Genomic DNA, 54,359 nt, shown 5'->3' with positions numbered 1-54,359 from the left:
GGGCATGGAAGAGCCCTACGGCGCGCTCGGGACGCGCCGATTCACCCCTGGAACTTGGGTCCCCGGCTCCGCTGCGGCCCTCGTGGACCTGTGCGGACTCGGCCTTCACGCCGCGCGTGCGGCGCTGGATTGTCGGATTTCTCTGAGCGACTGCTCTGAGGGGCGCGCGTGCATGGCGCGCGTCGCGTGCGTGGACCGCTCCGCGACCGGCGGCCGCGCCCCTGGCACGGCCGGTACAACGCGTGGATCGCGCTGCGAGATTCGGGTTGAAGGTACCAACCATCTCCGCGAAAGCAAACCAGGCCAAAATTGATCTTTTCCCTGGTCAAGTGGCTTTCAAGGACATCCCAACACCCACCCGCAGGATGTTCTTCCCGATCTTTACCGGCGGTCCCGGAACCCTTTCTCCACGGGGCCTACGGCGCACCGCCCCCGAACCCGCCCGAAGATCGACGGGACGGCCGGCGCGACGGCTCATCGCCGCCCACCGGCCGTCCCCGGCCCCACATCGTGTGCCCTAAGTCACATCACCGTATCGACGCAGGTCAGAGGCGGCGTCCGTCACTCGACCCGCAGCGCGAACAGGGTCGTGTCGTCCGCCGCCCGGTCGTGCTCCATCCGCGCCAGCACCTCGTCCAGCGCCACCTCCGGACGCCCCGAGCCCTCTTCGAGGATCCGCGTGAGCCGCTCGATGCGCTCGTCCAGGTCCGCGTCCCGCCGCTCCACCAGGCCGTCCGTGTACAGGAAGACCATGTCGCCCCGCACCAGCGGAGTCTTGATCGTCGTGTACTCCCAGCCCGGCATCGCGCCGAGCATCGGATCCCGGACGACCTCGAGCGGCGCGGCATGTCCGTCCCGCACGAGGATCGGCGGCGGATGCCCCGCGCACGTCCACTCCATGACGCCCCGGTCCGGATCGAAATGCCCCACGATCGCGGTGCCGGTCGCGGGCGGGTCCATCGTCCCCACCAGCTCGTTCAGCCAGCCCACCAGCCGGCCCGCCGGCTCCCCGGTGAACGCGAGCCCCAGCAGCCCGTTCCGCGTCCGGGCCATCGCGGCCGCCGCGGGCAGCCCGTGCCCCGCCGCGTCCCCGATCGCGAACAGGCCCCGTCCGTCCGGCAGCCCCCGCGTCGCGAACCAGTCGCCGCCGATCCGCGCCGCGCTCTCCGCCGCGAGGCTGCGCAGCGCGATCCGCACCCCCGGCAGCCGCTCCACCTCGCCCTCGTCCGGCAGGATCGCCCGCCGCAGCGTCACCGCGACCCGCCGCTCCTGCGCCGTCCGCGCCTGCTGCTTGAGCATCTGCCGCCGCGTGTCCGCCAGCGCCCGCTCCACGCCCCGCCGCCGCGTGATGTCCTGCGACACGATGTTCACCGACACCGGCAGGCCCGCGTCGTCCAGAACCGGCTCGGCGAACAGCCACAGGTGCCGCGGCCTCCCGTCCGCCCCGATCACCCGGTGCTCGGCCTCCACCGGTTCCCGCCGCGAGAACAGCGTCTGCAGGGCCTCCTCCACCAGCGGCAGATCGTCGTCGGCCACCACCTTCGGCAGATCGTGCGGCATCGGCGGCACCTCGTCCGGCGACAGCCCGTAGTTCGCGAGCATCTGCGGCGTCCACTCCGCCTCGCCCGTCACCAGGTCCCACTCCCCGAACCCCAGCTGCGCGAGCCGCTCGACCCGCTCCAACCTCCTCGCCAGCCGATCCTCCCGGCTGTGGTACCGCCAGACGACGCACACCCCCGTCGGCACCTGCACGCACCGGACGCTCATCCGCGACGTCCGCGACAGCCCGCTCTGCGCCGTCGTGTACGAGATCGACCCCCGCTCCAGCGTCCCCGCACCCCCGAGAACCCCCACGTACTCCTCGAACAGCCCCGTCAACGCCGCACCCGGGTCCGTCTGCAGCAGCCGACGTCCCGTCAGCTTCTCGGCACCCCGACCGAACAGATCCCTCGCCTGCTCGTTCAACTGCGCGTACAGGAAGTCCGCGACATTCCCCTCGGGCCCTCGCACCGGCACGAGATGCGCCGCCGAGTCCAACGCGCCGTCCAGCACGGCCCGCGCCACGGGATCGTCCGGCAACTCCGCGAGGATCTCCCGATCGCCCCCGGTGTCCTCCGCGGTGACCCGCCGCAGCACGTCCTCGGCCTCCGACACCACCGCCCGCCGCGTCCGCGCCACCTCCGCCCGCGGCGCCCGCCGCGCCGCCGCGACGGCCTCCGCCGACCCGGCCCCGACGTCCTTGACCACCAGCGCCGCCGCCTCGGCGAGCTCCATGTCCAGGTCGCGCGCGAGCCAGATCAGATGCTGCAGCGCCTCCCCGGGCGGCACCCCGAGCCTCCGCGCCAGCACGACCCGCGCCTCGGCCAGGATCGCGCGGTCATGCGCGGCCCCCCGCAGGTCCTCAAGGTCGGGCACCGCCGCGTGCACCCCCGGCGCGCGCGGCCCCTCCGCTTCGGCCAAGCCACTCCCCCGTTCGGCACAGCATGCCCCGAGAGAAAAAAGCTACATACGCCAGCGAAGGACTATTCGTCCCCTTCCGGGTCTCCTACCCGTATCTTTAACCCGGTTTTTCCTGGATGCCCGAACTCCACCACTTCCGGTGACCCTCCGGGGACCAACCCCTACCCCACCGAGTGACCCACGTCACACACCCCGACCGCCCGGGCCGTCCCACCGCCACCCTCGACCCTCGAATTCCCGGTACGCACTACCCCGCGGACTGCGCTAGAGTAATCAGCGCCCGCCCAGCCAGGCGGGCACCGGGACGTAGCGCAGTTTGGCAGCGCACTTGACTGGGGGTCAAGGGGTCGTGGGTTCAAATCCCGCCGTCCCGACAGAGCAGCAAGCCCTGTCGACCACGGAATCTTCCGAGGTCAACAGGGCTTCCGCGTTTCCAGGTCCCGCAAGCACCGCAATCTAGACGACCCGGAGCCGGGGACCATCTGGGGACCGCCGGGCTCCCAGGTGCAGGCTCAGCGCCTCCCCCGCAGCGTTGATCGAGGCCGCATCGGGATGCAGATACCGCTGTGTCGTCGACAGCGACCCATGCCCGGCGATCTTCCGCGGACATGCACCGGGACACCCGCATCCACCATCCAGGTGAGCCCGGTGTGCCGAAGGTCGTGACGCCGAAGGTGTTCGTATCCGAGCTTGGTCACCACCTCGTCCCAGTGGGTGGCGTCCCGGCGGTAGTAATACGACCGCCCCGCGGACCGGTGAACAGCCTCGCCGTCGGTTCGTCGCCGAGCCGGGTTGTGCTTGATGCCGTCCCGGACGGCCTGTGCATGTGGTTATCGAACGGTTTACCGCGAACTCGAATTTCATCATTCGCGGTATCGGCGTGGCCGGATGCGGACTCTTGGCTTCTCTTAGAGCCTTGTGTGGGCGGGTCGTCTGCTGCGGTTTCTCGGGGTTCTGGGCGGAAGATCATGACGGGGGTGGGTTCGGGGCCTACGATGATTGGCCGTGTCCCATGGCAGGAGGCCGGGTATGGCATCGGACGAGCAGCTCTCGGATCTGGGGATCGATCCGAACGTCCCCAGCGTCGCGCGGATGTACGACTACTACCTGGGCGGTAAGGACAACTACGCGTCCGATCGGGAGGCCGCCGATCGGGTGCTGGCCGCGATGCCGTACGTCCTGGAGTTCACCCGCGCCAATCGGCGGTTCCTCTCGCGGGCGGTCACGATGCTCGCCGAACGCGGGGTGCGGCAGTTTCTGGACATCGGTTCCGGGTTGCCCACTCAGGAGAACACGCACGAGGTCGCGCAGCGGGTGGCGCCCGACTCGCACGTCGTGTACGTCGACAACGATCCGATCGTGCTCGTGCACGGGAGGGCGCTGCTGGCCGATGGGCCACGGACCACTGTGCTCCAGGCCGACGTGCTTCGGCCCGAGAGCATCATGGAGCATCCCGAGGTACGCGAGCGGTTCGACTTCTCCGAGCCGATCGCCGTGCTTCTGTTGGCTGTTCTGCACTTCGTTCCGGACGAGGCGCGGCCTGGGGAGATCGTGGCGCGGCTGCTCGAACCGCTGGCTCCCGGAAGTCACCTGGTCGTCTCGCATGGGTTCCTGGGGAAGCAGGACGCCGACAAGGAGGGGGCCGTGCGCGACCAATACGGGCGGACGGGCGCAGGCGACATCATTCCGCGTACGCGTGAGGAGCTCCTCGGGTTCTTCGAGGGGACCGAGGTGTTGCCGCCCGGTCTCGTTCCGGTGAGCGACTGGCATCCGGACGCCGGTTTCTTCGAACCTGATATGAGCAGGACCGGCTTTCTCGGCGGTGTCGGGAGGGTCCGCTGATGGCTGCCGTTCTGCCGATGGATTTCTTGCTTTCCGAAAAGTTCGCCCGCGACCCGTATGCCCTGTACGCGGAACTGCGCGCTAAGGGGCCCGTGCACCGGATCGACTTTCCGCAGGGCGCCGACGCTTTTCTCGTGGTCGATTATGAGCACGGGCATGCGGCGCTGAACGATCCGAGGTTGTCGAAGGACACCGCGCACAGCTCCGTGCCCGTGGATCCGGCGCCGTTCTTCGGCGGCACCATGCTCGGCATGGATCCGCCCGACCACACCCGGCTGCGCCGGCTGGTCGCCAAGGCGTTCACCCCGCGGCGGGTGGAGGCGCTCCGGCCCCGTGTCCGGCAGATCACCGATGAGCTGCTGGACGGCCTGTCCGGGACCGTCGACCTGCTGGAGGCGTTCGCGGTCCCGCTGCCCGTTCAGGTCATCTGCGAGCTGCTCGGCGTTCCGCCGGAGGACCGCGATGACTTCCGTGCCTGGACGGCCGTGATGACCGCACCGGCCCACGGTGCCAAGGCCCTCGCGCGGAGGCGGGAGGTCGCCGGCCTGTTCACCGGTTACCTCGCGGGCGTCGTCGCCGAGCGGCGTGCCCGGCCGCAGGACGATCTCATCAGCGGCTTGGTCGAGGCGCGGGACGGGGACGCGGCGCTCACCGATCCCGAGCTGCTGAACACGATCGCGCTGTTGCTCATCGCGGGGCACGACACGACCGTGAACCTCATCGGCAACGGCGTCCTGGCGCTGCTGCGGGCGCCGGACCAGCTCGAACTCCTGCGGTCCCGGCCGGAGCTGCTGCCGTCCGCGGTGGAGGAGCTGCTGCGCTTCGACGGGCCGATCGAACGGGCGAGCCAGCGCATCGCCGTGAAGGACATGGAGATCGCGGGGGTGCGCATCCCGCGCGGCTCCTGGGTGCACGTGTCGCTGGGCGCGGCCGGTCGGGATCCCGACGCCTTCGACGACCCGGGGAGGCTGGACGTCACCCGCGCCCCGAACCGGCACGTCGCGTTCGGGCACGGCCTGCACTTCTGCTTGGGGGCGCCACTCGCCCGGCTCGAGGGCCAGGTCGCGATCGGCGGCCTGCTGGCCCGGTTCCCCGGCCTCGCGCTCGCCGTCCCGCCGTCCGAGCTGCGCCGGCACAGGGAGGGATCGATCGTCCGCGGCCTGGTGTCCCTCCCCGTGCGGCTGTGATCTCGGTCCTTCGACCGCGGTTCAGGTGTCGCCGCGCACGTGGGTGAGGCCCTCCTTCTCCTCCCGCGTGTACATGCGCATGTCGTAGTGGACGGCTGGATCGTGCGGCTTCGGCGGGTTCCGCCACTCCGAGGTCGCCGAGCCAAGACCAGCGGCGCGGTGATCAGGGACAGGACGACGAGCGCTGTGCTGCTCGCGATCGTCCTCCGTCCGCGGATTCCGTGATGCTCTCGCGCGAGACGGGGTTCGTTACGGTCGGAGGTTGAAGAACGCCTTGACGCGGCGTTCGTGGTAGTCGGCGTCGTCCTCGTCGTGCTCGACGCCCTGGCGCCGGGCGCGCCCGTAGTACGCGGCCTCGCGGCGCAGCCGGTGCCTGATGAGCTGGACGACCGTCTCCTCGTCCATGTCGCCCGCGGTTCCGCCGGCCTCGTGGTAGTCCGCGATGAAGCGGCGGCGTCCCTCGGGGTCGTCGCCGTACTCGTCGGTCCATTCGAGGGCGGCGGACGCCACCTCGAGTTCGGGCGCTCCGACGATGGCCTCGTCCCAGTCCAGGACGGCCACCAGCCGGCCGTCGCGGGCGAGGGTGTTCCCGGCGTAGAAGTCCCCGTGCAGGGGGTGGCGCACGGGGTTGCGGCGGTGGAAGTCCGCCAGCCAGCGGTCCAGCCGCGGATCGGCCAGTGCGGGCACGTCGTGCGGCGGCTCGCCGTACAGGCCGATCTCCACGAAGGCCGTCACCGGGCGCGCCGGCGGCCGGTGGGAGGCCAGCGCGCGGTGCAGCCGCGCCAGGAGCCGTGCGCCCTGCGTCTGCGCTTCTCGCCGGTCCTCGTCGGGCCACTCCCCCTCGACGTAGGGCCACACCGACACGGGCCGGTCGCCGATCCGGACGACCGTGGCACCGTCGCGCGCGCACACGGGGGCCACCGCTTCAGGCAGGGTGGACGCGGCGTGGAGGGCGATCGCGTGGCACCATTCGGCCTCGGCACTCGTCCGGGACACGGGGCCGACGCGGACGACGAGGTCGTCGACCCGGTACGCCGCCGATTCCTCGCCGCCGTAGAGCCGTACCGGTTCCCCTTCGATGGGCCGTCCCCAGGCTTCGCGGACCGCTTGCCGCATGGGAGTGGTCAGGGGTGTATCGACGAAAGGCACCGCAACCTTCTATCGCAGCGCGCCCGGTGGACGCACCGGGTTTTGGCGGCACCCACGGCCGCCGGTCGGGTCACCCGGTCGTTGCGCGGATGAAGTCCGTGACGAGCCGGTTGAACTCGTCGGCGTGCTCGATCATCGCCCAGTGCCCGCACCGGTTGAGCAGCACGAGCCTGCTGTCGGGGATGTTGGCGAGCAGGTAGAGCGAGTTCTCCAAGGGGACGACCCGGTCGTCGCGCCCGTAGATGAGCAGCGTCGGGACCTTGATGTCCGGGAGCAGTTCGGGCTTGACCCAGATGGGGAGCGGCGCGCCCTGGGGCAGTCCGTCGACGTAGTTGCGCAGGTGTTCGGGACGGGCGAGGGCCGCGGTCGACCGGGCCCGGCAAGTTCGGGGGTGGCGAACCTCGCCTTGTCGAAGCACATGATCTCGACGAGCCCGCGCATGTTCTCCGAGCTCGGGTCCCGGTAAGTGTCGATGAGGACCTTCAGGCCCTCGGACGGGCCGCCGCCGGGGGTGAACAGGCCGGGCGCCCGGCCGACCGGCGGGCCCATCGTCACCAGGTGCGTGATCCGGTCGGGGTGTTCGGTGGCGAGCCGCAGCGAGGTCTGCCCGCCCATCGAGTTCCCGACGAACCCGGCCTGCTCGATGCCGAGGGCGTCCAGGAACTGGATCGCCGCCTCGACGTGGTCGAGGCGGTCGACCGTCGCCGCGTCGGAGTCGCCCCAGCCGGGCATGTCCACGGCGTACACGTGGAAGTGCCGGGCGAGCGCCTCGATGTTGGCGGAGAAGTTGCTCCAGCCGGTGGCGCCCGGCCCGCTTCCGTGCAGGAGGACGACGGGGTGCCCGAGATGCGCATCGTCCAGTCGTTGACGGTGAGGGCGCGTGCCCGGGGGTAGATGTCCTCGTCCCGCTCGAACGCGAGGACCGGCGCGGCCGCAGGTCCCGGGAGGAGATCCTGGACGTCGCCTCCCGGATCATGGCGGAGCGCGGGTACGCCGCGACGTCGCTGTCGGTGCTGAGCCGCGAGACCGGCCTGCCGAAGAGCGCGGTGTACCACCACTTCCACTCGAAGGCCGGGCTCCTCTCGGCGGTCATGGCGCGCGGCGCCTACGAGTTCTTCGCGGCGATGCGGCGGGCGCAGGCGGGAGGCCCGGAGGGGGCACGCCGCGCGAGCGGCTGACCTGGTACCTGCTGCGCACCGGCGAGGTGTTCATGGCGCGCCCGGACTTCCTGCGCCTGCACCTGCTGCTGGTGATGAGCGCCGAGGCCGCCGAGGCCGGGGTGGACGCCATCATCGAGCGGGTGCGGCAGGACGGCCGGGCGCACATGAACGCGATGATCGCGGTGTCCTTCGCCGCGGAGGGCGAGGAGATCGCCCAGGCCCTCGCGGACGAACTGGAGTACTTCGGCATCGCCGGGTTCGACGGCGCGTTCGTCGCGCTGCAGGCCGAACCCGACCGCGACCTCGCCGCGCAGATGGCGCTGCTCGCCGAGGCCGTGGCGGCGCTCGGGGAGGCGCGGCTGGCCGCGCTGCGCGCCCGCGCCGCCGCGCCCCGCTGACCCCGGCCGTTCGGCGGGTGCCGTCCGGCCCGTGCTCGTCGCCGGGTCTCGGCGTGGGTCGCTTAGTCTGGGGACCGGCCCGACTTCGGGGAGGTGAGGCCCGCGTGACCGAGCGCAAGCCCGCCGGCATGGGCTTCGAGACCTGGATCGACCGGCAGATCCGCCAGGCGCAGGAGCGCGGCGAATTCGATGATCTTCCCGGCGCGGGCAAGCCTCTTCCCCGTCTCGACCGGCCCTTCAGCGTGGAGCAGTGGGCGGTGGACAAGGCCCGCAGCGAGGGGCTGGACACCGAGGTCATGCTCCCCGAGCCCCTGCGGTTGCGGAAGGAGATCGACCGGCTGCCCGACACCGTTCGCGATCTGCGCTCCGAGCGGGAGGTCCGCGAACTGGTGGCGGATCTGAACCGGCGGGTCGCCGAGTCGCTGCGACGGCCGTCGGAGCTGCCGATCGTGGTTCGCCGGGTCGATCCGGAGGCGGTCGTGGAGCAGTGGCGGGACGCGCGTCCCCGGGCGGCGACGCCTCCCGCGCCGCCGAGCCCACCGCCTGCCGAGCGTCCCGGGCGTCGTCTCTTCCGCTGGTGGCGCAAGCCGAAGGGCTGAGTGCGCGACGCGACCACGCCCGGGAATCGCGTGCCCTGGCCGGGGGACGAACCGGGCTTCAGCGGCCGAGCCCGGCCAGCAGCTTCTCGCTCTCGGTCCAGAGGCGGGCGGCGGCGGCCTCGTCGCGGGCGGCCTCGGCGGGCGTCTCCTCCGCCTTCCGGTGGAAGTACCGGCCGCCGTCGCGCCCGCCTTCGGGATCGGTCGCCAGCCAGACCAGCGTCTCGGCCGGTTGGGCGGCCGGGACGGTGTCGGCCGCGGCCATGTGCTCGCGCATGGCCGCGTCCCCGTGGGAGGCGAAGTTGCTGGCCACCCTGCCGGGATGCATGGCCTGCGCGACGATCCCGTCCGGAGCGGCCCGCCGGGCCAGCTCGCGGGTGAACAGGAGGCCGGCGAGCTTCGCCCGGGCGTAGGCGGCGGCGGTCTGGAAGTCCCGGAGGCTCTGCAGGTCGTCCCAGGCCAGGCCCGCGCAGATGCGGTGGGCGTTCGACGAGACGGCGATGACCCGGACGGACGCCGGGGGCAGGCGGCTCGCGGTCGCCCGCAGCACCGGCGTCAGCTCCCGGGTCAGCAGGAACGGGGCGAGGTGGTTGGCGGCGAAGGTCGCCTCGGTGCCCTCCGCGGTGACGATGCGCCGGTCCCGCACGCCGCCGGCGTTGTTGACGAGGACGTCCAGGCGCGGGACCAGGCCGGCGATCGCCTCGGCCACCCGCCCGACCTCGGCCATCAGGGTGAAGTCGCCGCGCAGCATGGCGAACCCGCCGCCCGCCGCGGCGAGCTCCCGCTCGGCCTCGGCGCAGCGGCCCGGGTCGCGGCCGACGCCGACCACCTGCCAGCCGCGTTCCAGGAGCGCGCGGGCGGTCGCCCGGCCGATTCCCGAGCTGGCCCCGGTGACGACCGCGACGGGCCGGTTCGCATCGAAGGACAACGCTTCCGCCTCTCTCTCGTGATCAGCGCGGCCGGAGGCCGTCCAGCAGCAGGTGGACGGCGAACTCGACCCGTTCGTCGAGCTTCTCCGGCGACGTCGGGCGGCCCGCCACGATGGGGCGGACCTGGCTGCCGACGACCATGGCCATGAAGGCCCGGGCGGCCTGCTGGGAGTTCGTGGGGACGATCTCCCCTGCGGCGGCCGCGCGGTCGAGGAGTCCGGCGACGAAGTCGACCACCCGGACCGTGTCCAGCTCGAACGCGGCGACGAAGATCTCCGGGAAGCGGTAGCTCTCGGTGTTGACGATCCGTTGCAGGCGCAGCCCGTCCGGCGTCGTCACCTGGTCGATCCGCAGCCGCGCGACCGCCTTCAGCGTCGCGGCGAGGTCGCCGCGGTCGAGCTCCTCGAGCGCCTCCGGCGACACGGCCTGCCGCTCGATGGCGCGCAGCACGGCGGCGAGGAACAGCGCGGACTTCTCGGAGTAGCGCGCGTAGATGGTCCGCTTGGTCATGGCGACGCGGGAGGCGATCATCTCGATCGTCGCCTGCTCGTAGCCGTGCTCGAGGAACAGGTCCAGCGCGGTGTCGAGCAGCTCCGCGTGGCGGGCCTCGGCCTGCTCGCGGGTGGGCCGCCCGGCCCCGCGGCGCGCCGGCCGGCGTGCGTCCGTCATGCCGTCCCCCTCCCGGCGGTCTCTTGCATCCGCACCTCCCTCGCGTTAATGATACGTACGAGTTGCCATTTTTTCGAGACCGGACACGGTCCCAGGGAAGGATGCCCTGTGAGCTCTGCTGTGGAGAAGCTGTTGCGGCTGGCCGACGCGCCGGACCGCTTCGACCACTCCCACGCCGACCTGCGCGAGACCCAGCTGGCGGCGCTCGACGAGCGCCTCCGGGAGCGCCGCGGCCGCATCGCGCTGCTGGCGCGCCGCGCCGAGGACGCCGGCGTCGGCGAGATCCGCGACCGCGCCGACATGGTCCCGCTGCTGTTCCCGCACACCGCCTACAAGAGCTACCCGGAGAGCTTCCTGACCGAGGAGAGGTGGGACCGGCTCGGCAAGTGGCTGGGGACGGTCTCGCCGTACCCGATCGGGCCCGTCGACACGTCGGACGTCGCCGGCATCGACGACTGGATCGCGCGGCTGGAGGCCGCGGGCCACTACGTGTCCTGCTCCAGCGGGACGACCGGCAAGTCGGCCCTCCTGATCGCCTCGGAACGCGACATGGACTGGACGCGCAAGGACACCGTCAACGTCTTCTCCTGGGGCTCGGGCGTCCGCCCCGCCCGGGACCGGCGGATGATCGGCCTCGGCGCCACCGCCGCCGTCCCGAAGAACGTGATCACCGCGCAGGCCCAGGAGGCGGCCTTCGGGGACCCGGCCAGGGAACGCTTCCGCCCCCCGCTGCCGCCGATCACCGTCGGCTCGCTGACCCGGACGGTCGTGCTCCGCAAGAAGATCGCCGACGGCACCGCGCGGCCCGAGGAGATCGCCGACTTCGAGCGGACGTCGCAAGAACGGCGGCGGGCGGTGGACGAGGCGGTGACCGCCACCGCCGAGGCGCTCGTCCGCCACCGAGAGGAGAAGCTGTACATCGCGGGGATGTGGAACAGCCTGTACCAGGTGGCCAGGGCGGTGCGCGACATGGGCTACGCGGCCGCGGACTTCCACCCCGACAACTGCGTCTACGTCGGAGGCGGCCTCAAGCGGGCGCAGCTGCCGGACGACTACCAGGAGTACGTCCACCGGACGTTCAACATCCCGGCCGAACGGGACTTCCAGAACTACTCCATGCAGGAGCTCAACTCCGGCATGCCGAAGTGCCGGAAGGGCGGCCGCTACCACGTGCCGCCCTGGGTCGTCCCCTTCGTCCTGGACGAGCCGGGCGACGCGCTGCTCCCGCACGAGCGCGGCGAGGTGCAGGGCCGGGCCGCCTTCTTCGACCTCTCCCTCGACGGCCGCTGGGGCGGCGTGATCACCGGCGACCGGATCTCGCTCGACCTCGATCCCTGCGCCTGCGGCGCCGGCGGGCCGACGGTGCGCGACGACATCGCCCGCTACGCCGACCTCGCCGGTGACGACAAGATCGGCTGCGCCGGCACCGTGGACGCCTACGTCCGGGGGCTGTCGTGACCGTGAGCCGCACCCGCCCGCCGTCCGCCGAGCCCGTCGTGACCGCGCCGTTCTTCCAGCGCGGCGACGTGGTCGAGGGGAACGACACCGTGCACCGGTCCCGCGACCTCGGCGTCGCGTTCGCGACGCCGCGCCTCGCCATGGACCGGATCGTGCATCCGCGGGACGAGGTGCCGCCGCTGCTCGACGTCCCGCTCGCGGAGATCATCGACTTCCTCGTCGAGACCGGTGCGCGCCTCCGCGACCCCGGCAACCCGTTCGTGCGGGACTGCGTCGACCGCATGTCGGCCACGCACGTCCTGCCGCGCCAGGTGCTGGAAGCGCAGGTCGCCGGGGCGGCGTCGTACCTCGACGGGCGGCTGCTGCGGACCGTGGTCGAGCAGAACTTCCCCGACCCCGCGGCGCTGGACGGCTGGATCCCCAAGCAGGACCACACCGGACGCAGGAGTTACGTGCGGGCGTTCGCGCCCCGGCTGATCCATGTGCTGCCGGGCAACTCCCCCGGCGTCGCGGTGAAGTCCATCGCCCAGGGCGCGCTGGTCAAGGGCGTCAACCTGTTCAAGATGTCGTCCAGCGACCCGTTCACCACGGTCGCGATCCTGCGGACCATGGCCGCGATCGACCCGGGCCACCCCGTCGTGCGGTCGATGTCGGCGGTCTACTGGCGCGGCGGCGACGACACGGTCGAGCGCGTCCTGTACCGCCCGCAGTACTTCGACAAGATCGTCGCCTGGGGCGGCGGCGACGCGATCGACAACGTGATCAAGTATCTCGGCCCCGGTTTCCAGCTGGTGTCGTTCGACCCGAAGACCTCGATCTCGATGGTCGGCCGGGAGGCGTTCGCGTCGGACGAGACCCTCGACCTCGCCGCCGGGCTCGCCGCCTCCGACGTCATGGTCCTCAACCAGGAGGCGTGCGTCGCCAGCCGCTTCGTCTACCTCGAGGCGGACCGCGCCGGCGCCGACCGCTTCTGCGCGCGGCTGCACGCGCACATCGCCGCGAAGGCGGCCGCCTCCGGCGACGCCCGTCCGCTGGACCGGGACCTGCGCGAGCAGATCGACACGCTGGCGATGCTCGACGACGAGTTCCGCGTCTGGGGCAGGACGGACGGCACGGGCCTGGTGATCCGGTCCGACGAGCCCGTCGACTTCCATCCGATCAACAAGGTCGTGAACGTCGTGCGGGTGGACTCGCTCGACCACGCGGTCGGGTTCGTCAACGTGGCGACGCAGACGGTCGGCTTCTACCCGTTCGACCGGACGGCCGACTACCGCGATCGTCTCGCGAGCTGCGGCGCCCAGCGCGTCGTCCGGCTGGGCGAGGCGGGCCCCAGCACCATCGGCAACCCCCACGACGCCATGTACCCGCTGCACCGCTTCGTGCACTGGATGGCGCACGAAGACGGCACCGTGCCGCCCTGATCGGCCCCTGATCCCCCGCCCGCGCCGTGACCCCTCGCGGCGGCCGTCCGTCCGGCCGTCGCGGAGGGGCGCGGCGCGTCGATCCAGGTGCCGGCCCGTCGGGCCGACACCTGTATTCGGCATGCCTGAATTCGCGGCGACCTTCACGAATGGCCTGACACGGAGAACGTGAATGGCATTCTCATTCACATGCCGTTCGCGGGCCGTCGTCCGTCGCTGTTCACAGCCCCGCGAGCCCTTCCCGCAGCGACCGCGCATTGCCATCAAGGCCGCGTGTACGGAGCAACATTCTCGAAATCGACACTTGTTTTTCTCGTATACCGCAATTACTGTTCTCGCCATCGGCGCAGGTCGGCGGGGGTCACGCCCTCTTCCGGTCCGGATCGCCGTCCGCCCGCCGGAGCGCTACAGGAAGGCGAGCCGCATGTTGCTCACCGTCGTCAGCCGGATCGGCCGCGGTCTCCTCGTCGTACTGCTCGTCAGCTTCGCCGTGGTGGGGCTGATGAGCCTGGCGCCCGGCTCCGTCGCGGAGGTCATTCTCGGCGAGAACGCGACGCCCGAGGCGATCGCCGCGCTGAACGCGGAACTGGGCATGGACCGGCCGTTCCTGGCACGGTACCTGGACTGGCTCGGCGACGCGCTGCGGGGTGACCTGGGCACCTCCCCGCTGACCAACCAGCCCGTGACCGAAGCGATCATGGAGCGGCTGCCGGTGACGCTGCAGCTCGCCGCCATGGCGCTGCTCATCGCCCTGGCCGTCGCGGTGCTGCTGGCCGTCGCGTCGGCGGTGCGGCCCGGCGGCCCGGTGGACCGGGCCGTGAACGTGGTGTCGTCGGTCTTCCTGTCGGTGCCGGCGTTCATCGCCGGGCCCGTGCTGATCTACGTGTTCGCGCTGCAGCTCGGCTGGTTCCCCGTGATCGGCTGGTCGGACGTCGACGAGGGGCTGGCCGCGAACCTGCGCGGCGCGCTGCTCCCGGCGGTCTCGATCGCGCTGATCGAGATCGCGGCGTTCCACCGCGTCCTGCGCGAGGACCTCGTCGGAACGCTCCGGGAGGACTTCGTCGGGGCCGCGCGGGCGAAGGGGATGAGCCCGTCCTACGTGATGTTCCGGCATGCGCTGCGGCCGTCGTCGATGTCGCTGATCACGCTCGCCGGCATCAACCTCGGCCGGCTGGTCGGCGGAACGGTGATCGTGGAGTCGCTGTTCCTGCTGCCCGGGCTCGGCCAGTTGCTGACGACCTCGATCGTGTCACGCGATCTGATCACGGTGCAGGGAGTGGTGGTGTTCGTCGCGGTGGTCTATGTCGTGATCAACACGGCGGTCGATCTGAGCTACCGGCTGATCGACCCCCGGGTACGGAAGGCGGCCCTGGCATGACGCAGTCCGAGGCCGTCGCGGGACGTGTCGCGCCGCCGGTCGTCCCGCGGGTGCGCAGGCCGCGCTCGGTGCTGGTGTTCGCCGCCTACGCCTGGCTGGCCGCGGTGATCGGGATGGCGCTGCTCGCGAGCCTGCTGCCGCTGGCGCCGTACATCACGGCGGTCGGCGTCCCGCACCAGGGCCCGCGGTGGGGGTCGCTGGAACTGTCCATGGGCACTGACTACCTGGGACGGTCGATCCTGTCGCGGGCCGTCCACGGGGCGCGGGTCTCGCTCGTGGTCGGCACCGTCGCGAGCCTGATCGGCGTCGTCGTCGGGGGCCTGCTCGGGATGCTCGCCGGCTACCTGGGCGGGCGGCTGGACGCGGTGGTGCGGCTGCTGACCGACGCGATGCTGGCGTTCCCGCCGCTCATCCTGCTGATGGCGCTGTCGTCCGTCCTCACCCCCAGCATGGGGACGCTGCTGCTCGGCCTGACGCTGCTGGTGATCCCCACGTTCGTCCGGCTGGCGCGGGCGAACACGCTGGCCTGGTCGGCGCGGGAGTTCGTGCTGGCGGCGCGGAACATGGGCGCGGGGCACCGCGCGATCCTGCTGAAGGAGATCCTGCCCAACGTGCTGCCGACGCTCGCGGCGTACCTGCCGGTCGTGATGGCGGCGATGATCGTCGCGGAGGGGTCGCTGAGCTTCCTCGGGCTGGGCATCCCGCCGCCCACCCCGAGCTGGGGCGGGATGATCGAGGACGGCAAGGACGCCATCACCGACTCCCCGCACATGGTGCTCATGCCCGCGCTGATCATCTTCCTCACCGTGTTCTCGCTGAACCTGGCCGGTGACCACCTCCGGCGGCGGTTCGACCGCACGCTGCAGGACTGACCGTCCGTCCCGTTGCCGGATCGCTGACGAGAGGTCGACGATGACGCGAACCAGACGTTTCCAGGCGGCCGCGGCGGCCCTGGCCGCCGCGCTGCTCACGGCCGCGTGCAGCGGCCCGGCCGCCGACACCTCCACCGGGCCGGCCGGTGCCCCGGTGCGGGGCGGCACCGCCTCCATCCTCATGATCAACGAACCGCGGAGCCTGGACCCCGCGGCCATCTCGAACGTGTGGGCGTTCGGCGCCGCCCTGGGCAACGCCCTGTACGGGACGCTGATGACCAACGACGTCCGCACCGGTGAGATCGGCTACAAGATGGCCGAGAGCTTCACCACCGACGACGGCGGCGCGACCTTCGAACTGAAGCTGCGGGAGGGACTGACCTTCACCGACGGCACCCCGCTGGACGCGGACGCGGTGAGGTTCAACTGGGACCGGATCCGGGACCCGGCCAACGGGTCCTCCTCCATCCGGTACGCCGCGATGATCGCCTCGACCGAGGCGGTGGACGCCACGACGCTGCGGGTCCGGCTGCGGTCACCGGTCCCGAACTTCGCCCAGAACGTCGTCATCGGGGCGATGAACTGGATCGCGTCGCCGGCGGCCCTGAAGAAGGGAGCGCGCTCGTTCGACGCCCGGCCGGTCGGCGCGGGGCCGTTCACCCTGAAGTCGTGGACCCGGCAGGACAAGGTCGAGCTGGTCCGCAACCCGCGGTACTGGGACGCGCCCAAGCCCTACCTCGACGGCCTCGTCCTGCGCTCCACCTCCGACACGATGCAGCGGCTGAGCACGCTGCTCAGCGGGGACGTCGACGTGGTCATCGACACGAGCTGGAAGACGATCCAGAAGGCGCGCGAAGCCGGCTTCTCGGCGGACGTCGTGCGGATGAGCGGCGGGCAGTCCCTGACCATGAACCTGCGCAGGCCGCCGTTCAACGACCTGCGCGCGCGCAAGGCGGTGTCCGCCGCGCTGGATCTGCAGGCGACGAACCTGTCCCTCTACAACGGGCACGGGGAGATTCCGACGCGCCTCTTCGACGAGTCCTCGCCGTTCTACTCCGACGTCGAGCTGAGAAGGCACGACAAGGAGGCCGCGCAGAGGCTGTTCGACGAGCTGGCCGCCGAGGGGAAGCCCGTCGAGTTCACCTTCACCACCCAGAACAGCACCGAATCCCGGGGCGTGGCGGAGAGCATCCAGGCGCAGCTCGCCGCGTTCGACAACGTCGATGTCGAGATCCGGACCATCGACAGCGCGGACACCGCCTCGATCTACGCCTCGTACGACTTTGACATGCTGATCTCGTCCACCCTGATCGTGGACCCCGAGCCCCAGCTGTGGGACGTCTTCCACAGCAGGTCCCGCTCCAACCTGGCGGGCGTCGCCGATCCGCAGCTGGACGAGGCCCTGGACAAGGGGCGCACGTCGACGTCGCTCGAAGAGCGCAAGGCCGCCTACAAGACGGCCCAGGAGCGGCTGGCCGCGCTCGTCCCCGTCATCTACTACACCCGCGCCGCGCCCGCCGTCGAGACGGCCGGGCACGTCCACGGCGCCCGGCAGTACGGATGGGGCTCCTTGCTCCCCGAGGAACTCTGGACGACGCGATGAGGCAGGCCACCCGGACGAGAGGCTCGATCATGACGGCTGAACCCGTGCTTCAGGTGCGGAACCTGCACGCCTACATCGGCACCCCGCGGGGCGTCGTCCGGGCCGTGCAGGACGTGTCCCTCGACGTCGGCCGCGCGCAGTCGCTCGGTGTGGTCGGCGAGTCGGGGTCGGGCAAGTCGATGACGGCCCGGGCGATCATGGGGCGGCTCCCGCCGCGCGCGGAGTGCTCGGGGCAGGTCCTGTTCAAGGGCCGGGACCTGCTGACCATGCCGCGCAAGCAGCTGGCCGAGATCTGGGGCAAGCACATCGCGATGGTGTTCCAGGATCCCGGCCGGTCCCTCAACCCGGTCGTGCGGGTGGAGCGCCAGCTCACCGAGGGCATGCGCAAGCTCCTCGGCCTCGGCCGCTCCGAGGCCCGCGGCCGGGCCGTCGGCCTCCTGGGCGAGGTCGGCGTGCCCGACCCCGAACGGCGCCTGCGCGCCTACCCGCACGAGCTGTCGGGCGGCATGCGCCAGCGCGTCATGATCGCCATCGCGCTGGCCTGCGAGCCCGACCTGCTCATCGCCGACGAGCCGACGACCGCCCTCGACGTGACGATCCAGCGGCAGATCCTCGACCTGCTGCGGCGGGTGCAGCGCGACCGCGGGATGTCGCTGCTGCTGATCAGCCACGACCTCGCCGTCGTCGCCGGGCAGACCGACCGGGTCGCCGTGATGTACGCCGGGCGGCTCGCCGAGGTCGGCGCGACCCGGCGGGTGTTCGCGGCGCCCCGCCACCGCTACACCCACGCCCTGCTGGAGGCGACGCCGACGCTCGAGCACGAGCGCGCCGCGCCGCTCCGGCTGATCCCCGGCACGCTGCCGGATCCGACGAGGCTGCCGGAGGGATGCCGGTTCACGGCGCGGTGCGCCCACGCGGACGACGCATGCCGCGAGCCCGGGCCGCGCCTGGCGGAGATCGCGCCGGACCACCACGTCGCCTGCGTCCGTCCCGTGGCCGCGCACGCGGCCGCGGACCTGGAGGGAGCTGATCTCGATGGCCGGTAGCGGGACCGCGCACCTGCGCGGCGACCGGGCGCTGCTGTCGGTGGAGGACCTCGTCGTCGAGTACCCCGGCGCGGCGGGCACCGTCCGGGCGGTCTCGAAGGTGAGCTTCGACGTCCTGCCCGGAGAGACCCTCGGCATCGTCGGCGAGTCCGGATGCGGCAAGTCCACCACCGGGCGGGCCCTGCTGCGCCTGGACCGGGTGACCTCCGGCCGCATCGTCTTCGACGGCGAGCGCATCGAGCGCGCGGGCGAGCGGCGCATGCGGGAGCTCCGCCGCCGCATGCAGATGATCTTCCAGGATCCCGTCGCCTCGCTCAATCCCCGCCGCGCGGTCGCCGACATCGTCGTCGAGGGCCTCGCCGCCACCGGCGCGTCCGCCGCCGAGCGCTCGGCGAAGTCGGCGGACGTGCTCGCCAAGGTCGCCCTCTCCGACGACCGCTTCACCCGCATGCTCCCCCGGCAGCTCTCGGGAGGGCAGGCGCAGCGCGTCGCGATCGCCCGGGCCCTCGCCGTCGAGCCGCAGCTGCTGCTGTGCGACGAGCCGGTGTCCGCGCTCGACGTGTCCGTCCAGGCGCAGATCCTCAACCTCATCGCCGATCTCAAGGCCGAGTACGACCTCACCGTCCTGTTCATCGCCCACGACCTCGGCGTCGTCCGCACCATCAGCGACAACGTCCTGGTCATGTACCTGGGCAAGGTGTGCGAGTTCGGCGACGCCGCCGAGGTCTACGACTCCCCCGCCCATCCCTACACCCGCGCCCTCCTCGACTCGGTCCCGCTCACCGACCCCGACCGCCGGTTCACCGGCCCCGCCCTCGAAGGCGACATCCCCTCGCCCCTCTCCCCGCCCACCGGGTGCCGTTTCCGCACCCGCTGCCCGTTCGCGCAGGAGCGCTGCGCCGACGAGGAACCGCAGGTCCGCGAGATCCGGCCGGGCCAGTACGCCGCCTGCCACTTCCCCTTGGGGGAGGCGAGCGAGAAGGCCGGTTAGAAGCGCGCCCCGTTCGGCGAGAGCCGCCCGGCAAGGCCCGTCCGCGTTCCGGCGGACGGGCCTTGCCATGTCGACGCCCGGAACCGGGCGGTGCCCTCGAAGGGACCCTTGACAGGGTTCCAGCATGCACACATACTCCCGAATATAGAAAGATCTTTCGCTATTGCGAAAGCCTCGACGTGCAGGAGAGGGCGGCTCATGGTCAAGCTCGAACCCGTCACCGGGGATCCGGATCAGCTCAGGCAGGCGTACGGCTGTTTCCCCAGCGGCGTCACCGCCCTCTGCGCGCTCGACGGCGGCGAGCCGGCCGGCATGGCCGCGAGCGCGTTCACCTGTGTCTCGATCGATCCCGGGCTGGTCTCGGTGTGCCTGCGGAACTCCTCCGCCACCTGGCCCCGGCTCCGCCGGTCCGACCGGCTCGGCGTCAGCGTGCTCGCCGAGCACCACGACGAGGCGTGCCGCGCGCTGTCGCTGAAATCCGGCGACCGGTTCGCCGGCGTCGGCTGGAGCGCCCGCGCGACCGGGGCGGTGTTCGTCCTGGACGCGGTCGCCTGGCTGGAGTGCTCGATCGCGGACGAGCTTCCGGCGGGCGATCACACGATCGCGCTGCTGGCCGTCCACGCCCTGCGGATCGACCCCGGCCGCCGCCCGCTGATCTTTCACGGCAGCCGTTTCCGGCAGCTCGTCGCCGCCTGACGGACAGAGCGTCCCGACCGAGAAGAGGAACGACGTGAAGCTCGACCTGATGTACGAGTTCCAGCCGAAGCCCGGACCGCACGGGGAGCCCTTCCCGGACGGGCAGAAGCGCGCGGAGCGGCAGATCTACGCGGAGGCGTTCGAGCAGATCCGGCTCGCCGACCGCCTCGGCTTCCAGACCGTCTGGGCCGTCGAGCACCACTTCCGCGAGGGACGGTCCGCCTGCCCGAGCAACGAGACCGTCCTCGGCGCGCTGTCCCAGATCACCGAGAACATCCGGCTCGGGTTCGGCGTGGTGCTGCTCCCGCCGGGGTTCCAGCACCCGGTGCGGGTCGCCGAGAAGGTCGCCACCGTGGACGTGCTGAGCGGCGGCCGCGTCGAATGGGGATCGGGACGATCCACGCCCAACGAGCAGCTCGCGTTCGGCGTCCCCGCCGACGACCGTTCGCGCGACATGTGGCGCGAGGCGTTCGAGTTCGTCATCGAGGCCTGGAGCAAGGAACGGATGGCGTGGAAGTCGGAGAACATCGACTTCCCCGAGCGGTTCATCACCCCGCGCCCCTACCAGGACCCGCATCCCCCGGCCTGGCTCGCCGCCGCGAGCGCGACGTCCGCGTACAACGCCGGGAAGCTCGGCCTCGGCCTCCTGTCGTTCGCCCTCATGCAGCCGGTCGAGAAGATGGCGGAGGCGATCGAGACCTACCGCCGCGGCCAGGCCGACTGCGAACGGCCGCTCCCCCGGTTCAAGAACGACCGGGTCGGCGCCTACACCCTCGTCCACTGCACGGACGACCCCGAGGAGGCCGAGCGGTACGGCATCTGGGAGTCGGTCAAGTGGTGGTACCAGAACCTCGCCGAGTTCATGCTCGAGTGGGAGCTGGCGCACCTGCCGGAGGAAGAGAAGGGGAAGGCGTTTCCGCTCCTGGAGCCGACGATCCGGGGCGATATCGACATCGCCCGCTACACCGAGCAGGACATGATCATCGTCGGGACGCCCGAGGAGTGCCTCCGCAAGATCCTCCGGTACGAGGAGGCGGGCGTCGACCAGCTCCTGTGCTACTCCCAGTTCGGGTCGCTGCCACACGAGAAGGTGATGCGCAGCATCGAGCTGCTCGGCACCGAGGTCATCCCGCGGCTGGAGAAGCGCGGGCATCGCGTCGACTACGGCGCCCTGTTCGAGGGCGCCTGACCGTGGCCGCGGTCCGGCGGCCACGGTCAGGCGGGAATCCTGCCCCGGGTCCGCTTGGTGACGACGGTGGCGCAGGCCTTGACCCGCTCGCCGATGTCGGTGATCTCCCGCCCGGTCAGGCGGGGGGAGAAGCCGCTGGCGGTGACGGCGACGAACACGCGGCCGTCGGCGTCGAACACCGGCGCCGACGCCATCCCGAGTTCGTACTCCGTCTCCGGTTCGAGGCGGGGCAGGTCGTAGTCGTCGTGCAGCGAGATCGTCTCCATGAGCTTCTCGCGGCCTCCCCCGCCGTCCGCGCCGGGCGCGGTCGGGGGCGCGGGGAGGGGCCGCCCCGTCGGCCCGACGCGTCCCAGCGCGTACCCGCGGTCGCGGACGGCCGTCAGCGCCTCCTCGACCCGGTCGCGGTCCAGGTCGACCGGGGCGCGCCCGAGCCAGGCCTCCACCTCGCCCGGGTCCGCCCACGCCATGAAGACCAGGCCGAGCGGCGGGACGAGCGGCACCCGCTCGCCCTCCCGGAACCCGGGTCCGTAGCGCGAGCCCTTTCCGCCCACGGCGACGAACACGATGTCGGCGGGCGTGGCCGCCGTGACGACCACGTCCGCGTCGAGTTCGGCGGCGAGTCCGCCGAGCTCCTCGGTGGCGACGCGGATCGCCGGATGCTGGTCCAGCGCGGCCATCCCCGCGCTGACCAGCGCCGGTCCGAGACCGTAGGTCCGCCGGACGGGATGCCGCCCGAGGTAGCCGGTCTCCTCGAGGACGGCGAGGACCGCGTGCGCGGAGCCGAGGCTCATGCCGGTGCGCCGGGCGATGTCGGAGATCGTGAACTGCTCGCCGCGGTGCGTGACGAGCAGATCGATGATCTTCAGGGCTCGCTCGGCGGCGGGCGCCGGTCGTGCCATCGCGTCCTCCCTGCGGGTCCGGCCTATGCCCGCCTCGGGCGGACGCTGTGCAACGTATCGCACCGGTGTCCGCGCGGGACGCGCACATTGCGAAGAACCCTTCAGCTGAACGAAAACGATGCACGGACGGAGAGCCATGCACACCGAGCTCGAGCGGGCGTTCGACCTCACCGGCCGGACGGCCGTCGTCACGGGGGCGGCCGGCGGTATCGGCCGCCAGACCTGCGTCACGTTCGCCCAGGCCGGCGCGGACATCGTGCTGACCGACGTCGCCGAACCCGGCCTCCGGGAGACGGCGGACGCGGTCCGCGGACTCGGCCGCGCGGCGACGGCCGTCCCGGCCGACGTCACCGACCGGACGGCCGTCGACGGCGTCGCGCGGGCCGCGCTGGACGGTCACGGGCGCATCGACGTCTGGGCCAACGTCGCCGGCGTCATCCGCTACGGATCCGTCGTCGACACCCGCGAAGAGGACCTCGACCTCGTCCTCGACGTCAACGTCAAGGGCGCCTACTGGGGGTGCGCCGCGGCGGCCCGCGCCATGACGCCCCGGGGCTCGGGGTCGATCATTAACGTCGCGTCCACCGGAATGGACTCCGCGTCGCCCGGGATCTCCTGCTACGCGATGAGCAAGGCGGCGGTGGCGACGCTGACCCGCACGCTCGCCGCCGAGGTCGGCCGGCACGGCGTGCGCGTCAACACCGTCGCGCCCGGCTGGGTGCCGACCGGCATGACCGCGCGTTACTGGACGAACGACGACGGCACCGTCGACGAGGCGGAGCGCGAGCGGATCTTCGCCGACCGGGCCTCGCGCGCACCGCTCGGCACGGTCGGCGAGCCGTCCGACATCGCCTTGGCGATGCTCTACCTGGCGGCGGACGCCTCCCGGTTCGTCACCGGGCAGGTTCTGCGCGCGAACGGCGGCGTCTCCATGGGCTGACCGGGCCGGGCGATGCACGACGACGGCGACGGCCGACAGACATAAGGAGAAAAGTCATGACGTCCACCGATCCGAGTCCGGTCCCGGACTACCGGCAACTGCTCCGGCTCGACGGCCGGAACCTCGTCGTCGTCGGCGCGGGGCAGGGAATGGGCCGCCAGACGAGCCACGCGCTCGCGCAGTGCGGGGCGCGGGTGGTGTGCGCCGACATCGACCCCGCGCGCGCCCGCGAGATCGCCGACGAGGTCGGCGGGGTGCCGTGGGCCGGCGACGTCACCCGCGCGGACGAGGTCGTCCGGCTGGTCGAGGAGGCCGCGGCGGCGGTCGGCGGGCCGCTCGGCGGCTTCGTCGACATCGTCGGGCTCGCCGAATGGGTCGGGGCGCTCGACATGGACGAGCGGACGTGGGACGCCCAGTTCGACATCTGCCTCCGCCACGCCTACCTGCTGGGACGGCACGTCGGACGGCACATGGTCGACACCGGCGTACCAGGGACGATGGTGTTCATCGCGTCCGTGCACGGCATGACGGCGTCGGTGCGCCACGGCGCCTACGGGGCCGCCAAGGCGGGCCTCATCTCCTGGGTGCGGACGCTCGGGGAGGAACTGGGCCCCGAGGGGATCCGGGTGAACGCGATCGCCCCCGGGTCGATCCTCACGCCGCGCCTCATGGCGGTGTGGCCGGAGCAGTCGGCGAGCGAGCGGCCCGCCGTCCGGGTCCCCCTCGGGAGGAACGGCCTGCCGTTCAACATCGCGTCGGCCGCGCTCTTCCTGACCAGCGCGCTGTCCGAGTACATGACCGGCCAGACGATCGTGGTGGACGGCGGCGTCACGATCAAAGACCCCTACATCGCGCTGTGAGCGCCGACGCCGCGGCGGCGCTCCCGGCGGAGCGCCGCCCAACGATCCGAACGCCCGCCGACCTCGCCGCCCGCCGCGCCGCCGCCGGAACCGCGCCCCGCCCGGCGGTGCCCGGCGTCGCGGTCGCGGACGTCCGGTACGGGGACGTGCCCTGCGTCGTCTGCGAGCCGCCGCGGGCGCGGAACGTCCTGACCTACTTCCACGGGGGCGGGTACCGGCTGGGCTCGGCCGCCCTGTTCGCGCCTTTCGCCGCCCGGCTCGCCGCCGCGACCGGCTCCCGGGTCGTCGCGGTCGACTACCGGCTCGCACCCGAACACCCCTTCCCGGCGGCACTGCACGACGCGATGACCGTCCATGCGCGGCTCCTCGACGAGACCGGGCGTCCCGCGGTCGCCGTCGGGGACTCGGCGGGCGGCGGCCTGGCCGCGGCGCTGGCGGTCGCGTGCGCCCGGGCGGGGGTCGCCGTTCCGCGGGCGCTCGTCCTGGTGTCGGCGTGGCTCGACCTGCGCTGCACCGCGGAGGGCTACGCCTCGCGCGCCGCGACCGACCGGCTGTTCTCGCACGCCGCCGCCCAGGAGGCCGCCGGCCAGTACCTCCAGGGGCACGACCCCGCCGACCCGCTGGCGTCCCCGCTGCTGGCCGACCCGGCCGCCTTCCCGCCGACCCTGATGCTGGCGAGCACCGCGGAGGTGCTGCTGGACGACGCCCTCGGCATGGCGTCCGCGCTCGCGCGGGCCGGGGTGCCGGTCTCGACCGCCGTCGAACGGGACGTGCCGCACGCCTGGCCCGCCGTCGCCCCCGACCGGCCGGAGGCGGCCGCGGCGCTGGACACCATCGCCCGCTTCGTCGCCCATCACACCGGGAGGGAGGGCGCATGACCGCCGAGGGACGCCTCGCCGGCAAGGTCGCGCCCGTGACGGGCGCCGCCCGCGGCATCGGCGACTCCCTGATCATGAGATCCGGCACGGGTCGCGCACAGTAGAGTGCTTCCTGCGCCACGTCAGAGATGTCCGTCCGTTCGGCACCGGCGTCGAAGCGGCACGCGCACGCGATGCCGCCGTCCCCCTGAGGCCCGCGAGTCCCGCTCGGCCGCGTCGCCGTGCCCCCCGGACGGCGACGCGCGCGGCGCCCGAGGATACGCACTACGAAGGAGCCGTCGAGCATGGGCGCTCACCATGGCCACGGGGCGGACGGTCACCGCGATCGGCCCGTGTCCCGCTCCGCGGTCCGCGCCGTCCTGGCCGCGATCATCCCGCTGTCGCTGGTGACGCTGGGCGCCCTGGTGTGGATGTGGCCGTCCTCCCCCGAGGCTCCGGGCGGCCCGGCGTCCGTGCAGCTGGAGAAGGTGCCCGGGACGGTCGTCCGGGTGGACCTCAAGCCCTGCCCGCAGGTCGCGCCGCCCGGCAGCACCCCCATCGACGCGGGCGGGACGGGCGAGGAGGCGCCCCCGCAGGATCCGCGGCGGTGCGGCACCGCGCACGTCGAGCTGACGTCCGGCCCGACGGAGGGCCGGGTGGTGAGCGCCGAACTTCCCAGCGGCCCGGGGACCCGCGTGTTCACGGCGGGCGACGACGTGATCCTGCTGCACATGCCCGCCGACGGCGGCCAGGGCCCGTCCTACCAGCTGTCCGACCACGACCGGTCCGGCTCGCTGTGGCTGGTCGGCGCCGCGTTCGTCCTCGCGGTGATCGCCTTCGGCCGGTGGCGCGGGCTGACGGCGCTCATCGGCCTGGCCGTCACGTTCGCGCTGCTCCTGTGGTTCCTGATCCCGGCGATCCTGGAGGGGAGCCCGCCGCTCCTCGCGGCGATCGTGTGCGCGGCGGCCATCATGCTCGCGGTGCTCTACCTCACGCACGGGTTCACGATGTCCACATCGATCGCGGTCATCGGCACCCTGGGCAGCCTCGCCCTCACCGGGGTGCTGGCGATGGTCGCGATCGACCTGACCAGCCTCACCGGCATCACCGACGACAGCTCGCTCTACCTGGACCTCAGCTACCGGATCAACACCCAGGGGCTGCTGCTGGCCAGCGTCATCATCGGTTCGCTGGGCATCCTGGACGACGTCACCGTCACGCAGGCCGCGACCGTGCGGGAACTCGCGCACGCCAACCCGGCGTACACGGTCCTGCAGCTGTACCGGGCCGGCGCGCGGGTCGGACGGGCCCACGTCGCCTCGGTGATCAACACGATCATCCTCGCCTACGCCGGCGCGTCCCTGCCGCTGCTGCTGATGTTCAGCGTCGGCAGCCAGCCCCTCGGCGAGGTGATCACCACCCCGGTCATCGCGCAGGAGATCGTCCGCAGCGCGGCCGGCACGCTGGGGCTGATCGCGGCGGTCCCGCTGACCACGGCGCTCGCCGCGCTCGTCGCCACCCGCCGGGACCGCTCCGATCCGCTCGAAGAGCACGGCGCCGCCGCTCCCCCGCCGGCCGAGGGCCCGGGCGGTCTCCCGGACGACCGGCCGGCGAAGGCCCCCCGCGGCGAACGCGTGGATCACTCGTTCTGGGGGGACTGAGCGACGGCGCCGCCGTGCGGCTACGGCGCGTCGGTGCGCAGGCCGTTCTGGTAGGCGCGGACGAGGTTGCGCGGGACGAGCGTCCTCCGCCCGTCGAGAGTGATGGGCACCAGGTCCGGTGCCGTCGCCTTCCACTGCGAACGGCGCTTGCGGGTGTTGCTCCGGGACTTCTTCCGCTTGGGGACGGCCATGGTGCTCCTACCAGCTCGACTTGGTGACGCCCGGCAGTTCGCCGCGGTGCGCCAGTTCACGGAAGCGGACCCGCGACAGCCCGAACTTGCGCAGGTGCCCGCGGGGACGGCCGTCCACGGCGTCCCGGTTGCGCACCCGGGTGGCGCTGGCGTCCCGCGGCTGGCGGCGCAGTTCCCGGACGGCCGCCGCGCGGATCTCGTCGGCGGTGTGCGGGCTGCGGATCAGGCGCTTGAGCTCGGCGCGGCGCGCGGCGTGCCGCGCCACGACCTCCTTGCGGCGCTCGTTGGCGGCGATCTTGCTCTTCTTGGCCATCAGACCTTCCCTCCGCGGGCCCGGATGCGGGCGACGGCCGCCTCGATCCCGATCTTGTCGATCGTCTTGATCGCGCGGGTGGACAGCCGCAGCCGCACGTACCGTCCCTCGCTGGGCAGCCAGTAGCGCTTGGACTGGATGTTTGGGTCGAACCGCCGTGAGGTGCGCCGGTGCGAGTGCGACACCTTCTTGCCGAACGACGGCTCGGCCCCGGTCAGCTGACAACGGGCGGGCATGGGGCTCCTCTCTGGCCCGCGCGAGCGTCCACACGCGCGGGAACGACGCCGGAGCACGCCATGATAGTGAAAACGATTATCGCTTGCAGACATCCGGGTCCGTGAACGGCCCGCGGCGGGACGTGCAGACGGGTGCGGAGTTCGGAGTGAGAGGTGGAGACGGGCCTGGAGGTCGAGGTGCGGGTCAGAGGTCGAGGACCAGGCGCGGGCCTCGGGAGCGGGACACGCAGATCATCATGAACCCACCCTCCGCGCGCTCCGCCTCGGTCAGGACGGAGTCGCGGTGGTCGGGCTCGCCCTCCAACACGGGCGTCTCGCACGTCCCGCACGTTCCTTCGCGGCACGACGAGAGGACGCCGACGCCCGCCTTCTCGACGGCTTCGAGGATCGAACAGCCCGCCGGGACCTCGACCGTCTTGCCGCTCAGGGCGAGCTCGACCTCGAACGCCTCCCGGGGGCCGGTGTCGGGGCGGGCGGCGAACCGCTCGGTGCGCAGGGCGCCGGGCGCCCGCTCCGTGCAGCGCTCCTCCACGGCCGCGATCATCGGCTCCGGGCCGCAGCAGTACACGAGCGTGCCCGGTTCGACCGAGGCGAGGGCGGCGTCCAGATCGAGCAGCCCGAACTCGTCCTGCGGCCGCACCTCGACGCGATCCCCGTAGCGGGACAGTTCGTCGCGGAAGGCCATCGCGGAGAGCCGGCGCCCGCCGTACAGCAGCCGCCAGTCCGCGCCCGCCGCCTCGGCCGCCGCCGCCATCGGCAGGATCGGCGTGATGCCGATGCCGCCCGCGAGGAAGAGGTAGCGCGGCGCGTCCTCGAGCGCGAAGTTGTTGCGCGGCCCGCGCGTCCGCAGCCGATCGCCGGGACGGACGCGTTCATGCACGATCGTCGAGCCGGGTCCCTCCTTGAGTACGCCCAGCCGCCACGTCTCGGCCTCCGGGTCGCCGCACAGCGAGTACTGCCGCACGACGTCGTCCCCGAGGAGCACGTCGATGTGCGCACCGGGACGCCACGACGGCAGCGCTCCCCCGTCCGCGGCCCGCAGGGTCAGCCCCACGATGCCGTCGGCCAGGTCCGTCCTCTCGGCGACGACGACCTCGGTCTCGATGGCGTTGTCCGCGGCCACTCGGCCCCTCCGGCGTTCTACGGCGTCTGGTCACGACGACCATGTCGGGAGGCGCCCGCGCACGTCAGCCGAGGTTCCGTCAAACGGAAGAACTCCTGCCGTCGGACACCGGGCGCGCGGGGACGGATTGTCGTACCCGCGCCGTACGCTTCCCTCGCACGACCACCGGGGAAGGACGGAGCCATGGACACGTTCGAGCGCCTGCGGGAGATCTGCCTGTCACTGCCGGAGGCGACCGAGAAACCGTTCGGGGATCACACCGCGCCCTCCTTCCGGGTTCGCGACAAGCTGTTCGTGATGACGTCCGAGGACGGGCTCTCGCTGTGGTTCAAGGGCGGGCCGGGCGTCCAGGAGTCGCTCATCGCCGAGGACCCCGAGCGCTTCTACCGGCCTCCCTACGTCGGCGGCAAGGGATGGGTGGGCGCACGCCTGGACGTCGACCAGGACTGGGACGAGCTCGGCGAGTTGATCGAGGACAGCTACCGCCTCATCGCCCCGAAGCGCCTTTCCGCGCGACTCGACCAACGCTGATCCCTGCCCGACCGTGTCCCCGGTCGGGCAGCGGACCGACCGGGGGTCGATCACCCAGTGGTTCGAGGGGAGGGTCGTCCCGGCGAACACGACCTCCTCTTCCCCGACGAGGCTGAATCCGAGCGAACGGCAGATCCCGTTCGACGGACCGTTCGTCACGCCGGGGAAGGCGTGCACGAGTCCCCAACGACCCTCGTCCCGTGCCTGCTCCAGCAGCATGCGGACGGCCCGATGCCCTCCCGCGGGTGCGGGCCGCCGAGTTCGGCCATCATGACCGGGTCGCAGCGCATCCTGACGTAAGCGTCGACATCGCCCAATTCGACATCACGAAGACGCACGCGAACCTCCTGCTCGCCGACCCGGTGCCGAGCCGGCACGTCGCCGGCGACCGATCCTAGGAGGTCTGGCCGACAGGCGTTCCCGGCGCGCCGCGGGGTGACGGGCGCCGCTGCTAGGCTGATCGGCATGTCAGGCGCATCGTGCTCGGCCGCTTGTGCGGCAGTGACGAGGACGTCCCGCTAGCGGCGGGACGTTCGACTCTCGGCACCACCCCTCCTGGAACGTCCAGCCGCTTCGTGATCAGTCCGGAGCGGCCCTGTGTGCTGCTCGGAACCTTTTCGGAGCGACGGAGCACTCGATGCTTTCAGGTATTACCTCTTCCCGCGGGCAAAGCCCGTCTCCCACACGCGCACGGCTCGTCCTGTGCACGATGTCCATGCTGCAGTTCTTCATCGCGGTCGACGTGACCGTGGTCAACATCGCGCTGCCCTCGATCGGCGCGGATCTCGGCGTCGACGGCCACTCGCTGACCTGGGTGGTCGTCGCCTATACCATCACCGGCGGCGGGCTGCTGATGCTCGGCGGCCGCCTCGGCGACCTGCTGGGCCGCCGCCGCACGCTGCTGGTCGGCACGACGCTGTTCGGTGCGGCATCGCTGCTGGCGGGACTGGCCCCCTCGTTCGCGGTCCTGGTGGCCGCGCGCCTCCTCCAGGGGGCCGGCGAGGCCATCGCGCTGCCGGCGGCGATGGCCACCATCGTGCTGATGTTCCCCGAGGGCCCACGCCGGTCGCGGGCCCTGAGCGTGTGGGCCGCGGTCGCCAGCTGCGGGCTGGTGCTGGGCTTCGCCCTCGCCGGAATCATCACCGCCCATCTGGGGTGGCGCTGGATCTTCCTGATCTCGGTGCCGTTCATCCTGGTCGTGATCGTGGCCGCGCTCGTGCTCGTCCGGGCCGACCGTCCCGCCTCCCGTGAACGGGTCCGGCTGGACCTGCCGGGCGCGCTCCTGCTGACCGCGTGCCCGCTGTCGTTCGTCTACGCCGCCGTCCAGGCGGGGGAACCCGGAACGAGCCCGTGGGTGAGCCTGGCCGCTCTGGCCGGTGCGGTGCTGGCCGCCGCCGGGTTCGTACGGGTCGAGTCACGGTCCCCGAACCCGCTGGTGCCGCCGGCGTTCTTCGGCGACCGGGCCCGGGTGAGGGCGAACCTGACGACGATGCTGCTCAGCGGAGCGCTGTCGACCTCCTTCCTGCTGTTCACGTTCTACCTGCAGGACCGTCTCGGAATCGGCCCGCTGGGAGCCGGGCTCACGATGCTGCCGTTGGCCGTCGCGCTGATCGCGGCCTCGGTTCTCGTGCCCCCGCTGCTGGGCCGCTGGGGAGCACGCGCGTGCGTGCTGGCCGGTCTCGGATCCGCAGCGGCCGCGATGACGGTGATCGCGCTCGTGGCGGCCCTGGGCGCCGGGGCGGCGTGGCTGCTGCCGGCGATGCTGCTGATCGCCGCCGGGATGGGCTTCGGGCTCGTGGGACTGCAGTACATCGCGGTCAGCGGAACGACCGACGAGGACGCGGGGATCGCCTCCGGCGTCCAGCGAGCGGCCGACCAGCTCGGCGGGGCCGGCGGCGTGGCGGTCTACGTGGGCATCGGGTTCGCCCCCGCCGTGCACGCCGGTGACCCGTTCCTGATCGCCGCGGTCCTCGCCATCGCCGGGCTGGCCGTCGGTGCCCTGGTCGTCGGCCGCCCCTCGGCCACCACGGAGACGCGGCCCCAGGCCGAGTAGGAGACCGCGCCGCCACGCCTTGCCCACCCGGCAGCGGCGTGGCGGCGCGCCCCTGCCGCTTGTCTCCGGCGCGGGGTCGGGGTCAGCGGCGGGGGCGGGCGAGGGTGCGGAGCCGTCTGCCGATGCGGTCGAGGGTGGCGTCGTCCGGACTCCAGCCGCGGTGCAGGAGCGCGGTCAGGAGCGCCTCGAGATACGGGCCCGGGCGGGACAGGAAGTCGCGGGTGACGGGTATGAGTTCCCAATTCATCTCCTCTGCGAGCCATTTGCGGCGCCGGCGGTCGCGGCCGCGCGCATCCGCGCCGGTGTGGTGCCGTTCGCCGTCGTATTCGAGGCCGACGCGGAATTCCGCGTAGCCGAGGTCCACGTAGAGCATGCGGTCGTACGGGCCCATGACCGGGACCTGGCAGACCGGGCGGGGGAAGCCGGCGTCGACGACGGCGACCTTGGTCCAGCTCTCGCCGGGTGACGCGGATCCGCGGTCGCCGAGGCGGAGGATCTCGCCGAGCCGGGTGTTGCCCCGGTAGCCCGGGAGGGTGCGGGCCATCTTCCTGAGCTCGGCCTCCTCGACGCCGCGCCTGAGGAACTGGTCGAGGCCGGCGACGGCCTCGTAGCGGGGCAGCCAGCGTGCGCAGTCGAGGGCGGTGCGGGTCGGCGAGGTGAGCCGTACATGTTCTCTCTCCACTGTGTGCTCGGGCGGTATGGGCGTCTCGGGGTCGGACGGGTCGACGAGGTCGACTGGCCAGTCGGCCTCGCGCACGCCCGGGGGTAAGACGTCGAGGCCCCAGAGCCACGCGGCCGTGCGGCGGGCGATCACGACCCCGTCGGGGAGGAGACGGCTCAGCAGGGCGGCCCGCGTCTCGAGCGAGGCGCCCTTGACGGGGACGAAGTAGACGCCCCGGCCGATGGGGGTGACGAGGTTCTCGGGAGTGCGTTTCCAGGTGAGGGTGAAGCCGTTCATGGAAACGATGCTGCCCGGTCGGCGGCAGAGGGCGGAAGGGCGCGGGAAATTGTGGATAACTTCGAGTCGGCGCCCACTTTCACCCCGCAGAATGTCGCATATGGCGGAATTCTGCGCGTGCTTCCGATATGCGGGGCGGGCGCGTTCTCAGCGCGCTCGCGCGGCCGTCACCGGGCGGGTGCGGGGCGGGCGTCCACGGCCCACCGGGCGATGCGGGTGATCAGGTCGGGGGTGGCGGCGACCTCGGCGTGGCCGAAGGACGGCTCGACCCACAGTTCGCGCGGTTCCCGGGCGGCCCCGTAGAGCTGGTGGGCGTGCTCCAGCGGGAAGAAGGCGTCCGCGTCGCCGTGGACGACCAGGAGCGGGACGGGCGCGATGCGTCCGGCGACCTCGTGCGGGGCCTCGGGGACGGGGTCCCAGCCCTTGGGGGCGATGCGGGTGCCGCGGGCGAGCCGGACCGCGAGACGGCCGCTGCGGCGTTCGATGGCCCAGTGGACCCGCCGCATCGGGACGGTGCCGCGGTAGTACCAGCGGGCGGGGGCGCTGACGGAGACGACGGCGTCGACGCCGCCGTGCAGGGCGGCGTGCCGGACGGCGACGGCGCCGCCCATGGAGAACCCGGTGACGACGATGCGCTCGTAGCCGCGGCGGCGGGCGGCGCCGACGGCCGCCTCGAGGTCGAGGACCTCGCGGTCGCCTACGGTGGAGTGGCCGCCGGACGCGCCGTGGCCGCGGAAGTCGAGGCCGACGACGCCCCCGAACCGGTTCAGGACCCCGGCGATGCGCCGCAGCGCGGGCTGCCGCCACGAGCAGGTGAAACCGTGCGCGAGCACGAAGCAGAGGCCGTCCCGGCCCCGGAGGTGCCCGGCGTCGATGCGGACGTGGTCGGCGGTGTAGAGGGTGAGCGGTTCGGGAGTCGGCACGTCCCCAATGATCGCGCAGCGGAAGGCGGGGCTGAACGGCCGGGTCGCGGGGTAGGTAGGCAGTCGTGTCGGGAGGGCTGGTCGGTCGGGCGGCGACCGTGCGACGCGGATGAGGGCGCGGCCGCAGCGGCGGGAGGGCGCGTCTCCGGGCGGCGTCATAGCGTCGTCGGCGCGCGCGCACGAGCGCGCCGCGGTGCTGCTGGAGCGGATGGCCGCGGCGCATCCGGAGGAGGCCGAACTGCACCTGGAGGCGGCCACGCGGCACCGCCGGTGGGCCGAACGGGACCGGGAGACCGCCGCGCGGTACGCGCCCGACGGTTGAGCTGATCAGGGAGGATTCATGCGCATCGGTGTTTCGCTCGGCGAACGGAGCGGGCCGGACGCCCTCGCCAAGCTGGGGGACGACGTCCGGAGGGCGGCCGACGACGGGTTCGCTTCGGCGTGGATGTCGAACATCTTCGGGATGGACGCGCTGACGGCGCTCGCCGTCGCGGGGAGCGCCGTCCCCGGGATCGAGCTCGGGACGGCGGTCGTCCCGTCGTATCCGCGGCACCCGGCGGCGCTGGCGCAGCAGGCGCGGACGGTGGCGCTCGCGCTGGACGGACGGCTGACGCTCGGCATCGGCCTGTCGCACAAGGTCGTCATCGAGGACATGTACGGGTTCGACTTCGGGCGTCCGCTGCGGCACATGGACGAGTACCTGTCGGTGCTGCTGCCGCTGTTGAACGACGAGACGGCGGCGTTCGACGGCGACACGGTGCGCGGGCACATCTCGCTCAGCGTGCCGAACGAGGGGCGGGTGCCCGCGCTGCTCGCCGCGCTCGGCCCCAAGATGCTGAAGCTGGCGGCGGAGCGGACGGACGGGACGGTCCTGTGGATGACGGGGCCCGCCACGGTGCGCGACCACGTCGCGCCGACGATCACGGACGCCGCCAAGTCCGCGGGGCGGCCCGCCCCGCGGATCGTCTGCGTGCTCCCCATCTGCGTCACGGACGACGCGGAGCGCGCGCGGGAGCGCGCGGCGATGGCGTTCGAGGTGTACGGGACGCTGCCCTCCTACCGGGCGATGATGGACCGGGAGGGGGCGAAGGGGCCGGAGGACCTCGCGATCATCGGGGACGAGGACGCGGTCCGCGCCCGGCTGGAGGAGCTGGACGCCGCGGGCGTCACCGACTTCGTGGCCGGGGAGTTCATGCCGGGCGAGGACCGGACGCGGACGCGCGGGTTCCTGAAGTCGCTCACGGCGCGATGATCTCGTAGAGGTTGCCGCTGGGGTCGGCGAAGTACAGCCCGCGCCGCCCCAGCGGCGCGTAGTGCCGATTTACCTGCTGATAACCTTGCGGTCCAAGCGCGCCCGGAGCGAAGTCCGGTGCGAACCCGGCGCTGTCCCGCAACTGTGGTGCCTCCCCCCGAGAAGGCCGAGCCAGGTCGCCTCCGCGCGCGCCGACGACCATCGACCTCGTGGAAGGGCGATCCGTCCTGCGCGGGCCGCGGCTTCCCTGCACCCAGGAGGCTCCTGTGAGACCCGTACGCGCCCTCGGCGCGGCCCTCGTGTTCGGCGTCGTGACGCTCGCGTCGGCGTGCGGCGGCGGAGGCGGCGAGAAGGACGCCGCCGCGGGCGGCGCCGTCACCGTCCAGGCGGCCAACGGCACGGTCGAGATCCCGGAGAAGCCCGGGAAGATCGTGTCGCTGTCCCCCACGCACACCGAGACGCTGTTCGCGATCGGCGCCGGCTCCCAGGTGGTCGCGGTGGACGAGTACTCCACGCACCCGCAGAACGCGCCGCGCACGAAGCTGTCGGGCTTCAAGCCGAACGCGGAGGCGATCATCGGGTACGAGCCCGACCTGGTCGTGCTGTCCGACGACATGAACGGCATCGTGAAGTCCCTGGAGAAGGTGGGCGTCCCGGTCCTGCTGGAGCCCGCCGCGACGAGCCTCGACGAGGCCTACGACGAGATCGCCGACCTCGGGAAGGCCACCGGGCACGAGGCCGCGGCGACCGAGCTCGTCCGGACGATGCGCGCGGACATCGAGCGGACCGTCGCCGCGGCGGGCGGGTCCGGCGACCTGACCTACTACCACGAGCTGGACGACCAGCTGCACACCGTGACGTCCAAGACGTTCATCGGCCAGGTGTACGGGCTGTTCGGCCTGAAGAACGTCGCGGACGCGGCCGAGGACGCGAGCGGCGGCTACCCGCAGCTGTCCCGCGAGTACCTGCTCGAGCAGGACCCCGACCTCGTGTTCCTCGCCGACACCAAGTGCTGCGGGCAGGACGCCGGGACGGTCGCCGAGCGTCCCGGATGGGGCGATCTGAAGGCCGTGAAGGACGGCGGCGTGGTGGAGCTCGACGACGACGTCGCGTCCCGCTGGGGCCCGCGCCTGCCGGAGTTCGTGAAGTCGATCGGTGACGCCGTCCAGAAGGTCCGGTGACGACCGGAACGGAGGGCGCTCGGCCGTGAAGGTCCGGATCCCCCGGCCCGCCGCCCGGACCACCCTCCGGACGGCACCGGACGCCGGTCGCGTGCAGGCGCGGCTGCGGCCGGTGCCGCTCGCCGCGGCGGTCGCCCTGCTGGCGGCCGTCCTGCTGGCCGGCCTGTTCGCGGGCGCCGCGGACCTGCCGCTCGGCGGGGTGCTCGCGGCGCTCGCCGACCGGCTGCCGTTCGTGCGCCTCGACTCCGGCCTGTCGGTGATCGAGGAGAACGTGCTGTTCGAGCTGCGGCTCCCCCGGGCGCTGATGGCGGCGCTGGTCGGCGGGATGCTCGCCATGGCCGGCGCCGGCTACCAGGGCGTGTTCCGCAACCCGCTCGCCGACCCGTACCTCCTCGGCGCCGCCTCGGGGGCGGGCGTCGGGGCGACGCTGGTGATCGTGCTGCTGCGCGGCGACCTCGGGTACGGGGTGCCGCTCGCCGCGTTCGCCGGGGCGCTGCTCGGCGTGTTCCTCGCGTACGCGCTGGGCCGGACGGCGAACGCGGCGGGCGGCGCGGCGACGCTCGTCCTGTCCGGGGTGGCGGTGTCGTCGTTCCTGGCCGCCGTGCAGACGTTCCTGCAGCAGATGGGGTCGGAGGAGCTGAACCGGATCTACGCGTGGATCCTCGGCGGGGTCGGCGGCGCCGACTGGGCGCAGCTCGCCCTCGTCGGCCCGTACGCGCTGGTCTCGACGCTCGTCCTGCTCGCGCACGGCCGCCTGCTGGACGTGCTGAGCGTCGGCGACGAGGAGGCCGCGTCGCTCGGGCTGTCGGCGCAGCGGGTGCGGCTGACGGTGCTGGTCGCGGCGTCGCTGGCGACGGCGAGCGCGGTGGCGGTCAGCGGGCTGATCGGGTTCGTCGGGATCGTGGTGCCGCACGTGGTGCGGCGGCTGGCGGGCGGCTCCTACCGGGTGGTGCTGCCGCTGTCGCTGCTCGGCGGCGCGGCGTTCCTGGCGGCCGCCGACCTGATCGCGCGGACCGTCGTCGCGCCCGGCGAGCTGCCGCTCGGCGTGGTGACGGCGTTCGTCGGCGGGCCGTTCTTCGTCGCGGTGCTGCGCGCGAGCCGCAGGCAGGTGGAGACGTGACGGTCGGCGTGCGGGGGCTCGGCGTGGAGCTGGGCGGGCGGCCGGTGCTCACCGGGGTGTCGCTGGACGTCCCGGCGGGTTCGTGGACGGCGGTGATCGGGCCGAACGGGGCGGGCAAGTCGACGCTGCTGCGCTCGATCCTCGGACTGCTGCCGGTCGAGGGCGAGGTCAGGGTCGCGGGCGAGGACCTGCGGGCGCTCAAGCCGCGGCAGCGGGCCCGGGTGGTCGCGTACGCGCCGCAGGCGCCGAACCTTCCGGTCGGGATGACGGTGTTCGACTACGCGCTGCTGGGCCGCTCCCCTTACATCCCTCACCTCGGCCGAGAGAGCGCGCGGGACCGGGCGATAGTGAGCGAGGTCCTCGACCGCCTCGACCTCACGTCGTTCGCAGGCCGCGTCCTGGACCACCTTTCGGGTGGTGAGCGCCAGCGTGTGGTCCTGGCGCGCGCGCTCGCGCAGCAGACGTCCGTCCTGCTACTGGACGAACCGACGTCCGCGCTGGACATCGGCCACCAGCAGCAGGTGATGGAGCTGATCGACCGGCTTCGGCTGTCGGACGGGCTGACCGTGGTGACGACGATCCACGACCTGACGCTGGCCGGGCAGTACGCCGACGCGCTGGTCCTGCTGTCGGGCGGCCGGGTCGCGGCGGCCGGGACGCCCGGCGAGGTCCTGACCAGGGACGCGATCGAGGAGCACTTCGACGCGCGCGTCCACGTCGCCGAGGGCCCCGGCGGACGGCCCGTCCTCTCCCTGGAGCGCCCGTGAGCGAAGCGACGCCGGAACTCGAGAAGACGTGGCGGACGGAGGACGGCGCCCGGCTCGCGTCGACCGTGTGGCGGGCGGGCGGCGGGCGGCGCGCGATCTCGTCGGCGCTGGTCGGCGGCGGGATCGGGCCGGTCCGCTGGGTGCTGAACGCGCAGGTCCCGGGCGGCTACGCGCGCACCGACCCGGTCGCGCACCTGCACGAGCTGGCCGCGTCCCACGGCCTGGACGGCCCGGGCGTCGGGATGCTGACGGCCGCCGCCGTCGACCGGACGGTCCACGGTTCGGACGGCGGCGTCGGCGTCGCGGCGACCGTGGGGCTGCGCGTCCCGACGTGGGCGGCGTCCCCGGAGGGCGCGCCCGACCCCGAGCTGGCGCCGATGCGGCTCGACGGCCCCCCGCGGCCGCGCGGCGGGGCGCCCGCGACCGCGCCGTGGCGCCCCGGGACGATCAACATCCTCGCCGTGCTCCCAATCCCGCTGACCGACGCTGCGCTGGTGAACGCGGTGGTCACGGTCACGGAGGCGAAGACGCAGGCGCTCCTGGAGGCCGGGTTCCCGTGCACGGGCACCGCGTCGGACGCCGTGTGCGTCGTCGTCCCGGAGGCGGGGACGCCCGAACCGTTCGCGGGGCCGCGCTCGGTGTGGGGCGCGCGGCTCGCGCGCGCCGTGCACGGAGCCGTGCGGGAGGGCGCGCTCGACTACGGCGCGCTGCTGGCCGAGCGCCGTTAGGCCGACCCGGGGCCGGGTCCGGCACCGTCCAGGGCTGAGCGGGCCATGGCGTGCAGGAGGTCGGCCATCGCGGCGCGGTCCAGGCCCGCGGCGCTGCGCGGGGTGGAGTTGAGGAGCCCGAAGCAGGCGTGGACGGCCGCGCGGGTGCGGTCGTCGGGCAGCGCGGGCGTCCGGCGGCGCAGGACGCCGACCCATTCCTCCACGTATGCGCGCTGCAACCGGCGGACGCGGTGCCGCTGCTCCTCGGGGACGTTGTCCAGTTCGCGCTCGTGCACGGTGATCAGCGCGGGGTTGTCCAGCGCGAACGCGATGTGCCAGCGCAGCAGCGCGTCCAGCGCGCGGGAGGGGTCGGGGTCGGCGGCGCGGCGGGTCCCCTCGGCGAGCAGGCGTTCGCTGATGTCCAGCAGCATCTCCGCGAGGACGGCCTCCTTGCCGCGGAAGTGCCGGTAGAGGGCGGGACCGGTGAGCCCGACGGCGCGGCCGACGTCGCCGATGGACGTGCCGTGGTAGCCGCGGCGCGCGAACAGTTCGGCGGCGGCGGCGAGGAGCTCCGCCCGGCGCGGGTTCGGCGGCGCCGCGGGCCCGGGCGCGTCCGGGGCCCCGGGCCCGCGGGCGTCCGAGGCCGCCGAGGCGGGTCGGGAGGTCATGCGGCAAGTGTAGACGCACGCTGTTAATGAGCATTAACATCGGAGTTGTTAACGAGCATTAACAGGGAAGGGCACCATGACCGGACCCGAGATCGGCACGCGCGCCGACGTCGCGGGCGAGGCGTTCAAGGCCAACGCCGCGCACAACGAGGCGCTGGTCGCGGAACTGCGCGAGCACGTGGACCGGGCCGGGCGCGGCGGTCCCGAGCGGGCCCGCGAACGGCACGTCGCGCGCGGCAAGCTGCTCCCCCGCGACCGCGTCGACACGCTCCTCGACCCCGGCTCGCCGTTCCTCGAACTGTCGCCGCTGGCCGCGACCGGCATGTACGGCGACGAGGCGCCCGGCGCCGGGATCATCACCGGCGTCGGCCGCGTCTCCGGCCGCGAGTGCGTGATCGTCGCCAACGACGCGACCGTGAAGGGCGGCACGTACTACCCCGTCACGGTCAAGAAGCACCTGCGGGCGCAGGAGGTGGCGCTCCACAACCGCCTCCCCTGCGTTTACCTGGTCGACTCCGGCGGCGCGTTCCTGCCCCGCCAGGACGAGGTGTTCCCCGACCGCGAGCACTTCGGCCGGATCTTCTTCAACCAGGCGACGATGTCGGAGCGCGGCATCCCGCAGATCGCGGCCGTCATGGGCTCCTGCACCGCGGGCGGCGCGTACGTGCCGGCGATGAGCGACGAGGCCGTGATCGTCCGCGGCCAGGGCACGATCTTCCTGGGCGGCCCGCCGCTGGTGAAGGCCGCGACGGGCGAGGTCGTCACCGCCGAGGAGCTGGGCGGCGGCGAGCTGCACTCCCGCACGTCCGGCGTCACCGACCACCTCGCCGAGGACGACGCGCACGCGCTGCGGATCGTCCGCGACATCGTCGGGACGCTCGGGCCGCGCGCGCCCCGCCCCTGGGACGTCGCGCCGTCCGAGGAGCCCGCCGTCGACCCGTCCGAGCTGTACGGGGTCGTCCCGCCGGACGCCCGCACGCCGTACGACGTCCGCGAGGTCATCGCCCGGATCGTGGACGGCAGCCGGTTCCAGGAGTTCAAGAAGGAGTACGGGACGACGCTCGTCACCGGCTTCGCGCGCATCCACGGGCACCCGGTCGGGATCGTCGCCAACAACGGGATCCTGTTCGGCGAGTCGGCGCAGAAGGGCGCGCACTTCATCGAGCTGTGCGACCGCCGCAGCGTCCCGCTGGTGTTCCTGCAGAACATCACCGGGTTCATGGTGGGGCGCGAGTACGAGGCGAGCGGCATCGCCAAGCACGGCGCGAAGATGGTGACGGCGGTGGCGTGCGCCCGCGTCCCCAAGTTCACCGTCGTCATCGGCGGCTCGTTCGGCGCGGGCAACTACGCCATGTGCGGCCGGGCGTACTCCCCCAGGTTCCTGTGGATGTGGCCGAACGCCCGCATCTCGGTCATGGGCGGCGAGCAGGCCGCGAGCGTCCTGGCGACCGTCCGGCGCGACCAGATGGAGGCGCGCGGCGAGGACTGGCCCGCCGAGGACGAGGAGAGGTTCAAGGCGCCGATCCGCGAGCAGTACGAGGACCAGGGGAATCCGTACTACTCCACGGCGCGGCTGTGGGACGACGGGGTGATCGACCCGCGCGACACCCGGCGGGTGCTCGGGCTCGGGCTGTCGGTCGCGGCGAACGCACCGCTGGAGCCGGTCGGCTACGGCGTCTTCCGGATGTGAGGGTCTGATGTTCGACAGCGTCCTGGTCGCCAACCGGGGTGAGATCGCCGTCCGCGTGTTCCGCACGCTGCGGCGGCTCGGCGTGCGGTCGGTGGCCGTCCACACCGCGGCCGACGCGGGGGCCCTGCACGTGCGCGAGGCGGACGAAGCGCTGCTCGTCCCGTCCTATCTGGACGTCGAGGCGGTGATCGGCGCGGCCCGCGCGGCGGGCGCGCGGGCCGTCCACCCGGGGTACGGGTTCCTCGCGGAGAACACGGCGTTCGCGCGGGCCTGCGGCGACGCGGGCCTGGTGTTCATCGGCCCGCCCGCCGAGGCCATCGAGGCGATGGGCGACAAGATCCGGGCGAAGCGGACGGTCGCCGCGGCCGGCGTCCCGGTCGTCCCCGGACGGGACGAACCGGGCCTGTCCGACGAGGAGCTGCGGGCCGCCGCGTTGGAGATCGGCCTGCCGGTGCTGCTCAAGCCGTCGGCGGGCGGCGGCGGCAAGGGCATGCGACTGGTGCGCAACGCGGCGGACCTGCCGGACGCGATCGCGTCCGCCCGGCGCGAGGCGCGCGGCTCGTTCGGCGACGACACGATCCTCGTCGAGCGGTTCGTCGAGAACCCGCGGCACATCGAGATCCAGGTGTTCGCGGACGCGCACGGCAACGCCGTCCACCTGGGCGAGCGCGAGTGCAGCCTGCAGCGGCGGCACCAGAAGATCGTCGAGGAGGCGCCGTCGCCGCTGCTGGACGCGGCGGCCCGCGAGCGGATGGGCGCCGCCGCCGTCGCCGCCGCGCAGGCCGTCGGGTACACCGGCGCGGGGACGGTCGAGTACATCGTGTCGGCCGACCGGCCCGACGAGTTCTTCTTCATGGAGATGAACACCCGGCTGCAGGTCGAGCACCCGGTGACCGAGCTCGTCACGGGCCTCGACCTGGTCGAGCTCCAGCTCCGCGTCGCGGCCGGGCGCCCGCTGCCGTTCGCGCAGGACGGCGTCCGCCTCGACGGGCACGCGATCGAGGCCCGCGTCTACGCCGAGGACCCGGCGCGCGGCTTCCTGCCGACCGGCGGGCGCGTCCTCGCCCTGGACGAACCGGACGTGCGGGTCGACTCGGGGCTCGACGTCGGCACCGAGGTCGGCGGCTCCTACGACCCGATGCTCGCGAAGGTGATCGTCCACGGCGCGGACCGCGCCGAGGCCCTGCACCGCCTCGACCGGGCGCTCGCCGGGTACACGCTGCTCGGCGTCCCGACGAACGTCGCGTTCCTGCGGGCGCTGCTGCGGCACCCGGACGTCGCGTCCGGCGACATGGACACCGGCCTGGTCGAGCGTGCCCTCGACGGGCTGGTCGGCGACGGGTCCGTCCCGCCGGAGGTGCTCGCCGCCGCCGCGCTGGAACGGATGCACGCCCTCGAGTCGGGCGACGACCCGTGGACGATCCCCGACGGCTGGCGTCCCGGCGAGCACGCCTGGACGCGCTGGATCATCACGCCCGCGGGCGGGGAGCCGGTCGAGGTCCGGGTGCAGGGCCGCGCGCCGGCCGCGCGGGTCCGCGTCGGCGACGGCGAGCCCGTCGAGGCGTCCCTGCGCGGCACGACCCTCACCTACGCCGGACGGACGATCACGTTCGCCGCGGCCCGTGACGGCGACACGCTGTGGCTCGGCCGCGAGGGGCGCGCGTGGGCGCTCGGCGAGCACGTCGCCGCCGAGGGCGGCGCGGCGGCGGCCGGCGCGGGCGACGGCGTGCTGCGCAGCCCGATGCCCGGGACCGTCCTGGCCGTCAAGGCGGCCGAGGGCGACCGCGTCGCGGAGGGGCAGCCGCTGGTGGTCGTCGAGGCGATGAAGATGGAGCACACCGTCACCGCGCCCCTCGCGGGCGTCGTGGCGAAGCTGCCGGTCCGCGCCGGCGCCCAGGTCGCCCTGGACGCGGTGCTGGCCGTGATCGAGGAGGCATGACGATGCGCACACCGCTGCCGGGCCTGCCCGAGCGGGTCACGATCTACGAGGTCGGGCCCCGGGACGGCCTGCAGAACGAGAAGGCGATCGTGCCGGCGTCCGTCAAGGCCGAGTTCGTCACCCGGCTCGCGGACGCGGGGCTGCGCACGATCGAGACGACCAGCTTCGTGCACCCGAAGTGGGTGCCCCAGCTCGCGGACGCCGAGGACCTGCTCGCCGTCCTGCCCCGCTCGCCCGAACTGCGGTACCCCGTCCTCGTCCCGAACGCCCGGGGCCTGGACAGGGCGCTCGCCAACGGCGTCACCGAGATCGCGGTGTTCGGCAGCGCGACCGAGTCGTTCGCGCGGCGCAACCTCAACCGGACGGTGGACGAGTCCATCGAGATGTTCGCGCCGGTCGTCGAGCGGGCGCGCGCGCAGGGCCTGTGGGTGCGGGCCTACGTGTCGATGGCGTTCGGCGACCCGTGGGAGGGCGACGTCCCGATCGAGCAGGTCGTGTCGGTCGCGTCCCGGCTGATGGAGCTCGGCTGCTCGCAGCTCAGCATCGGCGACACCATCGGCGTCGGCACCGCCGGGCACGTCACCGCGCTGATCGAGGCGCTGGGCGCCGCCGGGATCGGCGCCGACCGGCTCGCCGTCCACTTCCACGACACCTACGGGCAGGCCCTCGCCAACACGCTCGCCGCGCTCCGCGCCGGCGTGACGATCGTCGACGCGTCCACCGGCGGCATCGGCGGCTGCCCGTACGCCGAGAGCGCCACCGGCAACCTCGCCACCGAGGACCTCGTGTGGATGCTGGACGGCCTCGGCATCGACACCGGCGTCGACCTCGGCAAGCTCGTGGCGACGAGCCGGTGGATGGCCGAGCGGCTCGGCCGTCCGAGCCCGTCCCGCGTCGTGCAGGCCCTGTCCCCCGAAACGGAGCAATGATGATCGACTTCAACCTGAGCGACGAGCAGGAGGAGCTGCGGAGCACCGTCGAGCGGTTCGCCCGCGAGACGGTCGCCCCGGTGATCGGCGACCTGTACGAGCGCGGCGAGTTCCCGTACGACATCGTCGCGGCGATGGGGAAGATGGGCCTGTTCGGCCTGCCGTTCCCCGAGGAGCACGGCGGCATGGGCGGCGACTACTTCGCGCTCTGCCTCGCCCTCGAGGAGCTCGCGCGCGTCGACTCGTCCGTCGCGATCACCCTGGAGGCCGGGGTGTCGCTGGGCGCGATGCCGATCTACCGGTTCGGTTCGGCCGAGCAGAAGGCCGCGTGGCTGCCGCTGCTGACCTCGGGCGAGCGGCTCGCCGCGTTCGGGCTGACCGAGCCGGGCGGCGGCTCGGACGTCCCGGGCGGCATGCGCACCACGGCCCGGCTCGACGGCGACTCGTGGGTGATCAACGGGTCGAAGTCGTTCATCACGAACTCGGGCACGGACATCACCGCGTTCGTCACCGTCACGGCCTTCACCGGCGACGGCGAGATCTCCACGATCATCGTCCCGAACGGCACGCCGGGCTTCACCGTCGGGCGCAAGTACTCGAAGGTCGGCTGGTCGGCGTCCGACACCCGCGAGCTGTCCTTCGACGACGTCCGCGTCCCCGCCGAGAACCTCGTCGGCGAGCGCGGCCGCGGCTACGCGCAGTTCCTCCGCATCCTGGACGAGGGCCGCATCGCGATCGCCGCGCTGTCGGTCGGCCTCGCGCAGGGCTGCGTGGACGAGTGCCTGCGCTACGTCCGCGAGCGCGAGGCGTTCGGCAGGGAGATCGGGCGCTACCAGGCCATCCAGTTCAAGATCGCCGACATGGAGACGCGCGCCCACACCGCCCGCCTGGCCTACTACGCGGCCGCCGCGCGCCTGCTGGCCGGCGAGCCGTTCAAGAAGGAGGCGGCGATCGCCAAGCTCGTCGCGTCGAACGCCGCCATGGACAACGCCCGCGACGCCACGCAGATCTTCGGCGGCTACGGCTTCATGAACGAGTACGCCGTCGGCCGCTTCTACCGGGACGCGAAGATCCTCGAAGTCGGCGAGGGCACGTCCGAGGTCCAGCGCATGCTGATCGCGCGCGCCCTCGGCCTGCCCCCGGCCTAGGCCCGGACGAACCGCGCTCCCCACTCGCGGAGGTGCTCGCGCAGCTCGGGCGGGTGGAGGACGCGGAATCCGGCGCCGGCCACGCCGAGCGCCATCGCCGCCCAGTCCAGCGAGTCGGCGGTGATGCGCACCCGGCAGCGGCCGGCGTCGACCTCCTCGACCGTGCTCCAGCGGCCGATCCGGTCGCGCACCGTCGCGGCGGGCGCGTCCATCAGCACCTCCACCGCGTACGGGCGGGGCTGCTCGTCCAGTCCGGCGCGGACGAACGCGGCGGCGTCGCCCGCGGGGAGTTCGCGCGGCCGGAACCTGGCCCCCGTCCCCCGCAGGCCGCCGAGCCGGTCGATCCGGAAGCCGCGCCAGTCGCCCCGGTCGAGGTCGTAGGCGACCAGGTACCACCGGCGCCCCAGGCGGACGAGCCGGTGCGGCTCGACGTGCCGGTCGGTGCGGCGCCCGCCCGCCGCGGTGTAGGCGAACCGGACCCGTTCGGCGTCCCGGCAGGCCACCGCGGCCTCGGTGAGCGTTCCCGGATCGACGCCGGCCCGGTCCGCGCCGTCCCACCCGGCGGGCACGGTCATCGCGCTCAGCGCCTCGACCCGGCGGCGCAGCCGGGCCGGCATCACCCGCACGACCTTCGCCAGCGCCCGCACCGACGGCTCGGCGATGCCCTCCACCGCGCCCTGCGCCGCGGCCTGCAGCCCGACGACCAGCGCCACCGCCTCCTCGTCGTCGATCACCAGCGGCGGCAGCGCGGCGCCCGCCGCGAGCTGGTAGCCGCCGTCGGCCCCGCGCCGCGCCTCCACCGGGTAGCCCAGCTCGCGCAGCCGGTCGACGTCCCGGCGCAGCGTGCGCGGCGAGACGCCCAGCCGCGCGGCGAGTTCGTCCCCCGGCCAGTACCGGTGGCTCTGCAGCAGGGACAGCAGCCGCAGCGTCCGCGAGCTCGTGTTCGCCATACCTGAATACTGCCGCATTCCGGTCAAAAACTGACCGTTGTGGCCCGTAGCGTGGATCCTGTCCGACGGAAGACCTGTCCGGCGGAAGACCACGGAAGGCGGAGCCCATGAACGACCTCACGACCATCACCGGTGAGCGCGCCGACCTGCTGGCGATGCTGGGCAAGCACCGGCACTTCCTGCGCTTCACCGTCCGCGACCTCACCGACGAGCAGGCGCGGGCGCGGACCACCGCCAGCGAGCTGACCCTCGGCGGCCTGATCAAGCACGTCGCCGCCACCGAGCGCGGCTGGGCGGACTTCATCGTGGAGGGCCCGGCCGCGATGGGCGACTTCGACTCCATGACCGAGGAGGACTTCGCCCGGCGCGCCGACGACTTCCGGCTGCTCCCCGAGGAGACCCTCGCCGGCGTCCTCGCCGACTACGACGAGGTCGCGCGCCGCACCGACGAGCTGGTCGCCGCGCTCCCCGACCTGGACGCCGTCCAGCCGCTCCCCCGGGCCCCGTGGTTCGAGCCCGGCGCGTCCTGGAGCGCCCGCCGGGTGCTGATGCACATCGTCGCCGAGACCGCGCAGCACGCCGGCCACGCCGACATCATCCGCGAGTCCCTGGACGGCGCCAAGAGCATGGGCTGACGGCGCGGGCCGCGGCCCGGCGGCGCCGCCTCACGGGCCTCGATCACCGGTCCGGCCCCGGGCGGGGCCGGACCCGAACGGCTTTCACAGCCCTCGCAGCGCCTCGTACAGGTCGTCGCCGTAGGAGGCCCAGCAGAGCACGGAGCCGTCGCCGCCGACGCCGCCCATGAGCCACTCCCCGTCGGCGTGCACGAGGCACAACTCATCGAAGGTCATCACGATGTCGATCGCGTGCGAGGCGACGGGCGCCTCGGCGCGGCCCCCGACTCCCGGACGTCGAGGGCCGCGACGGCCTCGGCGGTGAGAATCGCGGCGCGGGCGCAGCCCGACACCGCGCGGACCCGCTCGATCGTCCATCCGGAAGGAAGGGGCATGACGCGAGATTAGGCGTCGGGCCGCCGTCCCGGAGGCACCGGCCGATCCGCGGGGCGGGCCTCCAGGACGCCGAAGGCGGCGCCCCGGGCGGGGACGCCGGTCAGCCGCAGGCCCGCGCGGTCGAGGAGGCGCTCGTACTCGGGCCGGGTCCGCTGGCGGCCGCCGTCGGTCATGACGAGCATCTCGAGGTCGATCCACACGGCCGGGGTCGCCTCGTCGGAGAGGACGGCCTCGCCGATGAGGACCCGCCCGCCGGGGTTCATCGCGCGGCGGCAGTTGTCGAGGACGCGGGCCGCGCGGTCGTCGTCCCAGTCGAGGAGGACGTTGCAGAGCAGGTAGGTGTCGCCTCCTTCCGGCACGGAGCGGAAGAAGTCGCCGGAGACGAGGCGGCACCGGTCGGCGAGCCCTTCGGGGACGGCGGCGATGACCTGCGGGTCGTCGAAGAGCACGCCCCGCACGCCGGGGTGGGCGTCCAGCACCGCGGCGACGACCGTGCCGCGGCCGCCGCCGACGTCGACGACCGTGCTCGCGGGCGCGAAGTCGCAGGCGGCGACGACCGGGGCGAGGAAGCGGCCGCTCACCGACACCATGGCGGCGTCGAACACGGCGCCGTCGGACGGCCGGTCGCGCAGGTGGTCGTAGAGGCCGCGGCCGTGGGCGTGGGGGAACGCGGGTTCGCCGGTGCGGACGCTCGTCTCGAGGGCGCTCCACGCCGACCGGTGGAACGCGGAGCCGAGCATCTCCGCCCACCCGCGCAGCGAGCCGGACGCGTCGGTGCGGAGCAGGTCGCCGAGCGGGGTGAGGGCGAACCGGCCGTCGCCCTCGTCCTGGAGGAGGCCGATGCCGGCGAGCGCGCGGAGCAGGCGGTGCAGGGCGGACGGGTCGGCGTCCAGGGCGGCGGCGACGTCCGCGGCGGTGCGCGGCGCAGGGGCCAGCGCGTCGGCGACGCCCAGGCGGGCGGCGACGCCGATGGCCTGCGACATCCAGGTGCCGGTCGTCAGCGCGAGGAGCGACTGGCCGAGCGGGTCCTCGGGCATCCGGACGGTCATCGCGCCTCCAGACTCTCGTCACCGTACGTCTCTTGTCATCACTGAGAGTATCCGACAGGTGTTGGTCGAAAGTTCATTCGGTCGCGGCGGTGAGTTCCGGGGACGCGGCGAGTCTGTGTCGGGGCACGGTCGATTCGAGGTGAACGCGGAGGTGAGGGATACGATGTCGCGTCCGTCACATTCGGTTGACCTCGAGAGCGGTCGAGGTCTGAACCTGGAACGCGGAGAGCAGCGTAGATCCAGGCAGATTGTCCGACCCGGACGGAATACTCCCGAGGTCGTGCGAGTTTAACCGTTCGCGAAAGTGTCAGTCTCTGCAGTATTTTGCTGCGGTATCCCCGCGTGAACCATCCCCCGGCCTCGGCGTGCCCGCGTGCGCCGGCCTCGACGATTGGAACGTAAGTTGACCGCTCCCGCGTCTCCCAAGGCGGCGGACGGCCCCCAGGAGGCACCGGAACCCGGAGGTCTCGACCGCGGCGTGTTCGCGGTGGCCGGTGTCGTGGTCCTCGGCGCGATCATGTCCATCCTGGACGTGACCGTCGTCAACGTCGCCCTCAACGCGCTCACCGCCGAGTTCGACACCTCGCTCGCCACCATCCAGTGGGTCGCGACGGGGTACACCCTCGCCCTGGCCACCGTGATCCCGATCACGGGCTGGGCGTCGGCGAGGTTCGGCACCAAGCGCCTGTACATGATCTCGATCGCGCTGTTCGTGATCGGGTCGATGCTGGCCGGCGTCGCGTGGTCGGCCGAGTCGCTGATCGCGTTCCGGATCCTGCAGGGTCTCGGCGGCGGCATGATCATGCCCGCGGGCATGACGATCATGACCCAGGCGGCGGGCCCGCAGCGGGTCGGCCAGGTGATGAGCATCGTCGGCATCCCGATGCTGCTCGGCCCGATCCTCGGCCCCATCCTGGGCGGCTATCTCGTCGACGACGTGTCCTGGCGCTGGATCTTCTTCATCAACCTGCCGATCGGCATCGTGTCGCTGATCCTGGCGGCCAAGATCCTCAAGCCCGACACCCCGAAGCCGGCCGAGCGGCTGGACCTCATCGGTCTCCTGCTGCTGTCCCCCGGCCTCGCCCTGCTGATCTACGGCCTGGCGAAGGGCGGCGAGCTGAGCGACTTCCTCGCCGCCGAGGCGCTGCCGTTCACGCTCGCCGGCGCGGTGCTGGTGCTCGGGTTCGTCGCCCGCGCGCTGACCGCCGCGGACCCGCTGATCGACCTGCGGCTGCTCAAGCGCCGCTCGGTGGCCGCCGCGTCCGGGACGATGGTGCTGTTCGCCATCGCGTTCATGGGCGCCATGCTGCTGATGCCGCTGTACTACCAGGTGGTGCGCGGTGAGGCCGCGATGGCCTCGGGCCTGCTGCTGGCGCCGCAGGGCCTCGGCGCGATGGTCACGATGCCGATCGGCGGGCGGCTGACCGACCGGATCGGCCCCGGGCGGGTCGTGCTGGGAGGTCTCAGCATCGTGATCCTGTCGCTCGGCGGCTTCGCCTGGCAGCTCCAGGCGGACACCTCCTACTGGGCGCTCGGCGCCACGCTGTTCGCGATGGGGCTCGGCATGGGCATGACGATGATGCCGACCATGGCCGCGGCCATCCAGCCGCTCGTGCACGACGAGGTGCCGCGCGCGAGCACGATGCTGAACATCATCCAGCAGGTGGCGGCGTCCATCGGCACGGCGATGATGTCGGTGCTGCTGGCCCGCCAGATCACCTCGCAGCTGCCGCCCATGCCGGGCGCCGAGGGCGGCTCGGGCGGCGAGGCCGGGCTGGCCGCGATGGGCGAGATGCCCGCGGAGGTCATGGCGAAGGTCGTCGGGCCGATGGCCGACGCGTTCCAGAACACCTTCTGGTACGCGACGGGCCTGCTGGTGCTGGCCGTCCTGCCGGCGCTGGTGCTGCCGCGCCGCAAGCCCGACAACCCCACGGCCGCCGACGCGCCGATGCCGATGCACTGATCGGTCGCCGCACGGCCGCGAGCCCCGGTCCGGGACGTCCCGGACCGGGGCTCGTCCCGTCTCAGGACGCCGCCGCGTCCTTCCAGTACTCGTCCTTCAGCAGCCGCTTGTAGAGCTTGCCGGTGGGGTGGCGCGGCAGCTCGGCGCGGAAGTCGACCGAACGCGGGCACTTGTAGTGGGCGAGCCGGTCGCGGCAGTAGGCGATCAGCTCGGCCTCCAGCTCGGGGCCCGCGTCGTCCATGCCGAGGGGCTGGACGACCGCCTTGACGGCCTCGCCCATCTCCGGGTCCGGGACGCCGAGGACGGCGACGTCGGCGACCTTCGGATGCACCGCGAGGACGTTCTCGGCCTCCTGCGGGTAGATGTTCACGCCGCCGCTGATGATCATGTAGGCGCGGCGGTCGGTGAGGTAGATGAAGCCGTCCTCGTCGACGTAGCCGACGTCGCCGAGGGTGCTCCAGCCGCGCCCCTTCGGGTCGCGGGACGCCGCGGTCTTGTCCTCGTCGCCGTGGTACTCGAACTCGGGCCCCTCGCCGAAGTACAGCGTGCCCGGGGTGCCGGGCGGGACCTCGTCGCCGTTCTCGTCGCACACGTGGACCTGCCCGAGGACGGGGCGTCCGACCGTGCCCTTGTGGGCCAGCCAGTCCTCGGAGTTGGTGTAGACGAAGCAGTTGCCCTCGGTGCCCGCGTAGTACTCGTGGAGGATCGGCCCCCACCAGTCGATCATCTGCTCCTTGACCGGGACGGGGCAGGGCGCCGCGGCGTGCACGGCGGCGCGCAGGCTCGACACGTCGTACCGGGCGCGGGTCTCCTCGGGGAGCTTCAGCATCCGGATGAACATGGTCGGGACCCACTGGCTGTGCGTGACGCCGTACTTCTCGATGGCGGCGAGCGCGTTCTCCGCGTCGAACTTCTCCATCACCACGACGGTGGCGCCGAAGCGCTGGAAGGTGATGCAGTAGCGCAGCGGGGCCGCGTGGTAGAGCGGCGCCGGGGACAGGTACACCGAGTCGCCGTCGGGCTGGAACAGCACCGAGATCAGCTGGGTCAGGGGGCCGGGCGTGCCCATGGGCGCCTTGCTGAGCGCGGGTTTCACCCCCTTGGGGCGGCCCGTGGTCCCGGACGAGTAGAGCATGTCGACGCCCTCGCACTCGTCCTCGATGGACGTGGCGGGGTGCGCGGCGACGCGTTCCTCGTAGGACTCGTAGCCGGGGGCCGTGCCGCCGAGCATGAGGCGCAGCGGCACGTCCGGCGGGTTCTGCGCGACGGCCGTGATCGACGCGTCGGCGATGAACACCTTGGCCTCGCAGTTGCCCACGATGTAGGCGACCTCGTCGGGCCCCAGCCGTGAGCTCACGGCCGTGTAGTAGAGCCCGGACCGCTGGGCGGCCCAGGCGATGGCCAGATAGAGCGGGTGGTTCTCGAGCATGAACGCGATGTGGTCCCCCGGGCGCAGCCCCTCCGCGCGGAGCAGCTGCGCGAGCCGGTTGGACTCCTCGTTCAGTTCCCGGTAGGTGACGGTGCGGCCCGAGCCCGCCATGATCACGGCGGGCTTGTCGGGCGTCTGTGCGGCGATCTGCCCCAGGTGCATAGCCGCACGTTAGCGGGCTGGAACCCCGAATGGAATGGGATTCGGTTTATTCGGCCGCGCAGACCAGCATGTGGTCGAAGTCACCGTCCTTGGCCCCGCCGACGAACGCCTCCACCTCCTCGCGCGTGTAGACGAGGACGGCCCCCTCGGGGTCCCGGGAGTTGCGCACGGCGATGTCTCCGCTGGGGAGTTCGGCCAGCTCGACGCAGTTGCCGCTCGGATTGCTCCGCCGGCTCTTCTGCCAGACGAGTCCGTTGCGGCTCGCGCCGCCCGGCGGCGGCTGGTGGCCGTTCATCTTTTGCCCCCTCTAGGCGTGTCCGCCTCCCCGCAGGGAGGCCGCGATCTCGCCCCACCCCACACCATGGTACGAGATGCACGTGCATTCGGTCTTGCATTCGTTCTTGCACCCGTTCGTGCAGACGGTCTTGCATCTGCACGACTTGGGGAGCAAGATAGCGAACGCTCGCCGGTGACCAACCCGCTCGCCTCTGAGGTTCACACCATGACCGTTGACCAGGCAGACGACGTCGCGGCGCACGCCGCCAGGCACGGCGCCCTCCACGGCGCCGGGGAGGCCCTACGGCCGCGGGACGCCGCGGCCGGGCACGCGCCCTGGCCGGACGCGCCCGCGCCGGCCCCCGCGCACGCGGACGCGCCCACGGACGGCCGTGCCGCCCCCGCGGCACCGGTGCCGGATTCCGGCCTCGCCGGGCGCTGGCCGACGCCGCACGAGGGCGCTCCGCGCACGGCGCGGCACGTCCTGCCGGCCGAGATCACCGCGCCCCGCACGGCGCGCGAGTTCACCGAGGCGACGCTCCGCGAGTGGGGCCTGGCGGACGAGGCCGGGGACATCGTCGTCACCGTCTCGGAACTGGTCACCAACGCGCTGCGGCACGGCCTCGAGGGGCTCCCGCAGCCGCTGCCCCGGCGCCCGATCCAGCTCGTGCTGATCGGCCACCGGCGGCGGCTTGTCGTGGCGGTGACCGACCCGAGCGGGCGCGCGCCCGAGCCCGCGACGGTGGACCCCGACCGCTTCGTCGAGGGCGGCCGGGGCCTGCTGGTGGTCGGCGCGGTCAGCGACGCGTGGGGCTGGGCGCCGCTCGCGACCGGCGGGAAGTCGGTGTGGGCGGCCTTCGCCCGCCGGGTCAGCCCTCCGGCACCGGAAGGAGCGGCGGCTGCCCGTCGTCCGGACGCTCCAGCTCCGGACGCTCCAGCTCACTGAGGAACGCGTGGGCCCAGCGGTCCACGTCGTGCTCCAGCACGCGCCGGCGCATCGAGCGCATCCGCCGCGCCAGCTCGGCGGGCTCGGCGCCGAGCGCGTCCAGGAGCCGCTCCTTGAGGCCGTCGATGTCGTAGGGGTTGACGAGGAACGCGCCGCGCTTGAGCTCGTCCGCGGCGCCGGTGAACTCGCTCAGCACCAGCGCGCCGCGCAGGTCCGCGCGGCACGCGACGTACTCCTTGGCCACCAGGTTCATACCGTCCCGCAGCGGGGTGACGACCATGACGTCCGCGGCGAGGTAGAGCGCGGCCAGCTCGGCACGGTCGTACGAGCTGTGCATATAGTGCACGACCGGAAAGCCGATCTCGCCGTACTCGCCGTTGATCCGGCCGACCTCCTGCTCGATCTCCTCGCGCAGGAGCTGGTACTGCTCGACGCGCTCGCGGCTCGGCGTCGCGATCTGGACGAACGCGGCCTCGCCCGGCTTGAGGTGCCCGTCCTCGAACAGCTCGCCGAAGGCCTGGAGCCGCTGCCGGATGCCCTTGGTGTAGTCGAGCCGGTCGACCCCCAGCAGCAGCGTGCAGTCGCCGAGGTCGCTCCGGATCTCGGCGGCGCGTTCCCGCACCTCCGGCCGGGCCACGAGTTCGTCCAGCTCGCCGACGTCCACCGAGATCGGGAACGCGCGGGCGCGGACGACGCGGCCGTCCCACAGGACGTCCTGCTTGACGTTGCGGGTGTCCAGCAGCCGCTTGCACAGGCGTACGAAGTTGGCCGCGGCGCCGGGGAGCTGGAAGCCGACCAGGTCGGCGCCGAGCAGCCCCTCCAGGATCCGGCGCCGCCACGGGAGCTGCCAGAACAGCTCCACCGGCGGGAACGGGATGTGCAGGAAGAACCCGATGCGCAGGTCGGGACGCAGGTCGCGCAGCATCGCCGGGACGAGCTGGAGTTGGTAGTCCTGCACCCAGACGATGCCGCCCTCGGAGGCGACCTCCGCCGCCGCCTCCGCGAAGCGGCGGTTGACGCGCACGTAGGCGTCCCACATCGCGCGGTCGTACACGGGCGGCGCCACCACGTCGTGGTACAGCGGCCACAGCGTGGCGTTGGAGAAACCCTCGTAGTAAAGCTCGACGTCCTCGGCCGACTGCGAGATGGGGACGAGCGACATGCCGTCCTCCTCGAACGGCTCCAGGCTCTCGTCCGGCGCGCCGGTCCAGCCGATCCACGTGCCGTTCCGGCGCCGCATGACCGGCGCGATCGCGCTGACCAGCCCGCCGGGGCTCCGCCGCCAGCGCGGAACGCCGTCCTCTCCGACGATCCGGTCGACCGGAAGCCGGTTGGCCACCACCACGAACTCACTACCCCGCGACACCTGCGACCCGCCTCTCCAGGAACCTCAGTGATCACCATGCCCAGAAACGGTCATCGGGAACATCTTGTCACTTCGACGCAAAGAGATCGTGACGGGAAAAGGGCGCTGTCAGGATCGCGGGGCCGTCGCCGCCGGGGATTGGAGCGGGCCACATCCCTTTCGCGCCAGGTGACCGATGTTTACCGGGACGTCACCTTCACCGGTCGTTCCTTACTGAAATGTGATCCAGATCACACAAGGTGGTGGCGGGCGACCGGCCGGTCGGCGTGCCGGAGGTACCGCAGGGACGGATGCCGTTCCCCGGCCTCACGGAGCCACAGCTCGGCGAGGACGACGCGCATCGCGTGGTCCCGGGCCCGCCGGTGGTCCGGATCGAGCCCTCGGGCGGACACACCGGTCGGCCGGTGGGTGATCCGCAGGTTCGTCGGCGCCCCCGGAACGCGCGTGCAGTACAGGTCGATCCGGAGGTCGTCCGGACGAACGGGCGCGCACGGCCGCATCTCCGGCCGGACGGTGACCCGCACGACGGCCCCGCCGTCCGGCTCGGCGTCCGGGCGGGGTGTCGGCGGCGGCGCGGGCAGGTGGACGGCGTGCAGGCCGTTGTCGCGCTTCAGCCGGGCCCACGCGCCCGGGCCGGTGTCGCCCGCGGTGATCGCCAGGAGCGCGCCGTGCGGGGGCGGGGCGCAGGCCAGGTCCTCGGCGCGCCAGCCCAGGGCGCGCGCGCGGCGGCGGTAGAGGTCCGCGAGCGCGCGCACGTGTTCCGCCGCGCCCTCCTCGCCGTCGACGGCGAGGAGCACGTCGCACGGGTCGCAGGGATCGCGGTCGGCGAGGTCGCGGGCGAAGCGCGCTTCCAGGGCCGCCGCCTCCCGTTCGAGGGCCGCGGCCTCGACCGCCCACGCGGCGTCCGCGCCCGCGAACTCCCGCGCGTCGCGCGCGTCGTCCCGCAGCGCCCGCAGCCGCTCGGCGTCCGCCCGGAGCGGCTCCAGCGCCTCGAGGGCCCGCCCCAGCCGACGGGCCCGCCGCCAGTCGCGGTGGACGGCCGGGTCGTCGAGCCGCTCGCGGAGCGAGGCGTACTCGCGCGCGAGGGCGTCGGCGTCGTCCATGGCCCCATGGTGGCATCCGGAGGATGACCGGAACGTCCGGAATACACGGAAGCGGGGGCCCCGCCCGGGGGGCGGGGGCCGCCCCCCCGGGGCGGGGGCGCCGCCCCCCCCCCCC

56 protein-coding genes, 1 tRNA gene, 1 pseudogene and 1 riboswitch (1 of these 59 running past the window's edge) are annotated in these 54,359 nt (G+C 72.9%); of the genes and pseudogenes, 35 read left to right on the top strand and 23 right to left on the bottom strand.

The genetic code is table 11. From position 1 onward, the window contains the following. Positions 1–114, bottom strand: a riboswitch (cyclic di-AMP (ydaO/yuaA leader) (it extends 40 nt beyond the left edge of the window). A gap of 447 nt (positions 115–561) precedes the next feature. Continuing rightward, positions 562–2,460, bottom strand: a complete 1,899-nt coding sequence (locus AB0L25_RS21970) for a PP2C family protein-serine/threonine phosphatase (RefSeq protein ID WP_500174494.1) — start codon at positions 2,458–2,460, stop codon at positions 562–564. A 300-nt stretch (positions 2,461–2,760) separates the two neighbouring features. On the opposite strand from AB0L25_RS21970, the gene AB0L25_RS21965 reads away from it, so the two are divergent. The 3 genes from AB0L25_RS21965 to AB0L25_RS21955 all read left to right on the top strand — a co-directional run bounded on the left by AB0L25_RS21965 (position 2,761) and on the right by AB0L25_RS21955 (position 5,489). After that, a tRNA-Pro gene (locus tag AB0L25_RS21965) sits at positions 2,761–2,834 on the top strand. Positions 2,835–3,489: 655 nt separating this feature from the next. Beyond that, positions 3,490–4,302: an SAM-dependent methyltransferase gene (locus AB0L25_RS21960; protein WP_500174493.1), complete on the top strand. Its 813-nt coding sequence runs from the start codon at positions 3,490–3,492 to the stop codon at positions 4,300–4,302. Between the two features lie 179 nt (positions 4,303–4,481). Then, positions 4,482–5,489, top strand: a complete 1,008-nt coding sequence (locus AB0L25_RS21955) for a cytochrome P450 family protein (RefSeq protein WP_500174492.1) — start codon at positions 4,482–4,484, stop codon at positions 5,487–5,489. Positions 5,490–5,738: 249 nt separating this feature from the next. Here the strand turns inward: AB0L25_RS21955 and AB0L25_RS21950 are convergent, their stop codons facing one another. From AB0L25_RS21950 to AB0L25_RS21940, 3 genes and pseudogenes are all read right to left on the bottom strand, one after another. Then, complete coding sequence (locus AB0L25_RS21950; protein WP_500174491.1) at positions 5,739–6,605, bottom strand: phosphotransferase enzyme family protein; 867 nt, start codon at positions 6,603–6,605, stop codon at positions 5,739–5,741. 103 nt (positions 6,606–6,708) lie between these two features. Continuing rightward, positions 6,709–7,056, bottom strand: a complete 348-nt coding sequence (locus tag AB0L25_RS21945; RefSeq protein ID WP_500174490.1) for an alpha/beta fold hydrolase — start codon at positions 7,054–7,056, stop codon at positions 6,709–6,711. Between the two features lie 128 nt (positions 7,057–7,184). Further along, a pseudogene (locus AB0L25_RS21940) lies at positions 7,185–7,463 on the bottom strand (alpha/beta fold hydrolase); the annotation flags it as partial. A 125-nt stretch (positions 7,464–7,588) separates the two neighbouring features. Here AB0L25_RS21940 and AB0L25_RS21935 point away from each other — a divergent pair. From AB0L25_RS21935 to AB0L25_RS21925, 3 genes are all read left to right on the top strand, one after another. Beyond that, positions 7,589–7,816: a TetR family transcriptional regulator gene (locus AB0L25_RS21935; RefSeq protein WP_500174558.1), complete on the top strand. Its 228-nt coding sequence runs from the start codon at positions 7,589–7,591 to the stop codon at positions 7,814–7,816. Between the two features lie 32 nt (positions 7,817–7,848). Then, positions 7,849–8,196 (top strand): hypothetical protein, encoded by a 348-nt coding sequence (locus AB0L25_RS21930; RefSeq protein WP_500174489.1) that lies wholly within the window; start codon positions 7,849–7,851, stop codon positions 8,194–8,196. Positions 8,197–8,300: 104 nt separating this feature from the next. Continuing rightward, positions 8,301–8,795: a DnaJ family domain-containing protein gene (locus AB0L25_RS21925; RefSeq protein ID WP_500174488.1), complete on the top strand. Its 495-nt coding sequence runs from the start codon at positions 8,301–8,303 to the stop codon at positions 8,793–8,795. 58 nt (positions 8,796–8,853) lie between these two features. On the opposite strand, the gene AB0L25_RS21920 is transcribed toward AB0L25_RS21925, so the two are convergent. Both AB0L25_RS21920 and AB0L25_RS21915 read right to left on the bottom strand, forming a co-directional pair. Beyond that, positions 8,854–9,720, bottom strand: a complete 867-nt coding sequence (locus tag AB0L25_RS21920; protein WP_500174487.1) for an SDR family NAD(P)-dependent oxidoreductase — start codon at positions 9,718–9,720, stop codon at positions 8,854–8,856. 22 nt (positions 9,721–9,742) lie between these two features. Continuing rightward, a complete protein-coding gene (locus AB0L25_RS21915; RefSeq protein ID WP_500174486.1) occupies positions 9,743–10,390 on the bottom strand; it encodes a TetR/AcrR family transcriptional regulator in 648 nt (215 codons plus the stop codon). Positions 10,391–10,498: 108 nt separating this feature from the next. On the opposite strand from AB0L25_RS21915, the gene AB0L25_RS21910 reads away from it, so the two are divergent. The 9 genes from AB0L25_RS21910 to AB0L25_RS21870 all read left to right on the top strand — a co-directional run bounded on the left by AB0L25_RS21910 (position 10,499) and on the right by AB0L25_RS21870 (position 21,044). Continuing rightward, entirely contained in the window at positions 10,499–11,848 is a 1,350-nt protein-coding gene (locus AB0L25_RS21910; protein WP_500174485.1) for a hypothetical protein, read from the top strand. Next, positions 11,845–13,269: an acyl-CoA reductase gene (locus tag AB0L25_RS21905; RefSeq protein WP_500174484.1), complete on the top strand. Its 1,425-nt coding sequence runs from the start codon at positions 11,845–11,847 to the stop codon at positions 13,267–13,269. The genes AB0L25_RS21910 and AB0L25_RS21905 overlap by 4 nt, the downstream gene beginning before the upstream one ends. Before the next feature lie 424 nt (positions 13,270–13,693). After that, entirely contained in the window at positions 13,694–14,647 is a 954-nt protein-coding gene (locus tag AB0L25_RS21900) for an ABC transporter permease (protein ID WP_500174483.1), read from the top strand. Then, positions 14,644–15,519: an ABC transporter permease gene (locus AB0L25_RS21895; RefSeq protein WP_500174482.1), complete on the top strand. Its 876-nt coding sequence runs from the start codon at positions 14,644–14,646 to the stop codon at positions 15,517–15,519. Before AB0L25_RS21900 ends, AB0L25_RS21895 begins: the two co-directional genes overlap by 4 nt. 40 nt (positions 15,520–15,559) lie before the next feature. Next, the gene (locus AB0L25_RS21890) at positions 15,560–17,122 is read left to right on the top strand and encodes an ABC transporter substrate-binding protein (protein WP_500174481.1); all 1,563 of its coding nucleotides are present in this window, start codon (positions 15,560–15,562) and stop codon (positions 17,120–17,122) included. A 29-nt stretch (positions 17,123–17,151) separates the two neighbouring features. After that, complete coding sequence (locus AB0L25_RS21885; RefSeq protein ID WP_500174480.1) at positions 17,152–18,168, top strand: ABC transporter ATP-binding protein; 1,017 nt, start codon at positions 17,152–17,154, stop codon at positions 18,166–18,168. Then, the gene (locus AB0L25_RS21880) at positions 18,158–19,159 is read left to right on the top strand and encodes an ABC transporter ATP-binding protein (protein ID WP_500174479.1); all 1,002 of its coding nucleotides are present in this window, start codon (positions 18,158–18,160) and stop codon (positions 19,157–19,159) included. The genes AB0L25_RS21885 and AB0L25_RS21880 overlap by 11 nt, the downstream gene beginning before the upstream one ends. Before the next feature lie 198 nt (positions 19,160–19,357). Continuing rightward, positions 19,358–19,855, top strand: a complete 498-nt coding sequence (locus AB0L25_RS21875; RefSeq protein ID WP_500174478.1) for a flavin reductase family protein — start codon at positions 19,358–19,360, stop codon at positions 19,853–19,855. A 34-nt stretch (positions 19,856–19,889) separates the two neighbouring features. Continuing rightward, positions 19,890–21,044, top strand: coding sequence for an LLM class flavin-dependent oxidoreductase (locus AB0L25_RS21870; protein ID WP_500174477.1), 1,155 nt, complete (start codon positions 19,890–19,892; stop codon positions 21,042–21,044). A gap of 26 nt (positions 21,045–21,070) precedes the next feature. Here AB0L25_RS21870 and AB0L25_RS21865 read toward each other — a convergent pair whose 3' ends face one another. Then, positions 21,071–21,943, bottom strand: a complete 873-nt coding sequence (locus AB0L25_RS21865; RefSeq protein ID WP_500174476.1) for an IclR family transcriptional regulator — start codon at positions 21,941–21,943, stop codon at positions 21,071–21,073. Between the two features lie 136 nt (positions 21,944–22,079). Here AB0L25_RS21865 and AB0L25_RS21860 point away from each other — a divergent pair, with 136 nt between their 5' ends. The 4 genes from AB0L25_RS21860 (at position 22,080) to AB0L25_RS21845 (ending at position 26,261) form a co-directional block, all read left to right on the top strand. After that, positions 22,080–22,883: an SDR family NAD(P)-dependent oxidoreductase gene (locus AB0L25_RS21860; RefSeq protein WP_500174475.1), complete on the top strand. Its 804-nt coding sequence runs from the start codon at positions 22,080–22,082 to the stop codon at positions 22,881–22,883. A 56-nt stretch (positions 22,884–22,939) separates the two neighbouring features. Next, complete coding sequence (locus AB0L25_RS21855; RefSeq protein WP_500174474.1) at positions 22,940–23,743, top strand: SDR family NAD(P)-dependent oxidoreductase; 804 nt, start codon at positions 22,940–22,942, stop codon at positions 23,741–23,743. Further along, positions 23,740–24,621, top strand: coding sequence for an alpha/beta hydrolase fold domain-containing protein (locus AB0L25_RS21850; RefSeq protein WP_500174473.1), 882 nt, complete (start codon positions 23,740–23,742; stop codon positions 24,619–24,621). Before AB0L25_RS21855 ends, AB0L25_RS21850 begins: the two co-directional genes overlap by 4 nt. 284 nt (positions 24,622–24,905) lie before the next feature. Further along, positions 24,906–26,261, top strand: coding sequence for a YibE/F family protein (locus tag AB0L25_RS21845; RefSeq protein ID WP_500174472.1), 1,356 nt, complete (start codon positions 24,906–24,908; stop codon positions 26,259–26,261). A gap of 20 nt (positions 26,262–26,281) precedes the next feature. On the opposite strand, the gene rpmF is transcribed toward AB0L25_RS21845, so the two are convergent. From rpmF to AB0L25_RS21825, 4 genes are all read right to left on the bottom strand, one after another. Continuing rightward, on the bottom strand, positions 26,282–26,452 hold the full coding sequence (gene rpmF, locus AB0L25_RS21840; protein WP_500174471.1) for a 50S ribosomal protein L32: 171 nt from the start codon (positions 26,450–26,452) through the stop codon (positions 26,282–26,284). A 7-nt stretch (positions 26,453–26,459) separates the two neighbouring features. Next, on the bottom strand, positions 26,460–26,765 hold the full coding sequence (gene rpsN, locus AB0L25_RS21835; RefSeq protein WP_500174470.1) for a 30S ribosomal protein S14: 306 nt from the start codon (positions 26,763–26,765) through the stop codon (positions 26,460–26,462). Beyond that, a complete protein-coding gene (gene rpmB, locus AB0L25_RS21830; protein ID WP_500174469.1) occupies positions 26,765–27,001 on the bottom strand; it encodes a 50S ribosomal protein L28 in 237 nt (78 codons plus the stop codon). Before rpmB ends, rpsN begins: the two co-directional genes overlap by 1 nt. A 184-nt stretch (positions 27,002–27,185) precedes the next feature. Further along, positions 27,186–28,124: a PDR/VanB family oxidoreductase gene (locus AB0L25_RS21825; RefSeq protein WP_500174468.1), complete on the bottom strand. Its 939-nt coding sequence runs from the start codon at positions 28,122–28,124 to the stop codon at positions 27,186–27,188. A gap of 183 nt (positions 28,125–28,307) precedes the next feature. Between AB0L25_RS21825 and AB0L25_RS21820 the strand changes: the two genes are divergently transcribed. The 3 genes from AB0L25_RS21820 to AB0L25_RS21810 all read left to right on the top strand — a co-directional run bounded on the left by AB0L25_RS21820 (position 28,308) and on the right by AB0L25_RS21810 (position 30,708). Next, positions 28,308–28,655: an MmcQ/YjbR family DNA-binding protein gene (locus tag AB0L25_RS21820; protein WP_500174467.1), complete on the top strand. Its 348-nt coding sequence runs from the start codon at positions 28,308–28,310 to the stop codon at positions 28,653–28,655. Between the two features lie 245 nt (positions 28,656–28,900). After that, positions 28,901–29,053 carry a hypothetical protein gene (locus AB0L25_RS21815; RefSeq protein ID WP_500174466.1) on the top strand — a complete coding sequence of 51 codons (153 nt, stop codon included), beginning with the start codon at positions 28,901–28,903 and terminating at the stop codon, positions 29,051–29,053. 311 nt (positions 29,054–29,364) lie between these two features. Continuing rightward, positions 29,365–30,708 carry an MFS transporter gene (locus AB0L25_RS21810; protein ID WP_500174465.1) on the top strand — a complete coding sequence of 448 codons (1,344 nt, stop codon included), beginning with the start codon at positions 29,365–29,367 and terminating at the stop codon, positions 30,706–30,708. 82 nt (positions 30,709–30,790) lie between these two features. Here the strand turns inward: AB0L25_RS21810 and AB0L25_RS21805 are convergent, their stop codons facing one another. After that, positions 30,791–31,666, bottom strand: coding sequence for a hypothetical protein (locus AB0L25_RS21805; protein ID WP_500174464.1), 876 nt, complete (start codon positions 31,664–31,666; stop codon positions 30,791–30,793). Between the two features lie 167 nt (positions 31,667–31,833). Continuing rightward, positions 31,834–32,589 (bottom strand): alpha/beta hydrolase, encoded by a 756-nt coding sequence (locus AB0L25_RS21800; RefSeq protein ID WP_500174463.1) that lies wholly within the window; start codon positions 32,587–32,589, stop codon positions 31,834–31,836. A gap of 109 nt (positions 32,590–32,698) precedes the next feature. Here AB0L25_RS21800 and AB0L25_RS21795 point away from each other — a divergent pair, with 109 nt between their 5' ends. Next, positions 32,699–32,911 (top strand): hypothetical protein, encoded by a 213-nt coding sequence (locus tag AB0L25_RS21795; protein WP_500174462.1) that lies wholly within the window; start codon positions 32,699–32,701, stop codon positions 32,909–32,911. Between the two features lie 18 nt (positions 32,912–32,929). Continuing rightward, positions 32,930–33,841 carry an LLM class F420-dependent oxidoreductase gene (locus AB0L25_RS21790; protein ID WP_500174461.1) on the top strand — a complete coding sequence of 304 codons (912 nt, stop codon included), beginning with the start codon at positions 32,930–32,932 and terminating at the stop codon, positions 33,839–33,841. Here the strand turns inward: AB0L25_RS21790 and AB0L25_RS21785 are convergent. Continuing rightward, positions 33,828–33,983 (bottom strand): hypothetical protein, encoded by a 156-nt coding sequence (locus AB0L25_RS21785; protein ID WP_500174460.1) that lies wholly within the window; start codon positions 33,981–33,983, stop codon positions 33,828–33,830. The genes AB0L25_RS21790 and AB0L25_RS21785 overlap by 14 nt on opposite strands. Before the next feature lie 124 nt (positions 33,984–34,107). On the opposite strand from AB0L25_RS21785, the gene AB0L25_RS21780 reads away from it, so the two are divergent. From AB0L25_RS21780 to AB0L25_RS21765, 4 genes are all read left to right on the top strand, one after another. Beyond that, complete coding sequence (locus AB0L25_RS21780; protein ID WP_500174459.1) at positions 34,108–35,022, top strand: ABC transporter substrate-binding protein; 915 nt, start codon at positions 34,108–34,110, stop codon at positions 35,020–35,022. A 91-nt stretch (positions 35,023–35,113) separates the two neighbouring features. Then, positions 35,114–36,142 (top strand): FecCD family ABC transporter permease, encoded by a 1,029-nt coding sequence (locus AB0L25_RS21775; RefSeq protein ID WP_500174557.1) that lies wholly within the window; start codon positions 35,114–35,116, stop codon positions 36,140–36,142. After that, positions 36,139–36,909 carry an ABC transporter ATP-binding protein gene (locus AB0L25_RS21770; RefSeq protein ID WP_500174458.1) on the top strand — a complete coding sequence of 257 codons (771 nt, stop codon included), beginning with the start codon at positions 36,139–36,141 and terminating at the stop codon, positions 36,907–36,909. Before AB0L25_RS21775 ends, AB0L25_RS21770 begins: the two co-directional genes overlap by 4 nt. Next, positions 36,906–37,637 (top strand): adenosylcobinamide amidohydrolase, encoded by a 732-nt coding sequence (locus AB0L25_RS21765; protein WP_500174457.1) that lies wholly within the window; start codon positions 36,906–36,908, stop codon positions 37,635–37,637. Before AB0L25_RS21770 ends, AB0L25_RS21765 begins: the two co-directional genes overlap by 4 nt. Here AB0L25_RS21765 and AB0L25_RS21760 read toward each other — a convergent pair. Further along, positions 37,634–38,284 carry an SACE_7040 family transcriptional regulator gene (locus tag AB0L25_RS21760; RefSeq protein WP_500174456.1) on the bottom strand — a complete coding sequence of 217 codons (651 nt, stop codon included), beginning with the start codon at positions 38,282–38,284 and terminating at the stop codon, positions 37,634–37,636. The two genes, AB0L25_RS21765 and AB0L25_RS21760, sit on opposite strands and share 4 nt — an antisense overlap. 76 nt (positions 38,285–38,360) lie before the next feature. On the opposite strand from AB0L25_RS21760, the gene AB0L25_RS21755 reads away from it, so the two are divergent. Genes AB0L25_RS21755 through AB0L25_RS21740 form a run of 4 tightly spaced genes read left to right on the top strand, consistent with a single transcriptional unit; the run spans position 38,361 to position 43,990 of the window. Beyond that, entirely contained in the window at positions 38,361–39,974 is a 1,614-nt protein-coding gene (locus tag AB0L25_RS21755) for a carboxyl transferase domain-containing protein (RefSeq protein WP_500174455.1), read from the top strand. 7 nt (positions 39,975–39,981) lie between these two features. Continuing rightward, positions 39,982–41,913, top strand: a complete 1,932-nt coding sequence (locus AB0L25_RS21750; protein WP_500174454.1) for an acetyl/propionyl/methylcrotonyl-CoA carboxylase subunit alpha — start codon at positions 39,982–39,984, stop codon at positions 41,911–41,913. Between the two features lie 2 nt (positions 41,914–41,915). After that, positions 41,916–42,842: a hydroxymethylglutaryl-CoA lyase gene (locus AB0L25_RS21745; protein ID WP_500174556.1), complete on the top strand. Its 927-nt coding sequence runs from the start codon at positions 41,916–41,918 to the stop codon at positions 42,840–42,842. Continuing rightward, a complete protein-coding gene (locus tag AB0L25_RS21740; RefSeq protein ID WP_500174453.1) occupies positions 42,842–43,990 on the top strand; it encodes an acyl-CoA dehydrogenase family protein in 1,149 nt (382 codons plus the stop codon). Before AB0L25_RS21745 ends, AB0L25_RS21740 begins: the two co-directional genes overlap by 1 nt. On the opposite strand, the gene AB0L25_RS21735 is transcribed toward AB0L25_RS21740, so the two are convergent. Next, entirely contained in the window at positions 43,987–44,940 is a 954-nt protein-coding gene (locus tag AB0L25_RS21735) for a helix-turn-helix transcriptional regulator (RefSeq protein ID WP_500174452.1), read from the bottom strand. The two genes, AB0L25_RS21740 and AB0L25_RS21735, sit on opposite strands and share 4 nt — an antisense overlap. Positions 44,941–45,047: 107 nt before the next feature. Here AB0L25_RS21735 and AB0L25_RS21730 point away from each other — a divergent pair, with 107 nt between their 5' ends. Further along, positions 45,048–45,575 (top strand): DinB family protein, encoded by a 528-nt coding sequence (locus tag AB0L25_RS21730; protein WP_500174451.1) that lies wholly within the window; start codon positions 45,048–45,050, stop codon positions 45,573–45,575. Between the two features lie 84 nt (positions 45,576–45,659). On the opposite strand, the gene AB0L25_RS21725 is transcribed toward AB0L25_RS21730, so the two are convergent. From AB0L25_RS21725 to AB0L25_RS21715, 3 genes are read right to left on the bottom strand one after another with little or no spacing between them, the layout of a single operon-like run. Continuing rightward, positions 45,660–45,791 (bottom strand): hypothetical protein, encoded by a 132-nt coding sequence (locus AB0L25_RS21725; RefSeq protein WP_500174450.1) that lies wholly within the window; start codon positions 45,789–45,791, stop codon positions 45,660–45,662. Beyond that, positions 45,791–45,949 (bottom strand): hypothetical protein, encoded by a 159-nt coding sequence (locus AB0L25_RS21720; protein ID WP_500174449.1) that lies wholly within the window; start codon positions 45,947–45,949, stop codon positions 45,791–45,793. The genes AB0L25_RS21725 and AB0L25_RS21720 overlap by 1 nt, the downstream gene beginning before the upstream one ends. Before the next feature lie 9 nt (positions 45,950–45,958). Next, positions 45,959–46,999 (bottom strand): methyltransferase, encoded by a 1,041-nt coding sequence (locus tag AB0L25_RS21715; RefSeq protein ID WP_500174448.1) that lies wholly within the window; start codon positions 46,997–46,999, stop codon positions 45,959–45,961. Between the two features lie 403 nt (positions 47,000–47,402). Here AB0L25_RS21715 and AB0L25_RS21710 point away from each other — a divergent pair, with 403 nt between their 5' ends. Then, entirely contained in the window at positions 47,403–48,962 is a 1,560-nt protein-coding gene (locus AB0L25_RS21710) for a DHA2 family efflux MFS transporter permease subunit (protein WP_500174447.1), read from the top strand. Between the two features lie 61 nt (positions 48,963–49,023). On the opposite strand, the gene AB0L25_RS21705 is transcribed toward AB0L25_RS21710, so the two are convergent. Continuing rightward, positions 49,024–50,553: an acyl-CoA synthetase gene (locus AB0L25_RS21705; RefSeq protein ID WP_500174446.1), complete on the bottom strand. Its 1,530-nt coding sequence runs from the start codon at positions 50,551–50,553 to the stop codon at positions 49,024–49,026. A gap of 46 nt (positions 50,554–50,599) precedes the next feature. After that, positions 50,600–50,848, bottom strand: coding sequence for a DUF397 domain-containing protein (locus AB0L25_RS21700; protein WP_500174445.1), 249 nt, complete (start codon positions 50,846–50,848; stop codon positions 50,600–50,602). A 207-nt stretch (positions 50,849–51,055) separates the two neighbouring features. Here AB0L25_RS21700 and AB0L25_RS21695 point away from each other — a divergent pair, with 207 nt between their 5' ends. Continuing rightward, the gene (locus tag AB0L25_RS21695; protein ID WP_500174444.1) at positions 51,056–51,775 is read left to right on the top strand and encodes an ATP-binding protein; all 720 of its coding nucleotides are present in this window, start codon (positions 51,056–51,058) and stop codon (positions 51,773–51,775) included. On the opposite strand, the gene AB0L25_RS21690 is transcribed toward AB0L25_RS21695, so the two are convergent. Continuing rightward, positions 51,699–53,141, bottom strand: coding sequence for an alpha,alpha-trehalose-phosphate synthase (UDP-forming) (locus tag AB0L25_RS21690; protein WP_500174443.1), 1,443 nt, complete (start codon positions 53,139–53,141; stop codon positions 51,699–51,701). The two genes, AB0L25_RS21695 and AB0L25_RS21690, sit on opposite strands and share 77 nt — an antisense overlap. Before the next feature lie 230 nt (positions 53,142–53,371). After that, positions 53,372–54,244 (bottom strand): PCRF domain-containing protein, encoded by an 873-nt coding sequence (locus AB0L25_RS21685; protein ID WP_500174442.1) that lies wholly within the window; start codon positions 54,242–54,244, stop codon positions 53,372–53,374. Positions 54,245–54,359 lie beyond the last annotated feature (115 nt).

Origin of the sequence: Spirillospora sp. NPDC052242 (genome assembly GCF_040679555.1) — a bacterium.
GTDB lineage: Bacteria > Actinomycetota > Actinomycetes > Streptosporangiales > Streptosporangiaceae > Spirillospora.
The sequence above is the reverse complement of the archived record's forward strand: the minus strand, read 5'-3'. Positions and strand labels throughout refer to the sequence as shown.

Excerpts from the sequence above, each read along its gene's own strand:
- AB0L25_RS21715 (WP_500174448.1), bottom strand. The coding sequence starts at position 46,999 with ATGACCGTCCGGATGCCCGAGGACCCGCTCGGCCAGTCGCTCCTCGCG.
- AB0L25_RS21895 (WP_500174482.1), top strand. The coding sequence starts at position 14,644 with ATGACGCAGTCCGAGGCCGTCGCGGGACGTGTCGCGCCGCCGGTCGTC.
- AB0L25_RS21720 (WP_500174449.1), bottom strand. The coding sequence starts at position 45,949 with ATGCCCCTTCCTTCCGGATGGACGATCGAGCGGGTCCGCGCGGTGTCG.
- AB0L25_RS21805 (WP_500174464.1), bottom strand. The coding sequence starts at position 31,666 with ATGAACGGCTTCACCCTCACCTGGAAACGCACTCCCGAGAACCTCGTC.
- AB0L25_RS21685 (WP_500174442.1), bottom strand. The coding sequence starts at position 54,244 with ATGGACGACGCCGACGCCCTCGCGCGCGAGTACGCCTCGCTCCGCGAG.
- rpmB (WP_500174469.1), bottom strand. The coding sequence starts at position 27,001 with ATGCCCGCCCGTTGTCAGCTGACCGGGGCCGAGCCGTCGTTCGGCAAG.
- AB0L25_RS21700 (WP_500174445.1), bottom strand. The coding sequence starts at position 50,848 with ATGAACGGCCACCAGCCGCCGCCGGGCGGCGCGAGCCGCAACGGACTC.
- AB0L25_RS21760 (WP_500174456.1), bottom strand. The coding sequence starts at position 38,284 with ATGACCTCCCGACCCGCCTCGGCGGCCTCGGACGCCCGCGGGCCCGGG.
- AB0L25_RS21750 (WP_500174454.1), top strand. The coding sequence starts at position 39,982 with ATGTTCGACAGCGTCCTGGTCGCCAACCGGGGTGAGATCGCCGTCCGC.
- AB0L25_RS21705 (WP_500174446.1), bottom strand. The coding sequence starts at position 50,553 with ATGCACCTGGGGCAGATCGCCGCACAGACGCCCGACAAGCCCGCCGTG.
- AB0L25_RS21880 (WP_500174479.1), top strand. The coding sequence starts at position 18,158 with ATGGCCGGTAGCGGGACCGCGCACCTGCGCGGCGACCGGGCGCTGCTG.
- AB0L25_RS21915 (WP_500174486.1), bottom strand. The coding sequence starts at position 10,390 with ATGACGGACGCACGCCGGCCGGCGCGCCGCGGGGCCGGGCGGCCCACC.
- AB0L25_RS21810 (WP_500174465.1), top strand. The coding sequence starts at position 29,365 with ATGTCCATGCTGCAGTTCTTCATCGCGGTCGACGTGACCGTGGTCAAC.
- AB0L25_RS21875 (WP_500174478.1), top strand. The coding sequence starts at position 19,358 with ATGGTCAAGCTCGAACCCGTCACCGGGGATCCGGATCAGCTCAGGCAG.
- AB0L25_RS21745 (WP_500174556.1), top strand. The coding sequence starts at position 41,916 with ATGCGCACACCGCTGCCGGGCCTGCCCGAGCGGGTCACGATCTACGAG.
- AB0L25_RS21930 (WP_500174489.1), top strand. The coding sequence starts at position 7,849 with ATGGCGCGCCCGGACTTCCTGCGCCTGCACCTGCTGCTGGTGATGAGC.
- AB0L25_RS21730 (WP_500174451.1), top strand. The coding sequence starts at position 45,048 with ATGAACGACCTCACGACCATCACCGGTGAGCGCGCCGACCTGCTGGCG.
- AB0L25_RS21695 (WP_500174444.1), top strand. The coding sequence starts at position 51,056 with ATGACCGTTGACCAGGCAGACGACGTCGCGGCGCACGCCGCCAGGCAC.
- AB0L25_RS21820 (WP_500174467.1), top strand. The coding sequence starts at position 28,308 with ATGGACACGTTCGAGCGCCTGCGGGAGATCTGCCTGTCACTGCCGGAG.
- rpmF (WP_500174471.1), bottom strand. The coding sequence starts at position 26,452 with ATGGCCGTCCCCAAGCGGAAGAAGTCCCGGAGCAACACCCGCAAGCGC.
- AB0L25_RS21795 (WP_500174462.1), top strand. The coding sequence starts at position 32,699 with ATGAGGGCGCGGCCGCAGCGGCGGGAGGGCGCGTCTCCGGGCGGCGTC.
- AB0L25_RS21890 (WP_500174481.1), top strand. The coding sequence starts at position 15,560 with ATGACGCGAACCAGACGTTTCCAGGCGGCCGCGGCGGCCCTGGCCGCC.
- AB0L25_RS21950 (WP_500174491.1), bottom strand. The coding sequence starts at position 6,605 with ATGCGGCAAGCGGTCCGCGAAGCCTGGGGACGGCCCATCGAAGGGGAA.
- AB0L25_RS21860 (WP_500174475.1), top strand. The coding sequence starts at position 22,080 with ATGCACACCGAGCTCGAGCGGGCGTTCGACCTCACCGGCCGGACGGCC.
- AB0L25_RS21755 (WP_500174455.1), top strand. The coding sequence starts at position 38,361 with ATGACCGGACCCGAGATCGGCACGCGCGCCGACGTCGCGGGCGAGGCG.
- AB0L25_RS21855 (WP_500174474.1), top strand. The coding sequence starts at position 22,940 with ATGACGTCCACCGATCCGAGTCCGGTCCCGGACTACCGGCAACTGCTC.
- AB0L25_RS21885 (WP_500174480.1), top strand. The coding sequence starts at position 17,152 with ATGACGGCTGAACCCGTGCTTCAGGTGCGGAACCTGCACGCCTACATC.
- AB0L25_RS21735 (WP_500174452.1), bottom strand. The coding sequence starts at position 44,940 with ATGGCGAACACGAGCTCGCGGACGCTGCGGCTGCTGTCCCTGCTGCAG.
- AB0L25_RS21900 (WP_500174483.1), top strand. The coding sequence starts at position 13,694 with ATGTTGCTCACCGTCGTCAGCCGGATCGGCCGCGGTCTCCTCGTCGTA.
- AB0L25_RS21845 (WP_500174472.1), top strand. The coding sequence starts at position 24,906 with ATGGGCGCTCACCATGGCCACGGGGCGGACGGTCACCGCGATCGGCCC.
- AB0L25_RS21740 (WP_500174453.1), top strand. The coding sequence starts at position 42,842 with ATGATCGACTTCAACCTGAGCGACGAGCAGGAGGAGCTGCGGAGCACC.
- AB0L25_RS21725 (WP_500174450.1), bottom strand. The coding sequence starts at position 45,791 with ATGACCTTCGATGAGTTGTGCCTCGTGCACGCCGACGGGGAGTGGCTC.
- AB0L25_RS21865 (WP_500174476.1), bottom strand. The coding sequence starts at position 21,943 with ATGGCACGACCGGCGCCCGCCGCCGAGCGAGCCCTGAAGATCATCGAT.
- AB0L25_RS21790 (WP_500174461.1), top strand. The coding sequence starts at position 32,930 with ATGCGCATCGGTGTTTCGCTCGGCGAACGGAGCGGGCCGGACGCCCTC.
- rpsN (WP_500174470.1), bottom strand. The coding sequence starts at position 26,765 with ATGGCCAAGAAGAGCAAGATCGCCGCCAACGAGCGCCGCAAGGAGGTC.
- AB0L25_RS21960 (WP_500174493.1), top strand. The coding sequence starts at position 3,490 with ATGGCATCGGACGAGCAGCTCTCGGATCTGGGGATCGATCCGAACGTC.